Origin of the sequence: Flavobacterium sp. (assembly GCF_044339515.1) — a bacterium.
In the GTDB taxonomy this organism is placed as follows: domain Bacteria; phylum Bacteroidota; class Bacteroidia; order Flavobacteriales; family Flavobacteriaceae; genus Flavobacterium.
Genome location: NZ_JBIIVK010000007.1, coordinates 1 through 57,671, shown reverse-complemented (window position 1 = coordinate 57,671; position 57,671 = coordinate 1). Strand labels below are relative to the sequence as shown.

Genomic DNA, 57,671 nt, shown 5'->3' with positions numbered 1-57,671 from the left:
ATTCCAACGATTTTTTGTGGAATTCAAAAAGGAATTTCGCCCAACGGAGATAATTTAAATGACTTTTTCGATTTAGCCTTATTGGATGTAGAAAAACTTTCCATCTTTAATCGTTATGGAAGAAAAGTGTACACACAGAACAATTATACCAATCAATGGTTCGGCCAGACTGATGATGGAAAAGAGTTACCTTCTGCCACTTATTATTACTTCATTGAATTCAGAAATGGCGAATCTAAGAGCGGCTGGATTTACATCATGCGGGAGGAAAGCAGATAAAAAAGTTAAGTTTCAATTTTAAAGCCAATCATTGATTTTGATTGGCTTTTTGTCTTAAAAATAAGTTAATCTAAAAACCCTACCGTCAAAAAATCATTACTTTGGCAACATAAATTATGTTACCAATGAAAAATAAAATTTTAGTACTCATGCTTATGGGAATTTCTACTACTCAAATTGAAGCACAAGAACTCAAAACATCGTTTTCCACTAATCCTTTTCTCAATTCGTATAACACACCTTTTAATGTTCCACCATTTCATTTAATTAAGAATGAGCATTTTACAGTGGCTATAAAAGAGGGTATAAAAAAGCAAGATGCTGAAATAAAAGCAATTGTAAATAACAAAAGTGTTCCAACGTTTGAAAACACTATTTTGGCATTAGAAAATTCAGGCGAATTATTGTCCAATGTGTCCACCGTTTTTTATAATTTGAATTCGGCCAACACCAATGAAGAAATTCAAAAAATAGCTACAGAAATTGCTCCTTCAATGTCGGCTCACCGGGATAATATCAATCTTAATGACAAATTGTTTACCAGAGTAAAAACCGTTTGGGAACAAAAAGATAAACTAAAATTAAACCCTGAACAACATAAACTTTTAGAGAAAACTTACAAAGGATTTGTGCGAAGTGGTGCCAATTTAAATGAAAAAGACAAACAACGTCTTCGCGAATTAAATAGTGAAATGGCTGTTTTGACTTTAAAATTTGGTCAAAACATTCTATCAGAAACCAATAATTACGAGTTAGTTATTAATAACAAAGAAGATTTAGCCGGTCTTTCTGCTGATTTAATTGATGCAGCTGCCGAAACTGCCAAAGCAAAAGGTAAACCAGGCAAATGGGTTATCACCTTGTCAAACTCGAGTGTAATGCCATTCCTTCAATATGCTTCTAATCGAAAATTGAGAGAACAAATTTGGACTGCCTATAAAAACCGTTGCAACAATGGCAATGAATTTGACAATAATAGCAATGCCATTCGTTTGGCTTCACTGAGATCCGAAAAAGCAAAATTATTAGGCTATAAAACCCATGCTCATTATGTTTTGGAAGAAAGTATGGCAAAAACTCCAGAAAAAGTAACGGAATTTTTAAATCAACTTTGGGAACCAGCATTGGCTAAAGCCACCGTGGAAGAAGCTGAGATTAAGAAAATGATGATGGACGAAGGAATACAAGGAGAGGTTCAACCCTATGATTGGCGTTATTATAGCGAAAAAATCAGAAAACAAAAATTTGATTTAGACGAACAAGAATTAAGACCCTATTTTAGTTTGGAGGCTGCCACCGAAGGCGTTTTTATGGTTTGCGAAAAATTATACGGTTTAAAATTCAAAGAATTAAAAGATGTTCCCACTTATCATAACGAAGCTACCGTTTGGGAAGTAACTGAAAAAAACGGAAATCATGTTGGGATTCTATATATGGATTTTTATCCAAGAGATTCAAAACGTGGTGGTGCTTGGATGACCTCTTATCGCCCACAATCTACAGACAATGGCAAACGAATTCCACCCGTCATTTCGATTGTATGTAATTTTTCTAAACCAACGGAAAACACACCGGCTTTGTTCACATTTGATGAAGTCACTACCTATTTTCATGAATTTGGACATGCTTTACATGGATTATTATCCGATGTAACGTATAAAAGTCTGGCCGGAACCAGTGTTTCAAGAGACTTTGTTGAACTGCCTTCGCAAGTAATGGAAAACTGGGCTGCAGATCCTGAAGTTTTAAAAATGTATGCAAAACATTATAAAACCGGACAAGTAATTCCGGATGCTTTAATTCAAAAGTTAGTTAATGCCGGTACTTATGGACAAGGTTTTGCCACTGTAGAGTATTTGGCTTCTGCCTTTTTAGATATGGATTTTCACACTTCAGAGGGAACAATCAGCGGAACTGCTAATGATTTTGAACTGAATTCAATGAACAACAAAGGTTTAATTAGTTCCATTATTCCAAGACATCGAGCAAACTATTTTAGTCATGTGTTCTCAGGTGGCTATTCTGCTGGGTATTACAGCTATATTTGGTCTGGAGTTTTAGATACGGACGCTTTTGATCAGTTTAAAAAAACATCTTTATTCAATGCGGAAAAAGCAAACTCTTTCCGTAAAAATATCTTAGAAAGAGGAGGAACAGAAGAACCAATGAATTTGTATAAAAAATTCAGAGGAGCAGAACCAAGTATCGAACCATTATTGAAAAAACGAGGCTTAGATAAAAAATCAAAATAAATAAAGTAGGTTAATTTAATTCAAAAAAATCCCGAGTGACTATCATTTCGGGATTTTTTATTTTTTATTAACCATGGTAAACTCGGGAGAGAACTATTTTTCCATCTCGAATTTCAAGTACCTCAGCCACGAGCATATCTTCTTCATTTTCTACAGAACGTACATATTCCATAAATACCCTATCCGTATTTGCCGTTAACGAAGTTACTTTATAGTGCAATGTTGGCAATCGATCAAACGCATCTTTCCACCATTCTCGCATGGCTTCTTTACCGATTACTAAACCATTGGTTTCCGGTTTTCTGATTTTTAGTTTAGGACTGAAATGTTGAGCATTATCATCATACAAAGACAGTAATTGTTCTAAATTATGCTGATTAAATGCCTCAAACCACTTGTAAGCTATTGAGGTGATTTCCTGCGAATTCATTAATAATTCTTCAAGTTAATAATTTCTTGCTCTGTCAAAAATCGCCAATTTCCTCTCGGTAGATTTTTCTTGGTTAAACCTGCAAAAGAAACCCGATCTACTTTTAACACATCGTACTTAAACTTTTCAAAAATTGCACGAACCACTTTAACATTGGCCGTTCTTAACTTAATTCCAACTTCCGTTTTAGGTTGGTCTTCGATGTAACTAATTTCATCCACATACAATTTATGTTCTTCAAAAGTTACCCCACCGGCGATTTTCTCTAAGTCCTCGTACTTTAAATTTTTGTCAAGCGTAACTTGATATATTTTTGTTGACTTTTGATTCGGTAAACTGAATTTTCGAATCATATCAGTATCATTGGTGAAAAGCAGTAAACCTGTGGTATTTTTATCCATTCTGCCAATGGGTTGCACTTTTGCTTGTGTTGAATTTTTAATCAACTCAAAAACATTTCGCATATCACGGTCATCCTCTACTGAAGTGGTAAAATTTTTGGGTTTATTCAACAAAATGTATTCTTTTTTCTCTGGAATAATGGTTGCTCCATCAAAATTTACCACATCTCCGGGTTTCACTTTATATCCCATTTCGGTAATCACTTCGCCATTCACTTTTACATTTCCTGATTGAATGTAAATATCCGCATCACGACGTGAACAAGCACCGGAGTTGGCAATGTATTTATTTAAGCGAATATCATCTGATTTCACTTTAGGTTTAGCTGGAGTAGCATCTGGATTAGGAGTGGCTTTTTTAGGTTTTTGTGAACGCTTTGCCATTGCCGGTTTTGGTTTACTAAAACCGCTTGGTTTTCCTTTTGTATTTTTGTTGGAAGTTGATTTTCTGCTGCTTCCGTCTTTTTTATTCATCGTTAAAATTTTTGCAAAGATACGGAATTGAAAATTGGTTTAAGAAGTTGTTTTTCCGCTTTTAGATAGCAAGTACTTCTCTACCGTTAAGTAACACAGAAGGTTTTATTAAAACAATACAAAAAACTCCGGCCACAATGATAATTTTGAGAATGTTATGCAAAAGAAGGTAATTTTCTTTTGAATCGGATTTCCATAATTTTAGCAAGAAAAAAATAAGCACACCAAAACTGGTGTAAAAATAAATATCCATATAGCCCACATCATACATTTCGATAAGAATATAAACCGGAATCACGGTACAAAAAACTAAAAATGTAATGATTTTTTTGGAAAAATTTTCCCCTAAAATCACCGGAATAGTTCGGTAATTTTGAACTAAATCACCTTTAATATTTTCTAAATCTTTAATCATCTCGCGAATCAAAATCAATAGAAATAGGAATGAAGCATGTGCAAAAATGACATAGTACTTTTCATTATTCAAATTTTGAAGAATCGCATCAATTTTTTGATAATACAATAGGATAGCAAAAAAAGGTAAAACGGCTAACAATGCAGCGGTTATATTTCCAACAATCGGATACTTTTTTATTTTATGTGAATAAAACCATATCAGAAAAATATAAACCGAAAAAAACAAAACGGCACGCCAAGAAACTAAAGTTGCTATCAGAAATACAAAAAAATTAAGTCCAAAATATACTTGTAGTTTCGTTTTTTGGGAAACCAAACGATCCAACATCGTTTTGTTAGGCTTGTTAATCAAGTCTTTTTGACTATCGTAAAAGCTATTGATAATATAGCCGGACGCAATTGTTAACGAAGAGGCCAACACGATGATAAACAAATTGAAATCTAAAATAACATTTAATGCCCTTTTTTCTTGCGAAAGTATAAATATGGCCGAAAGATATTGAGCTAAAATGATTATGGGAATATTATAGCCTCTCACTACAGAAAACAAACTGATTATTTTCATAAGAATCAATTTGTTTTTTCTGGATAATGCCATAGTGTAAGACAAAAATCAAGGGCCTATCTTGATTTTTGTATATATTAAAATTGATAAACTACTTCTAATTTATAGTCTTTTAGGGAAGCTTTGGCCTTTTCCAAATCTTGAGTAAAACCTAGAATATAACCACCACCACCGGAACCACACAATTTTAAATAATAATCGTTTGTGTCAATCCCTTTTTGCCAAACTTGATGAAATTGTTCGGGAATCATGGGTTTAAAATTATTCAATACCACTTTAGATAACTTCTTAGTGTTACTAAAAAGGGATTTCATGTCGCCTTGTAAAAAGTTTTCTACACAGGCATCGGTATATTTTACAAATTGGTTTTTCAGCATGGTACGAAAACCTTGGTCTTTCAAATTTTCCATAAAAATGTTGACCATCGGTGCTGTTTCTCCAACAATTCCGGAATCTAACAAAAATACAGCTCCTTTCCCATTGGCTACCTGAGATGGAATTCCGGTTGGCTCGATATTATCTTTGGAATTGATTAAAATTGGCAAACTTAAATAACTGTTCAATGGATCTAATCCTGAACTTTTACCATGGAAAAAAGATTCCATTTGAGAAAAGATATTTTTTAGTTGCAATAATTTTTCACGGGTTAAATTCTCTAAAACCGTGATGGTATTATTGGCATATTTATCATAAATAGCAGCCACTAAAGCTCCGCTACTTCCCACGCCATATCCTTGTGGGATTGAGGAATCAAAGTACATTCCTCTTTCAATATCTTGATTTAAAACTTCCAGATTGAACGTTACCAACTCCGGTTGTTCGGTTTGCAATTGAGCTAAATAGACCGCAAATCGCTTTAAACTTTCGTTGGATTTTATAGCTTCAGGTGACGGATTTTCACTCACTTTCAATGCTCCGTTATAAAAATTATACGGAATCGAAAGCCCTTTTGAATCTTTGATGATTCCGTATTCTCCGAAAAGAAGAATTTTTGAGTAAAAAAGTGGTCCTTTCATATTTAATTTATAATTGACAATTAATAATTGATAATTATTTTGACTTTGATGTGTTTATAATACTGGTCAGCAATTTTAAAATCTCAATATTCTTAACTTTTATAGTATGAAATTCTATTTCATTTATAAACTTTGTTTCAAATAATAAATCTAACCAATATTCTGTTTCATTTGCTTCTTTCAAGGAAATTGCTAATTTGTGAATAAAATCTGCTTTGCTTTCCGCTTGTTCTGCTTCTCTCACATTTGCACCAATTGATGTTCCTGAACGAAGTAGCTGTCTAGATAAAATAAATTCTCTTCTATCAACTAAAACCTTATAAAGGTAAACTATTTCTACTGCGAATTCAAAAGATTTTTCTTTAATTACATTTTTTTTCTCCATATCAAGAATTGTCAATTGTTAATTATGCATTATCAATTGAGCTCCGTTTCCAATTTCGTCACAAATATACTGTTCGTTTTGACAATACACAACTAATTCATTCTTAATAAATTGCAAAACTTCTTCTCTAACGTTTTCGGGATACAACACATGCACATTTGCACCGGCATCCAACGTAAAACAAACCGGAATAGCGGTTTCCTCCCTAAATTTCCAAATTTTATTAATGATTTCCAGCGTATTGGGTTTCATCAAAATAAAATACGGCATCGATGTCATCATCATAGCATGAAGAGTTAATGCCTCACTTTCAACCAATTTTACAAATTCGTCAACTTCTCCATTGGCTAAAATAGCTTTCATTTTCGACAAATTCTGATGAGCTTGTTCAAATCGTTTTTCGGCAAAGGGATGACCATTCATCAAATCGTGACCTAACGTACTACTAACTTGTTTTTCGCCTTTGTCAACCAGTAAAATTGTGTCATGATAATTTTTAAAATTAGGATGAAGTGTTGAAAATTCAACCCCAAATAAATCTGAACTGTTTTGTGTTTCCAGATGATTTCCCCAAATGACTACTTCGCCTTTTACACTTCTACAAGCACTACCGGAACCTAGACGAGCTAAAAATGAAGCCTTTTGGTTGAAATATTCGTCCGTCATTTCGGGATTTAATTTTTTTTCTAAACTCATAAAATTCACTGCCAAGGCCGCCATCCCGGAGGCGGAAGAAGCAATTCCTGAACTGTGTGGAAAAGTATTTTGTGTATCAATCGTAAAATGATAGTCTTTTAAAAAGGGTAAATACACTTCCACTCGTTCCAAAAATTTTTGAATTTTCGGTCGGAACGATTCTTTTGGTTTTCCTTCAAATAACAAATCGAAAGAAAAATGATCTGTTTTGTCAATTTTAGAAAAAGATAAATTTGTAATGGTTTTACAATTTTTCAACGTAAAACTAATGGATGGATTGGCAGGAATTTGATTTTCCTTTTTTCCCCAATATTTTACTAAGGCAATGTTGCTTGGTGCTGACCATTGAAAACTGCCCTTTTCGATTGTTTGAGAATAATTTTTCGGAATAAAATCAGAAGGCGTAAGCATGCAATTTATTTTTGACAAAGATACATTTTTTGAATGATTCCCTCTTTTTTGACAACAGATTTGTTACATTTGAATAAAAATTACCATGTCAAAATCTCTCAAAATTGCGATTGCTGTCATAGTTTGTTTAGCGGTTGGTTATGGTGCCGGAATGGCTACACAATCTTCCATTGAAACTTGGTATCCAACGTTAATCAAACCTATCTTTAATCCACCGAATTGGTTATTTGCTCCGGTTTGGACACTTTTATATGTGATGATGGGCGTGAGTGCCGGATTAGTTTGGAGCAAAATGGAAGTTGTTCCTCTTTTAGTAAAAAAAGCACTGTGGGTTTTTGCCATTCAATTGATTTTAAATGCGTTGTGGAGTTTTTTGTTTTTTGGAATGTGCAATCCGTTTTTGGCTTTCATTGAAATTTTGTTGCTTTGGTTGATGATTTTGGAAACCATCAAATTATTTAAACCGATTGACGCTTTGGCCAGTAAATTATTGATACCGTATTTACTTTGGGTAAGTTTTGCGACGCTTTTGAATGGTAGTATTTGGTGGTTGAATCGTTAATAATTTAATTGTTTCCTACTAATCATATTTGATTTTAGCCACTGATTCGCTGATTTTAAGACAAGAATATTTTTAAACTCCCAAAACACTATCAATTTCTTTCACTTCACCGGATTGTAAATCGCCTAAGTTAAAATTTCCAATTCGTACACGAACTAAACGAAGCGTGGGAAAACCAACCGCAGAGGTCATCTTACGAACTTGTCTAAACTTTCCTTCGGTTAAAGTAATCGAAACCCAAGAAGTGGGTCCGTGACGCTCATCGCGGATTTTTTGTGAACGTGCCGGAAAATTTGGATTGTCAATCAACTTAGCTTGGCATTTTTTGGTTTTGTATTTGGTTCCTTTAAAACCAATTAAAACACCGTTTTGTAATTGTTCGACAGCTTCTTGAGTAATAATGCCATCTACTTGAGCATAATATTCTTTTTCTACTTTTTTGCTTCGTATTATTTCACTCATCATTCCGTCAGTAGTTAGAATGATTAAGCCTTCAGAATCTTCATCCAAACGACCAATTGCCATAGTTCCCGGAGGAAAATTGTGTAATTCTCCCAACAGCTTCTTGGTTCGTTTTAGTTCATAGACAAACTGACTGAGGTAGCCGTAGGGTTTGTGGAGTAAAAAGTGGCGGTGGATAATCATCGTAATGAAATAATTCTAAATGAGATTCCTCCTATCGTCGGAATGACAAACTGAGTATGAAACTACTATAAATCAAAAAAGCTATCCACAAAGTGGAAAGCTTTTCATTGGTCTAACTACTAAACCAGGACTTCCTTTCGGTCGTCCAAAACAACACAACTATTTTCAATGCTTTTTTGGGCAAAAAAGCACTTTGTTACCAAAGTGCTTTTAAAAATTTTCCCAATTTTAGCGGTCTGGACGGGACTCGAACCCGCGACCCCATGCGTGACAGGCATGTATTCTAACCAACTGAACTACCAAACCTTCGCTTTATTGCGGTTGCAAATATACAACGTATTTCTATATCTGCAAGTGTTTTTTTTACTTTTTTTGGACGTTATTTAAAGTAGCTATCCAAACATTTGTTTTTCAACTAAATATGTCGTGAGAATTTTTTCAAAATTGGCTCCAACATTGACCGGAACATATTTTATTTTGTTCTGAGCACACGTCATGGCAACTTTTTTGAAATAGGAATCCACACTTTTTTCATACACTTCTTTGATGTTTTCGGCAAATAAATTGACGGTTTCACCCGATTCTACATCAATAAATTTACGAGGTGTATTGTCAAAATCGAAATTTAGTTCTCTTTTTTCATCTACCACATGAAACAAAACTACTTTGTGTTTATTATGTTTTAAATGTTGTAGAGCGTTGAATAGCTTTTCTTCTTCCCCATTTTGAAACATATCCGTAAACAAAACAATCATTGAACGACGGTGCATTTTTTCGGCAATTTGATGTAAAAAAGTAACCGTTTCGGTTGGTTTGGCCACTTTGGAATTTTCCAATAAATCTTCTAATTTGTTTAAAATCATACGATGGTGGCGATCACTACCTTTTTCAGGAGCATAATATTCATAGGTGTCTGAAAAAACACTTAATCCCACTGCATCCCGTTGTTTTTTGAGCAAATTCATTAAAACGGCAGCTGCTAAAACTGAAAAACCAATTTTACTCTCATAAAACGGCTGTCCCGATTCCAATTGAGGGAAATGCATGGAAGAAGAATTATCGATAATCAAATGACATCGCAAATTAGTTTCTTCTTCATATCGTTTGGTATATAAACGGTCGGTTTTAGCAAATAATTTCCAATCAATGTGTTTGGTACTTTCGCCTTTGTTATACACTTTATGCTCGGCAAATTCTGCTGAAAATCCGTGAAATGGCGATTTGTGCATTCCTGAAATAAAGCCTTCCACCACTTGATTGGCTAATAATTCTAAATGTTTAAAACCAGAAATGAGTTCTTTTTGTTGTTCAATCATCATCTTTTCTTTATCTATGTACCAAATTGGTTCGATTCAAAGATAAAGAAAAGTTAAGCATTAAAAAAGGCCTGATTTTCATCAGACCTTCAAATTTATTTTTATTAAAAATTATAACAACGCATCAATTGCATCGGTATAATTTTTCTTTGGAGCTACTCCTACTTGTCTTCCTACCACTTCACCATTTTGAAAAACTAATACCGTTGGAATATTTCTCACGCCATATTTTGCAGCAAATTCTTGGTTTGCATCTACGTCCACTTTTCCAACAACCGCTTTTCCTTCATATTCTGTTGCGATTTCATCGATAACCGGTCCAACCATCCTACATGGTCCGCACCAAGCTGCCCAAAAATCTACTACCACCGGTTTGTCTGATTTTAAAACTACTTCATCAAAAGTAGCGTCTGTAATTGCTAATGCCATTTTATATTTTTTTATTGATTATTATTTGTTTATTTAACATTGCAAATTTAAAAATTTAAAACTTAAAGTCGTGTTAATTGAAAATTAGTTTTGATTATGAATGTATTGGTGGAATTGATACAATACAAAACATAAAAAAAACCCAGAGCAAAAAAATGTCTGGGTTTACTTTCTTATTTTATAGTGCTCATCTATAGCAGCTTGTATAGTAGTGCACTTTGAGGGTACAAAGGTAATTAAAAAATTTATAAATCAAACTTTATTTTAGAATTAATTATGTTTTTTACAAGTTCGTTCTCCGATGTAGTTTCTAGTAAAATCTTTATTTCTTGTTCTAAATCATTAGCTCTATTTTTAGATACTTTACTCAATATGAAAAGTATCAATCGTAATGAAGCATTTAAATTTGTATTATTCCAGTTTTTAATTCTGTACTTTAAATTAGGAATTCTTTTTATACCAATTGGCTGATTATAATCAAAAAGTACGCCATTATGTGAGCATATATTTCTAATGTTAATAATTGATATTAAATAATTGTCCAACAAAGAAACCTCTCTAAAACCATATACTGCTGCTATTTGTTTTTTTAGTTCTGTATTTTTAAGGCTGGAGAACAGTTTATAAATTTGGCCAAATGTTAAAAATTCAAAAACTTTCCAGGCTGGTGCAAAATCACTTGGATATTTAACATGATGTTTTATCAGACTTTTGTTTTTAGTTTTTAAGATAAAATAAATAGTGTTGAATTCTTTTAAAATAGAGTTGTCAACTATTTTAGGGTCAACGTACCAAGTGTTATTGTCTTTATAATGATTTGATGCGTAATATAACAATTGCGTACGAAAATGAACTTCTACTCTATAAATGTATCTAAGGAGTAACATTTTCATATCAAAATCAAAATAGTAAAGTTTGATTATATCATTAAAATGAACGTGAGTTGTAAAATGATGTGTCATTCTATCCTGAAAATAGTACGAATAAAAACCTAAACGATAGTAACCAATATCGAGCAGGGTTTCTTTTACTTTTTCTATTTCACAATCAAATACCATTCCTCTGCTTTGAAGCAATACTATTTGTTCTTCAACTGTTGTGGCTGTTTTACCCATTTACTCAAAATACTTAAAATCTTCAATTAACATTCTATAGATTTCTTCCTTCACTAATTTAGTTTTTTCTGAAATCAATACTGTTTTTTCTAATAAATCTGAGCACTCATTAACCTCAGCATATTTTTTTATTTGAATTAATCCGCTGTCTTTGGTTACAAAATCTAGATAATCAAAATATTTAAAATAAGCTTCTTCATGCAAACCTACATTTTCTAAAATTTGACCTTTAGTATAATTCAAATTCCAATATTGATAAAATTCTTCAATAGTTGTTGCTAAATCATTGGCAACTGATTTAGATTTTTTGATTTCCTTTTGCAAAGTAGTTCTATAAAAACTTTCCTGATTGTTTGGACTCATAGGATTATCAACCCACACTTCCGGTGTACCAACAACTGGATTGTCTTTTTCAAACTTGGTAACCACACAACGGTTTTCTGCTAGGCCAAAAGCATAACATAATGCAAACCAATCTTCTTTTAAATTTTCTGAAATATTTGGTTTCCATAAATCATATTGATTTGCCCAAGTTGGATATTTTCCAACTAAATTTTTAGCAATAGCAAACCAAGTGAAACATACTTCAGAAGTGGGTAAATCGTATGCACAATATCCAAATTGGTCTGGTGTTCCACTTTGAATTCTAGTTATGTTGATATTTACAAACATATGATCAAGTTTGAACCAAACTCTATCAGGATTATATGACAACCTATTACATGTATCTTCTTTACATCTAACCAAGGCATTGTCTTCCATAAATCCAATAAAATTTCCATTGGAATAGCCATGAGGTGCACTCAAACCATTATGTTTTGTGTCATTTAAAGCAAAACCATTTTCATTTCCATTTGCTTTTTCATTTTTTGACGGATTTCTATATAAATTTAATCTTGGCTGTCTAACATATTTACCTGCCTTTGTTTTAATTTCAGGCAAACTGTCTCTCAGAGAAAATCTTTTATCAGAAATTTCTAAAGAACAGAATGTGTTTAAATAACTTTCAACAATAGGGTTTAATTCCTCGTCAATATCATTCCAATTGAAAGCTAAATCATTTTTCTTTACTTGGGTTAAATCTAAAACTTTTACTTTGTTTTCTCTTTCTTCATTTGGTTCATATTGCCAAATGGTAAAAGCCAAAGGCCATTTCCCTTTTAGTTTAAAAAACTCATTACTTGTAGTGATGAAACCATTTAAGTAGGTAAAATTTTCATCCCAAGTTTTTCTAAATTGTTTGTATGTTGGACGAGGAATTAACCAAGAAGTTGGTGTAAAAATCATTACCAATGGTTTTGCATCGGGTAATTTTTCGGTTTGTGCTTTGCAAATGTTTAAAATTTGCCCAAGAAAAGCTAAATAGCGTTCTTTCCCAGCGTCTGCACCCGTAAGTGCAAGGATATCAGTATTTATTTCATATTCCGCATCCGATTTTTCACGAGCAGAAACATTTTCATCTGTATTTTTATACGGTGGATTTAATAAAAAAGCCAATGGTTTATCAATTCCTTTGTTTGTGTTTTTTAAAACTGCTTTTTCTAATTCGTTGTAATAATCGGCACCGCTTCGGTCAAGAAAATTTAGACCTTCGTTTTCAGCTGTTTTGGGTACAATGGTAAAACCGGTTTCAATATGCCAAGGATCGGCTTTCATCCTTTTTTCAATAATCTTCAATAAATCAGGTTGAAGTTCCGAAATGATTTTATGTTTTAATTTTCCTTTATAACTGCTAATTAAGTTACCCGAACCTCCTGCTGGATCGAAAACTACATAATTTTCATGAATCGTTTCAAATACTTCATTTTTAGCAAACCAAAGTGCAAACTTACTTAAGTTATCATCGGTAAAAAATATTCCGTGTTGTTTTACATATTCTGGATCAATAGCTGCCAAAACCTCATCAAAACGAGAAAAATAATAATCAACCGTTAATCCCGAACCTTCATTTGTAAAAATATATTGGGTTTCAATAAACTTGATAAATTCCTTTTTATGCTTGGTAATAATGTTAATATTTTCTGATGCTTTCTTGCCAGAATAACCGATAACTTGAATGGTTTCTGTGTTGTCATTTTCTGCAACCGAAGACGTAATATCCCAATATGGAATTATAGAATAAAATGCATGAACAGCATCAATTGGATTCTCAAAAAAGAATTTCATTCGCTCAATAGCATGAATAAAATTGTGTTTATTTACAAGTATTCTTTCGGAATCAAGATTCTTAAGAACTTTTAAAATTTCGTAAGTTTCTGTAATTAAACTTTTCCTTCCATTAAAAAGTTCTCCCTTTAAGTCTTTAGGATCAAGCCAATATTGAGCTGCTTCTTTGATTAAAAGTTTATTGTTGTTGGCAGTTTTTCTCGCATTTTCTTTCCCCACTGTGCTTGGAGCAAGATTCGCATCAGCACTGTGAGATAAAATCACAGCATATTCCGGTAAGTTTTTAATTTTCCAAATGGCACAAAACTCATTTGAAATAACCATAATAGAATTATAAGAAAGACAAATTTCTTTTTATAATGTAATGCTTGATAAAAGCCATCAAGCCACTGTGTAAAATTTGTTTTGGCTTCAACAATAAGTTGTCCTTCAACATATCCATCTGCTCCGTGAGTATTTTGAGCAGATTCAATTTTAAATTTATCTTTAAAGAGTTTTGTAAATAATGGATATAGCAATTGTCTTTTTGCATCTTCATTTTCGTTACTTTCAATATATTTTTGAAGACTACGAAGCTCTTGATCGAAAGTTAAATTTTTTGCCATATTGTATATTTTCTCAAAAGTAAGTATTTTAATTCAATCTAAAATCTACGTTCAACTTTGATAATTCTGATAAAAGCTCGTTACTTATTTTGACTTTTAATTTTCTACTAGGCAATGATAATTGATTAACAACTCTTATTTCCTCCGTTGGAGCTTCTATTTCTATTTCAATGTCTTCTAAATTTTCAATATCTAAGTCATCATCCGAAGCAATTGCAATTGGTTTAATTTCTACTTCTTTTTTTACTTTTTCCAATTCCATTACCTCAAACGTAACCGCATTATCACCTTGAAATGTTTTAAAAATAGCACTTAACTCGGCAATCAAATTTTGTTGCAATGCCATAATATCCATTTGAATGGTTAGTTTTTTAGCGAATTGTGGCAACACATCCTGCAAGTACTGAATCAATTGAAACGTAATTCGTGGATCCCCTTTTTTGCCGGTTTCTTTGTTTGCCCAACCTTCTCGCACCATCACTTTTATAAACGTAAAATTATTTTGAATGATAAAATGTCGGAATTTTAAATATTCTTCACCATAAATTCTGAACTCATAGCTTTCATCATATCCTTCCAGCATAAAGGATGCCCAGCCTTTTCCGTTTTGAGCCACACGATGTTGCACGTTGGTAATAATTCCGCCAAAAGTCAACGTTTTATTCACATGTTGCTCCAAATTTTTAAGGTATTCTAATTTAGAATTACAAAAATATTTCATCTCAAAACGAAAATCATCCAACGGATGGCCGGAAATGTAAATACCAACCACTTCTTTTTCTTTGGCTAATTTTTCCATCGTACTCCATTCGTCGCAAGGAGGAACTTGTGGTTCTGCAATTTGAACATCACTGGCTTCACCAAACAAACTCACTTGAGCCGAATTTTCATTTTCCTGAAATTTTGCTCCGTAACGAATCGCTTTTTCCAAAAACGTAATGTTATCACCATCGTGATGGAAATATTGTGCCCGATGCGTAGACGAAAAACCATCAAAACCACCGGCTAAAGCTAAATTTTCAAAGGCCTTTTTATTCGCGGCACGCAAATCGATACGCTTCGCTAAATCAAAAATGGATTTATATTTTCCGTCTTTCAATCGATTTTGAACTATAGTTTCCACTGCTCCTGCTCCTACTCCTTTGATGGCACCCATTCCAAAACGAATCGCACCATCATCATTTACAGTAAATTTATAAAACGATTCATTTACATCCGGACTTAAAACCCGCAATCCCATTCGCTTGCATTCTTCCATAAAAAATGAAACCTGTTTGATGTCATTCATATTGTTAGAAAGCACTGCCGCCATGTATTCCGCAGGATAATGAGCTTTTAAATAAGCGGTTTGATAGCCAATCCAAGCGTAGCAAGTAGAGTGCGATTTGTTGAAGGCATAACTCGCAAAAGCTTCCCAATCTTTCCAAATTTTTTCTAAAACAGTTGCATCGTGACCTTTAGATGCAGCTTGTTCTATAAATTTTGGTTTCATTTTATCCAACGTTGCTCTATCTTTTTTTCCCATTGCTTTACGCAAAACGTCGGCATCACCTTTTGAAAAATCGGCCAAAGATTGAGACAAAAGCATTACTTGCTCTTGATAAACTGTAATTCCGTACGTCTCGCTTAAATATTCTGCACAAGCATCTAAGTCATATTTTATTTCTTCTTGGCCATTTTTTCTAAGAACAAAAGACGGAATATATTCTAATGGTCCCGGACGATACAACGCATTCATCGCAATTAAATCTCCAAAAACGGTTGGCTTTAAATCACGAAGGTACTTTTGCATTCCAACCGATTCATATTGAAAAATTCCAACTGTTTCACCACGTTGAAAAAGTTCATACGTCTTTACATCATCAATGGGAAAAGTATCCGGATCAAGTTCTTTTCCGGTTCTGTATTTAATTAATTTAACAGTGTCTTTTATTAATGTAAGGGTTTTTAATCCTAAAAAGTCCATCTTCAACAATCCGGCACTTTCTACCACCGAGTTGTCAAATTGAGTGACATATAAATCGGAATCCTTGGCCGTTGCCACAGGAACGAAATTGGTGATATCGCTTGGCGTAATGATGACTCCACACGCGTGAATTCCGGTATTTCGAAGCGAACCTTCCAACACTTTTGCTTGTTGGATGGTTTCTCCGGCTAAATCACCTTCGTTGGCAATGGCAATTAATTCTTTAATATTATCAAATTCATCCGAACGAACAGCTTTTTTTACTTCCTCAATTGAATCGGATAAAAATCGGGCTAAACTCCATTTTCCAGGCATCATTCCCGGAATCAATTTGGCTAATTTATCGGCTTCAAAAAGTGGTAAATCCAACACACGAGCGGTATCTCTCAACGAAGATTTGGTTGCCATTTTACCGTAGGTAATAATTTGAGCCACCTGATTGGAACCGTATTTATCAATCACATATTGCATCACACGACCACGACCTTCATCATCAAAATCGATATCAATATCGGGCATCGAAACCCTATCCGGATTTAGGAAACGCTCAAAAAGCAAATCGTATTCTAATGGGTCAATATTCGTAATCCACAAACAATACGCCACCACCGAACCGGCAGCAGAACCACGACCGGGTCCAACCGAAACATCCATTTCACGAGCGGCTCTGATAAAATCTTGAACAATCAAAAAGTAACCAGGATAACCTGTGTTTTCGATAGTTTTTAATTCAAAATCCAATCGTTCTTCAATTTCGGGAGTAATAGTCCCGTATCGCTTTTTAGCACCTTCATACGTAAGATATCTCAAATATAAATTTTCACCTCTTTTCCCTCCATCTTCTTCATCTTCAGAAACTAAAAACTCTTCAGGAATATCAAACTTTGGTAGTAAAACTCCACGAGCTAAATCGAAAATTTCAATTTTATCAACTACTTCATTGATGTTTAAAATGGCTTCGGGCAAATCAGCAAATAGTTTTTTCATTTCGTCTTCCGATTTGAAATAATACTCCTGATTGGGCAAACCATATCGATAGCCTCGACCTCGACCAATTGGTGTGGCTTGTTTTTCACCATCTTTTACACACAACAAAATGTCATGTGCATTGGCATCTTCTTTATTTAGGTAATAGGTATTGTTTGTAGCCACTAATTTAACCTGATACTTTTGCGAAAATTCAATCAAGGTTTTGTTCACCCGATTTTCATCTTCTTGATTATGACGCATGATTTCGAGATAAAAATCATCGCCAAATTGCTCTTTCCACCAAAGCAAAGCTTCTTCGGCTTGGTTTTCACCGATATTTAAAATTTTACCGGAAATTTCTCCATATAAATTTCCGGAAAGTACAATTACATCTTCTTTGTATTGTTCAACTATTGCTCTATCAATTCTTGGCACATAATAAAAGCCATCGATATAAGCAATAGAAGCCATTTTGGCTAAATTATGATAGCCTTTTTTATTTTTAGCCAAGAACACCACTTGATACCCGTTGTCTTTTTTGGTTTTGTCTTTATGGTTATCACAAATGTAAAATTCGCAACCTACAATCGGTTTAATTTCAGCATCTTCCGGTTCTTCGCTATTGGCAACAGCCGCATCAATTTTCGCTTTTACTGCTTTATTGTGGTTCATCACAGCACTCACAAAGTGAAAAGCTCCCATCATGTTTCCTGAATCGGTCATGGCAACTGCCGTCATTTTATTTTTAGCTGTAGCAGAAACCAGTGCCGGAATCGCAATTGTAGATTGTAAAACAGAAAATTGTGTATGGTTGTGAAGGTGAGCAAACTTTGCGTGTTTAAAATCTCTTTTCTCTTCGGCTGAAATGGTAGTTTGAACCGTTTCGTTTTCAATTTTTTGAAGCTTCTTTCTAATTTGCTCAGACGCTTCTTTGAGATTGATGTGTTTTAATCCAATTAATTGAATTGCCCTCGGATTTTTTAACTGAAAATCTTCAAAATATTCCGGTTCAACGTCGAGTTCTTCTTTGGTAAAAACTTCGGTTCGAATCAATTCTAAAAAACATCTTGTGGTGGCTTCTACATCGGCAGTGGCGTTGTGAGCTTCCGCAAAGGGTTCATTAAAAAGGTATTGATGTAATTCAGTAAGCGTTGGTAATTTGAATTTTCCACCCCTACCACCCGGAAGTTTTAATAAGGAAGCAGTAACTTCGGTACACGTATCCAAAATCGGCATTTTTGACATGGGTGAATCGATTCCCATTCTAAAAAATTCACATCCTAAAATATTGACATCAAACCCAACATTTTGTCCAACAATGTATTTTGCTTTTGACAATGCACTATTGAATTTCTCCAACATTTCTTTGATCTGAATACCATTTTGTTGAGCTAATTCGGTAGAAATCCCGTGAATTCTTTCTGCATCATACGGAATATTAAATCCGTCCGGTTGCACAAGATAATCTTGATGCTCAACCAAATTTCCCATTTCGTCGTGCAATTGCCAAGCAATTTGAATACAACGAGGCCAGTTGTTGGTATCGGTTAGTGGTGCATCCCATCGTTTGGGCAAGCCGGTGGTTTCGGTATCGAAGATCAAATACATGCGAAAGTGATTAGTGAAAAGTGATTAGTAATTAGCTCAAAAAACTATTGATAATTACAATTTCAAAAATACATTTTAGTGAGGAAGAAATCAATTTTAGTTATCAACAAAACAAAAAACCATCCTGATTGCTCAGGATGGTTTTGTTGATGTTATAAAGAAAAAATACTAGTATCTTCCTCCTCCGCCACCGCGACTGTTTCCACCTCCGCTGTAGCCACCGCCACCACGACTGTTTCCACCACCACCGTAACCACCACCGCCTGAACGGTTGTTGTTAAAGCTTCTTTTTTCGCCTTCCGGTTTTGGTTCTGATTTGTTTACCACAATAGCACGACCTTGAACGGTAGCTCCGTTTAGTTCGTCAATAGCTTTTTGACCTTCTTCGTCATTAGGCATTTCAACAAAACCAAATCCTTTACTTTTTCCGGTAAATTTATCAGTAATTACTTTTACAGAGTCTACTACTCCATAAGCCTCGAAAGACTCTCTTAAATCTGCTTCCTCTATACTCCAAGGAAGGCTTCCTACAAAAATGTTCATAAAAAATAATATTATTTGAAACAAAGGTAAACTATTAAAATGGCAATCACGCTCAAATTGTGATTTTTATTTCATAATTTGTTGAAAATAAATAAAAAAGGCTTTTCAAAAAAGTATGAAAAGCCTTTTTAAGTGATTTTTTTATTGATTAATCTTCTTCAATTCCGGTCACAGGAACTTTATAAAAAACGCCTTGGTTAAAATTTAAGATTTCACCTCCTAATGGATTGTTAGCTACATTTACGGCATTGAAACGGAATGAACCGGAAACTGTTCCGTTTGCAGCGTCAAATTCGGTAATTTTAATTTCACCATCGCCTTGAAAATCTTCCTCTGTAGTTACGCCTGTGGTGTAAAATAATTCACTCTCATCATATTCAAAAACAAAAGAAGCCACTCTGGATTGGTTAACGCCCAAAACATAGGTTCCCACATTTCTGGAAGGAATTCGGAGCGTCAATGTTTGCAAACGGGCCTTAGCAGTGATTACCAAACCACCGTTAGGTTGTAAAACTGCATCAGAATCAATGGCTCTCCAAAAGGTATTTTCCAATCTTCCTTGTACTGAAGGTGAATTTAAAACCACATCTTCTTCACAAGAAATAAAAAGAAAAACAAGAGCTAAAAGGGAAAAATATTTTTTCATTATGTTGAATGTATTTACTTTCGAGAGTACAAAAATAGTTTTTCTGGTGAATATAAGACATACTTTTTTGTTAAAAACGTTCAAAACAAGCTGAATCCGGTTATTTAAATAAAATTTAATGCGTTGGTTTTTAATCCAAAAAACTTTTATATATTTGCACCCTTAATTAACAGAGGTCGAGTACCTCACAATTTAATCATACGATTATGCCAGTAAAAATTAGATTACAAAGACACGGTAAAAAAGGAAAACCTTTTTTCTGGATTGTGGCTGCTGATGCAAGAGCCAAAAGAGATGGTAAATTCTTAGATAAAATCGGAACTTACAATCCAAACACTAACCCTGCAACAATTGATTTAAACTTGGACAGTGCTGTTCAATGGTTACACAATGGTGCACAACCAACTGATACAGCAAGAGCAATCCTTTCATACAAAGGAGCGTTGTTGAAACATCATTTGGATGGTGGCGTTAGAAAAGGTGCTTTAACTCAAGAGCAAGCGGATGCTAAATTAGCCGCTTGGTTAGATGAAAAAGCAAATAAAGTTACTTCTAAAAAAGAAGGTTTAACAAAAGCTCAAGAAAAAGCAAAAGCTGAGGCATTAAAAGCTGAGAAAGCGGCTAACGAAAAACGTGCAAACGCTGCGGCTGAAGCATTAAAAGCGGCTGAAGCTACTGAGGAAGTTGCAGAAGAAGTAAGCGAAGTGGCTGCTGAGGAAACTCCTGCTGTTGAAGAAGCTCCTGCTGCTGAAGAAGCAAACGAAGAAAAAGAAGCTTAATATTTTGCGATAATGCGAAAAGAAGAATGCTTCTATCTTGGCAAAATCGCTAAAAAATTTAGTTTTAAAGGTGAAGTTTTGGTCTATTTAGATACAGATGAACCTGAATTATATGAAAATATGGAATCAGTTTTTGTTGAATTAAACAAAAATTTGGTTCCATTTTTTATTGAAAATAGTTCACTACATAAAAATGACTTTCTCAGAGTGAAATTTGAAGATGTAGACACTGAGGAAGATGCCGACGCCATAATGGGTTGCGAACTTTATCTTCCGCTTTCGTTTTTACCAAAATTAGAAGGAAATCAATTTTATTATCACGAAGTGATTGGTTTTGAAGTTGAAGACCAACGGCTAGGTGTGGTGGGAAAAATTGTATCCATCAACGATTCAACCGCTCAACCTCTTTTTGAAGTGCTAAATGGAAATGTAGAAATGCTAATTCCAATGATTGATCAGTTTTTGATTAAAGTAGATCGAGATAACAAGAAGGTGATTATGAATTTGCCGGAAGGTTTGGTGGAGATGTATCTTTAGAAAGTTTCAGGTTTCAAGTTCAGCTTCGCTCTTTTCGGCTCCGCCTCGGGTCTGGTTTCAGGTTCTGAAATCAAAAATCTTCAATCATAAATCGTTAATCACCGTGTTTCAATTCAAACAATTTTCTGTTCAACAAGATCGATGTGCTATGAAAGTAGGCACTGATAGTGTGTTGTTGGGAGCCTGGTGTCCGATTGAAAATAATCCTTTTTCTGTATTGGATATTGGTGCGGGAACAGGAATCTTATCCTTAATGATTGCCCAACGAAGCAATGCTGAACAAATTGATGCATTAGAAATTGACGAAGAAGCTTATGAACAATCCGTAGAAAATTTTGAAAATTCACCTTGGGGAGATAGACTTTTTTGCTTTCACGCCGGTTTAGATGAGTTTGTCGACGAACCGGAAGATGAGTATGATTTAATCATTTCTAATCCGCCTTTTTATTCCGAAGATTATAAAACCGAAAATTCACAACGTGATTTAGCACGATTTCAAGAGGCAATGCCTTTTGAAGATTTGATTGAAGCCGCTAATTTATTACTTTCCGAAAACGGAATTTTTGCCGTGATTATTCCATATAAAGAAGAAGAAAAATTTATTGATTTATGTGCAGAGGTTGAGCTTTTTCCGGTAAAAGTAACTCGCATAAAAGGCACTCCTAACACAGAAATCAAACGAAGTTTATTGGCTTTTAAACGTTATGAATTGCCTGTTTTAGAAGCAGATGAACTGGTTATTGAAACTTCTAGACATAAATACACAGAAGAATATATTGATTTGACTAAAGATTTTTATTTGAAAATGTGATTTACCATTTCACTTTATACGGATATACTTCGTGAATCATGTTGTCTTCATTAATTGTGTAACCGTTTTTAGCATCTGCTTTGGCTTCCAACAACAAATCATTGGCTCTTTTTTCCTGACCAATACGTCCTAAACAAAAAGCTTTATAGACTTTTGCATCCGAAAAATTTTCATATTGCGAGATGGCTTTGTCAAATTCTTCGATAGCTTGTTCCCACTTTTTTTGTTCATATAATGATATTCCGTAATAAAATAAATCGAGGTGATGGGCTTCTCCTTTTTGTTCAATTTGTTCTAAAATATCTGTGTTAAATATTTCTTCGGCTTTTGCGAATTCATTCAATTGTAAATGTGATAAGGCAATGTAGAAATTATAGGTGTGATCCATTTCATAACTATTACCATGCATTTCTTTGCATTTTTCAAAATCGATAATTGCTTCTCTGTATGTTTTTGCAAAAATGCATTTGATATAAGCTCGATAAGACAACCATCGTTGCGGATCATGTTCTACCGCTTTGTCACAAAAAACCATTCCGGCTTCATACTTTTTCATTTTAAATAAAGGCATTGCCTTTTGTTGCCATAAATAAGCAATTGTATAGTCTTTTTTGAGTCCTTCGTCTAAACATTCTTGCAATTCTGCCATTTGGTAAAACGAATAGTTTTTGGCACAATTGTGCACATATTCGTCTACAATTTTTTGTTGGGCTTCTTTTTGAGCAGGATTAGCATTTGTGTTTTGAGCGATTGATTTTAATGAAATCAGCAAAATGAAGTATAAAAAAAACAGTCTCATTTCTATAGCTTTAAAAATAAATTGAAAAGTATATATTTTCTTTAAATCTAGAGGTTAATGAGTTGTTAACAGCAAAAACATCTATCAATTATTTTAAAAATATAACAATCGTTCATTGATTTGTTACATTTCTTTAGTTATTTTTGCAAACGTTTTCGCTGATATTATAATTAATTGAAATTGATGATTTAACGATAATCAATCTCGTACTCACACTATACCAAATTATGAAACCAGATTTATTTCAAGCTCCTGATTATTATTTATTAGATGATTTGTTAACCGATGAACATAAATTAGTGCGTGATTCTGCACGTGCTTGGGTTAAAAGAGAAGTATCTCCAATAATTGAAGACTATGCACAACGTGCTGAATTTCCAAAACAAATCATCAAAGGTTTGGGAGAAATTGGTGGTTTTGGACCTTACATCCCAGAAGAATATGGCGGTGCAGGTTTAGATCAAATTTCTTACGGATTAATTATGCAAGAAATTGAAAGAGGTGATTCCGGAGTTCGATCTACATCTTCTGTTCAATCTTCTTTGGTCATGTATCCAATTTGGAAATATGGTAATGAAGAACAACGCATGAAATATTTACCAAAATTAGCTACCGGAGAGATGATGGGTTGTTTTGGTTTAACCGAACCTGATCATGGTTCAAATCCAGGTGGAATGACCACCAATTTTAAAGATAAAGGCGACCATTATTTATTAAATGGGGCCAAAATGTGGATTTCCAATGCCCCTTTTGCAGACATCGCTGTGGTTTGGGCAAAAAATGAAGAAGGAAGAATTCACGGTTTGATTGTTGAAAGAGGAATGGAAGGCTTTACCACACCTGAAACACACAACAAATGGTCACTACGTGCTTCGGCAACGGGTGAATTAATTTTTGATAACGTAAAAGTTCCGAAGGAAAATTTATTACCTAATAAATCAGGTTTAGGTGCTCCTCTTGGATGCTTAGATTCCGCTCGTTATGGAATTGCTTGGGGAGCGATTGGTGCTGCTATGGATTGCTACGACACTGCTTTACGTTATGCAAAAGAGCGAATTCAATTTGACAAACCCATTGCTGCAACACAATTGCAACAAAAAAAATTAGCCGAAATGATTACTGAAATCACCAAAGCTCAATTGCTAACATGGCGTCTAGGTGTTTTGCGTAATGAAGGAAAAGCGACAACTGCTCAAATTTCTATGGCTAAAAGAAACAATGTTGACATGGCAATAAACATTGCCAGAGAGGCTCGTCAAATACTTGGCGGAATGGGAATTACAGGTGAATATTCGATTATGCGTCACAGTATGAATTTAGAATCTGTAATTACGTATGAAGGTACACATGACATTCATTTACTTATTACCGGTGCAGATATTACCGGTATGCAAGCATTCAAGTAATTAAACAATAATTAAAATCATTACAAAAAGCTTCTTCTTTCGAGGAAGCTTTTTTAGCTTTGTATAGGTAAAACTATTTTTTGTTTTACCTCGTATTTACAAAAAAAATTTGCTATGAATATCAAAACTGTTAACGAAAAAATACAACCACAAAAAAAGCAACTTTTAAATCATACTTTGTACGAAAAAATAAAAAGCATTGATGATTTAAGACAGTTCCAAGAATTGCACATCTATGCGGTTTGGGATTTTATGTCGCTACTCAAAGCTTTACAATCCTCCTTAACATGCACCACAACACCTTGGTTACCTACAGGAAATCCTGAAACAAGGTATTTAATCAATGAAATTGTATTGGCTGAAGAAACCGATATTTCCCTAGAAGGAAAAAGACAAAGCCATTATGAAATGTATCTTGATGCGATGAAATCATGCGGTGCCAATACAAAAGCAATTGAGTCATTTTTAGAAAATGTCGTCAAAACCCAAAACATATTTGTTTCCATCAAAAAAAGTGATTTGCATCCCAATATCAAAAGTTTTCTTGATTTTACCTTCCGTGTCATTGAACAAGGAAAACCACATGAAATTGCTGCCGCTTTTACTTTCGGAAGAGAAGATCTGATTCCGGAAATGTTTACTGCTATTTTAAAGAATCTCCAAGCTAATTTTCCGGAAACCGATTTATCTAAATTGATTTATTATTTTGAAAGACACATTGAATTAGATGGTGATGAACACGGGCCGATGGCTATGCTTATGATTAACGATTTGTGTGGTAATAGTGAAACCAAATGGAAAGAAGTTGAAGAAATCTCAATTCAAGCCCTAGAAAAACGAATTGCTCTTTGGGATGCGATTGAAGAAAAAATTCTGGAAGGAAATCTGACCTTAAGCAATTAATTTGTTTAATTTATTTTTATATTGCGACTTCAAAATCTATAAATCGTAGTATGAATAAAAATTTTACTTCAACATTTTTCATTTTGTCTTTCATTTTGTTTTCATTTTATAATGTTAACGGGCAAAATACTGAAAAAGCTACTCAATTTGGAAAAGCCAAATTAGAGAAAATCAGATGTGCAACAACAGAGAACGAACAAAAACTTCGTGACCTTTACCCAAATCGAAACAGTGATACACAATTTGAAAATTGGTTAGCTCCTAAAATTGAAGCTATTAAAGCGAATCGATTAGCTGCGAGACAAAATAACAATTCCAGTTTAAATGTAATCACAATTCCGGTTGTAGTGCATGTTATTCATAATGGAGATGCATTAGGAGTAAACGAAAATATTACAGACGCCCAAATTCTATCCCAAATTACAGTCTTAAATCAAGACTTTGGTCGAGTTGCAGGAACTCCCGGATTCAATACCAATCCAGTTGGAGTAGATACTGAAATTCAATTTTGTTTGGCCCAACGTGATCCAAACGGGTTATTTACAACCGGAATAAATCGCTACAACTTAGGTAGCGAAGCCAGTTGGGAAATAGATGATATAAATACCGAAATAAAACCGCAAACACAATGGAATCCCAACGAATACTTAAATATATGGGTTGTAAACAGAATTGTAATTACAATTTTTGGTTTTGAAATTGGAGAAATTTTAGGTTATGCTCAATTCCCGTCAGGTTCAGGATTAGAAGGTCTTGAAGAAGGTACCGGTCCTGCAAATTCAGATGGTGTTGTGATAGGTCACCGTTATTTTGGCTCAAGTGACATTTATCCTGCCGGCACCTACTCTGCTCCAAATGACAAAGGAAGAACATCAACACATGAAGTGGGGCACTACCTAGGCTTGAGACATATTTGGGGCGATGGTGGTTGTGATGTAGATGACTTTTGTGATGACACGCCAAGAGCAGCTGAAGCAAATTCAGGCTGTAGTATTGGAATAGATTCTTGCCCGGCATTTCCCGGTTTAGATATGGTTGAAAATTATATGGACTATTCTAATGATGCTTGCATGAACGTTTTTACACAAGATCAAAAAGACAGAATGATTGCTGTTTTAACTAATGCACAACGAAGAGCGACGTTAGGAACTTCTTTGGCTTGTCAACCAGGACAAACCTATGACAATGATGGTTCTCTTAATATATTAGATTTAAATGTTGCCGAATGTGGCACAACACTTTCACCTACCTTACGAATAACAAATGTTGGAAATAACACCCTTTCTTTTGCAGAAATCATATACAACATAGATGGCAGCAATAGCGATATATACATTTGGAATGGTTCGCTCACAAATGGTCAATCGGAAACAATAAATTTACCAACAATTACAACAACAGTAGGAAATCATGTATTTAATGCAACAATAGAGGTTGTAAATGATGTTTTCGATGAAAACACTTTAAATAGCTCAAAAAATCAAACTTTTGATATTCTGGTTTTCAATACGGAAGAAATTACAATATCAATTTTAGCAGATGAATATGGTGATGAAACTACATGGGAACTTACAGATAGTTCAAATAATATTATTGCAAGTGGAGGTCCATATCTAGAGTTCTCAGAAAATTCAGAAACAGTTGCGGTAGCAAGCAATGAATGTTATACATTTACAATATTTGACTCTTATGGGGATGGGATTTGTTGTAGCTATGGAGATGGAATTTATGAAATCAAAACTTCTGAAGATGAATTAATTATATCCGGAGGTGAATTTGGTGAATCGGAATCAAAAACTTTTGGAATAGATCAAAACTTAAACACTACGGAAAATACTTTTTCTAACGGAATCAAGTTATTCCCAAATCCTGTAAACAATCAACTCAATATTGGTATCGCAGAAGAAATTGGATTGCCAAATCAATTGAGTATCTTCAACAATTTAGGACAATTAATCGATGATAAAAAAGTCTCCTCAGTTAATGATCTGTCTGTTAATACAGAATCGTATACCACAGGTGTTTATTTTATTAAAATTATCAAAGACGAACAATCAACCGTGATTCGATTTATAAAAAATTAATGTAAACAATTGATAAATTTTAACCTCCAAATTAGTTTTGGAGGTTTTTTTTATATCTTTAAAATCGATTCTCATAACTTATGTCATCACAAACCCGTCTTACAAGAGCTTTTGAAAATGCTAAAAGAATTCCGTTTGACAACAAGTCAAAGTTCATTCTTTTTAGCGATTGTCATCGTGGTGATGCAAGTTTTGCCGATGATTTTGCCAGTAATCGAAACATTTATTTTCATGCAATGAACCATTACTTCACAGAAGGTTTCAACTATTGTGAATTGGGTGACGGTGATGAATTATGGGAAAACTTATTTTTTAAAGAAATTTTTGAAGCACATAAACATGTTTATCTACTTTTAAAAAAATACCATGATTCCAATCGGCTTCACATGATTTATGGCAATCACGATATGGTTTATCGAGATAAAAATGTTGTAAAGAAAAAATTAAGCACTTTTTTTGACCCAAAAACCGGTAAAGACGAACCGCTATTTACGGGAATTGAATACCATGAAGCCATCGTACTTGAAAATTTAGAAACGGGTCAGCACCTTTTTTTAACCCATGGTCATCAGGCCGATTTTATGAATTACATTGGATGGAAAATCAATCGATTTTTAGTTCAAATTTTATGGAAACCGCTTCAAGTTTGGGGAATAAAAGATCCAACAAGTCCGGCAAAAAATTATGTTGAATTAATTAAAATTGAACGTCGAATAAAAAGATGGATTGCAGATAACAATAATATTATCACAATTACCGGACATACGCACCGTCCTCGATTCCCAAACATTAATGACAATTCTATCAACTATTTTAATGACGGAAGTTGTGTACACCCCAGAAGTATTACCGGAATTGAGATTGTACAAGGAACAATTGCATTGATTAAATGGTTTATTGATACCAAATCAGACGGAACACTACAAATTGTAAAAGAAGTTTTAGAAGGCCCAATTAAATTAACAGATTATCAAACAAAAAAAGTATGAGAAAATTGATTTTCCTTTTGATCATGGTGATTACACCATTAATCGGTTGCTCAACCACAGATGAAACACCACCAATCATTACCGAACCAACCAGTAGGAATTTCAACTATTTAGCTTTGGGCGATAGTTATACAATTGGACAAAACGTATGCGAGACATGTCGATTCCCGGAACAATTGAAAGATAGTCTGAAAAATTATTTACCTTCTTCTGATAATATTTTTGTGAAAGTGGTGGCCCAAACCGGTTGGACAACTACTAACCTAAAAAACGCTATCACAAATGAAAATTTGCAAGCTCAATACGATTTGGTTACGTTATTAATTGGTGTTAACAATCAATATCAAAACAGACCTTTTTCATTATACGAAACCGAGTTTCCTGAGTTGTTGCAAACCGCAATCACCTTGGCAAAAGGAGATAAAAATCGTGTTATTGTGGTTTCTATCCCGGATTATGCTTTTACGCCTTTTGGTCAGGGAAGTTCAAACCCGGAAACTATTTCTAATCAACTCGATCAATATAATTTATTTGCTAAAAATCATGCAGAATCGCTAGAAATTAAATTTGTGAACATTACAGACATTACACGAGATGGATTGAATAATCCGCAATTGGTTGCTTCGGATAATTTACATCCATCTGAATTGGCCTACTCTAAATTTGTGGAGCGACTCCTTCCGGTTGCGAGAGCTAAACTTGGAATTTAAGAAAAAAATCAATAATTATTTAGATTTCCAAATAAAACCATCCAGCAAGTAGTGCGTAAATTGAGGAACAGTCAGTAATGGAACTAATACAAATTGTAATTTAAAAGTATCGAAATTCGATTCGAAATTTTCTTGCCAAACCAATATTTCCCATAAATATTCTTCGGCGAAAGCAATCCCTAAAATTAATAAGACGAATAAAAATAAACCTTTAGCACTTTTAAAATGAAATAATACTCCCATCTCTTCTTTGGGCCTTAAATCAATCTCTTTTAGATAAATTAAAGCCATATACGGAATGCCATGCGAAACAACGTTTAAGAGCGTAAATACTAAATCATTATTAAAAAATACAATTCCGAAATACCATGACAAGAGTGTGCCAAGAATAATTAAGTTTTTTGGAATATTAAAATAATTTGTCTTCAGGTATATTGCTGTAGTTCGAGATATGTAATAGGTTATTATTAATACATAAAACACGCTTGCAATTTGCGTTAACAAAACATTTTCAACTTGAATAAATTCCTTTTCAACAAACCAATTAAAAGCTCTTGGTGAAGAAAAAAACCAATAAAGCATGGGGTATAAAGTTGCCGTATAAATAATTAACGCATCTGAATACCTATTTGCTTTTGTCTTCTCTTCTTTTCTGGAATACAATCTAACAAATCCATATTGCTGTCTAATAAAATGAAAAACAGCAACATATGCTAAAACAGACCAAAATAATTTACTGCCAAAACTAAATAAAACCAAGCCAATCAAAAAACAAATAATTGGTAAACCGATATATAATTTCCTTCTTCTTTGAAATTCACTTTTTACAAAATAGGTTTTAAAAAGTGTTGAATATACATGTGCTACATCAATAAATACAATTAAAAACAACCATGTATAAAAAGAAAAATCTTCTTGAATTTTCACTAACCAATTCTGAAAAATAAAAATAATTCCAAGCACAAAAAATGAAGGAAAAAGGATAAACAGAAAATCTGTTTTAGGTTTATGTATCCAAGGTTGCGTCATTAATTATTTTGTTTACGACATTAATTCCTTGGTGAAAAGCCTCTTCAAAAATCGAAATGCCTGATAAATCACTGTGAGCAAAATAGATTTTATTTTCTATACACTCAGACGCTTCATATAAATATTGACCCTTCAAAAAACCGGGCACAGGACTAATCATTCCATGTCCGATTTTATGAATTTCGATATCAATTATAAATTCTTCTATATCTGGATGAGCAATTTTTAAATCGGCAATCATCAATTCCTTCCAATATGAAACGGGTTTTTTTAATAATTGTTTTCTATCGTTTGCTAAATCATCTGAGCTAAAACTGTAGTAATAAGTAATCACTTTCCTATCTATTACTTGTTCTAAATGTTGGTGTTGATTATAAACATAGCCAAGCCCTTTCCCCTTCAAAATAACATTGTCCCATGACAATGGAAAGCTATCATTATCTGGTATTTCTAATAGAGTGACAGTAGCGGAAAACCATGGAGCATAGTGAAAACCTTCATAGATTTTTTTTCTTTCCTGAAATAAATATTTATTAATAAATTGTGGTGTACAAACTATAACCCTTTCCGCTATAAAATGTATCGATTCATTCGTTTCTGCATTATAAGCCAATACTTTAACAGTATTGTTTTCAATCTTAATTTCATAAACTAAAGTGTTAGATAACACATTATTTTTAGCATAGTATTTCAAATGTTCAACTAATCTTCCATTACCTTCTGGCCATGTGAGAACAGTATCATTATACATCGTATTTTCATGCTTTCTCGCAGCAAAATAATGAATTCCTGCCCAAGCAGAAACGAATTCAATTCCCAGTCCAAAATCATCTTTGCAACAATAATCTACATACAACAACAATTCATCTGCATCAAAATTATTTTCATTAAGCCAAGTTTTCATTGTTTTGTTATCTAAATCATCTAAATCGGAATCCTTAGAACAAAAATGAAGCGGAATGTCAAAAAAATACTTTCCATCAGTTCCTTTTTTACTCCTATATGCACTTATCAATTGAAAAAACAAATCAATTTGACGATCTGATTCTGAAGAATTTCCATACTTAGGAATTAGATCACTTTGCCATGTATTCCTAATGAACAAACGTTCGTTTGGGTCAAAACAAAGTTGTTGCTCATCGAAGATTGGCATACCTTTGTTGTAACTAATGATTATTTTAGATTCTTCAAGAAAAGCTAACAATTCTTTATCCCGAATATTTGGCAAGGGCAGATAATGAGCTGCAAGTGGAAACTTTGAATAGTTATTTGCTCCATTGCTTGAGTTGCCACCAACATTACTTTCAATCTCCAAAACATAAAAATCGTCAATCCCATTTTTTTTGAGTTGCCTTGAAGCTGAAAGTCCTGTAATTCCACCTCCTATAATTAAATAAGGCATTTGTACTATTCTTGAAGGAGGTGGGAAATTTTTTAACCATAGTCTATGTCCAAGTATATGATTGGTGCCGGTTGCCTTCAAAATAAAACCTGACAATTTTTCTTTACACGAAAACAAAAAATGGGGAACAGCTGCCATCACAGAAAAAGCGGCTAATTTTTGTATAAATCTTCTGCGTGAATTATAATTTTCCCCACTCTTCATCAAAATATCGCACTAAAATTTGGTTATCCAATCTGTTTACCTCCACATTATTAGCCCTCATGTCATCTGCAAATTGGTTAAGACTCTTGAACTTATAATTATAAAAACGTAAATTATTTACTTTTCTATGAATTAAATCAACATTATAGGTTGGATTATTTGATGTAATCGTAAAACCCCATTCTCCAAAAGACGGAACATAAACATGATAAGGATCTGTTTTGGAAAAAACGGTTTTAACGGTTTTATTTATACACCAAAATGATTTTGGAGCAAAGAAAGGTGATGTTGTTTGAATGGCTACCACTGCTCCAGGTGCTAAAACTTTTTGAAGAGATAGATAAAAATTAACCGAATATAATTTGCCTAAACTATAATTGGAAGGATCAGGAAAATCGATAATTACTACATCATATTTCTTTTTCGCTTGTTTAATCCAAAGAAATGCATCCTCATTGAATACTCTCACTTTCTCGTTTAGTAATGCTTTGTTGTTCAAGGAAGTTAACACGGAATTGGTACGAAATAATGTTGTCATACCACCATCTAAATCCACAAGTGTTATATCTTTTACATCTTTATATTTTAGAATCTCTCTAGCTGCCAAACCATCACCCCCACCTAAAACCAATACTTTCGTAACAGATTTTGCAGATGACATTGCCGGGTGAACCAAAGCCTCGTGATAACGATATTCATCGGCAGAACTAAATTGTAAATTGTTGTTTAAATAAAGTTTGTAATCGTTTTTTATATGGGTTAAAACAATTCTTTGGTAGGCGGTGGTTTTGGAAAAAATAATATTTTCACCATATAATTTCTCCTCAGAAAAAGAAAGTATTTTTTCAGAGAAAACAAAAACTAAGGCTAAAATTAAAAACGAAATTATGGCTTTCGTTTTAAGAAAATAAACTCTTTTAATTTCTTTATGTAAAATAAAACAAAGTGCAATAGCTACACTCAAATTGATCATCCCGAAAAACAAAGAAGTTCTTATAATACCAAGTTGGGGGATAAATACTAGCGGAAAAAGTACAGAAGCAAGCAAAGCACCGATGTAGTCAAAAGTGAAAACATTAGAAACTAAATCGCTGAATTTTACTTTATCCTTTAGAATATTCATTAATAATGGTATCTCTAAACCAACTAAACAACCTGTAATGAATACTAAAAAATATAATATAAACTGAAAATAAGCCACTTTTTCAAACAATAGAAATAAAATTACAGAACTTAACCCTCCAATGACACCAACAATAATCTCTATCTCAATAAATGTATTGAGTTGGTTCTTTTTAATAAACTTTGCAAAATAGGAACCTATCCCCATAGAGAAAAGATACACGCCTATAATAAATGAGAATTGTTTAACAGAATCCCCAAGTAAATAACTTGCTAAAGTTCCTGCTACTAATTCGTAAACAAGACCACATGTTGCAATAATGAATACTGCAAAAAGAAGAAGATATTCGAACTTAAAAATCTTACCCATGAATGGCGGCACTGATAATGAGCGAAATACCAATAATCAATGCAGCAAAAACAACTGCTAGAGCGACATTTTTGTTTTGAACAATTTCTTTCCACGTGTTTTCGGGAGTTATTTTTTCAATTATGTAATAACTGATTATTAAAACAACAACTCCTATAACTGAAAAAATAAGTGCATTTACTATGCCTTTTAATGCAATAAATTCCATATATTTCTTATTTGTGATAAAAACGATTAACTGTGTTGTGACCTCTTGAACTTCCTGAATTATATTTTTCAGTAGATTCGCAATCGCAAATTCTACTGCCTGTAAATGAATATACCAAAAATAGACTATAAACCAATAATGCTAATACAAAGGCCCATTTATTATTTAAAAGATACTGTTTCATGTTGTTATTAATAAGGTGTAAAATCACTGTTTTCCCATCTTCGCTGTTCAAAATTTTTCTTTAAAAAGAAAATAAGTATAAAAATTATGGCTAAAGAAACCAAACTAAACATAAAATTCCAAACCGAAGATTCATTCCAAACAGCATTAATAGTCATGTTCTGATTGTAAAAATCTGTTTCTTGTTTGGAGGGAACGATTACCAAATGATATTTCCCTTTAGCTACTCCGCAGAAATTAAATGTCGTACGCTTGCTTCCTTCTGACCATCTCTCTCCTTCTGAGTAGCCATGATAATATTCGATATCTTTTTGAGCATATTCTTCTTCATTGTTTGACTCATTTACCAACGACACTTGTGCATTTGCCCATGAATTATCAACGCTTGTATTAGCAGAAATTATTAATGGAGCTGGACTTCCTTTTAATTCAAACGATGGTGAAATATATTCTTTACTTTTATATTCATCAAAGTTAATCGAAACGTTTAGAACATTTTGTTCAGTTCTTGACAAATTAAAAATAATGAATGTTGTTAAGATTAAAATCGCAAACGAAATAAATATTATAATTGTATTGTAAATATTGAATAAAAAAGGTTGAACCAAGCCTACTCCAGATTTTTGTGGCATTTCATTGCTATTGAAAATCTTTTTTATTTCCTTGGATGTAATATGTCTCCCAAAAGTTGTTGTTTCATTATCTTTTATTTGCTCAATAGAAATTACATATGGCGGATTAATGTATTCAATAATTTTAAACTGTTTGTTTGGTATTTCAAATTCATAAAACCCATGAACACGAACAATTGAAGAATTGGTATGTTCATAGAGATGATAAGTAATCTCTTTGTGCGTTAACTTTTTATACTTGCGAGAAACATCATAGGACTCTGGAACTTCTTCCAATAAAATCCAATGACCATCTGATTCTGAAAGGTATTTTACCTTACCCGATGTAGTCATTAACGTATATTCTCGCCAATAATAGATTGAATGAACTCTTTTGATAACTAGACCAACTATTTCGTACGTTTCATTGTCAATTACTCCTTTTGCCCCAATTTTTAAAAGATTAGTAATTGGATTGTAGTCAAACTTTTTTGAAAATCTAAAACCTTTTTCATCAAAATCAAATAAACTACCACAGTTAGGACAACCGAAGTTTTTTACTTCAATCGCAGTATCAATTTTTGTATGATTATTACATTTCGTGCAAGTAAACTCCATACTTATCGCTCTACTTCTACTTGTTTAATAATTTTTCCACCAAAATAAGTAATAAAGTCGTTTGAAATACTTCTTACTTTATTAGAATTATCTTGCGAATAATTGCACAAATATATGTCCATCGTTACGGTTTTAATTTCAGGCCAAGTATGGATACAAATATGTGATTCTTTTAAACAATAAGCAATTGTAAAACTTTCATTTTCAAAAACAAATGTTGTATTTCCGACTTTTTCTAATTTGTAATGGAAGAGTAGATGATCTGTGAAGTGAACAAAACTATCTAAATCAGTTAATAATGTTTCTTTTGAAACTTTTAGTGTTAATAATTTGTGTAGTCCTAACAGATTGTGTTGTTTTTCCATTCAATAAAAGTAAACATAATTCTTATACGTAATGACTTGCAGAAATGTTACAACGAAGAATAAAAAGCGATAATTTATGCTTTATTGCTCAGGAGCAATCTCAATTTCCAATCCATCCATTTCAGGAGTAATTGGAATTTGACAGCCTAAACGGGAATTTTCTTTCACATGATAGGCTTCCCAAAGCATTGCTTCTTCATCCGGATTTCGTTCTAGCGAAATTACGTCATTCAAAACATAACATTGACAAGATGCACACATGGCCATGCCACCACACACACCAACGGTTCCTTCTTCAGCTAGTTCATAAGCACGAATGAGTTCCATGATGTTCATGTTCATGTCGGTTGGAGCTTGCACTTCGTGTTTTACTCCTTTTCGGTCGGTGATTTTAATGGTGATGTCTTGGGACATAGTTTTTTGTTTCAGGTTTCAAGTTTCAGGTTGCCAAAAAACTTGAAACCTGAAACTTGAACAAAAATAATTTATTCAATCGATTTTACAACTGCTTTTTCGGCTTCTTTTCGTGTTCCGTCAAAACCGTCAACGCCAGACACGGTGGTGTATTTTAAAACGTATTTTTTACCGGGATTTAAACGGCTATAAACACTTTGGCACATTAACGTGGCCTCGTGGAATCCACATAAAATGAGTTTTAATTTCCCTGGATAGATGTTTACATCACCAATGGCATAAATTCCTTCGATGTTGGTTTGATAATCTAAAGCGTTATTCACTTTGATGGCATTTTTTTCAATTTCCAAACCCCAATTGGCAATGGCTCCCAACTTGGGTGTTAAACCGAAAAGTGGAATAAAATAATCGGTTTCAAAAGTTTGTTGGATTCCTTCGTTTTCTAAAACAATGCTTTCAATATGGTCTTTTCCATTAATCGCTACAACTTCTGCGGGTGTGATTAAATTAATTTTACCGAGTTTTTTTAGCTCTTGTACTTTTTCAACAGAATCTAACGCTCCTCTAAATTCATTTCTGCGGTGCACTAATGTAACTGATTGAGCAACATTGGATAGAAAAATACTCCAATCCAAAGCAGAATCACCTCCACCTGCAATAACAATGTTTTTATCCCGAAACAATTCCGGGTCTTTTACAAAATACTCCACTCCCTTTTCTTCATAAAAAGAAATGTTATCAATAGCGGGTTTTCTGGGTTCAAAAGTTCCTAATCCGCCGGCAATGGCCACTGCTTTTGCCTTATGTTTTGTGCCTTTGTTGGTTGTTACAATAAAAGTACCGTCTTCTAATTTTTCAATCGTTTCAGCCGTTTCAGCTAGTGTGAATCCCGGTTGAAACTGTTTGATTTGCTCCATTAAATTATTAACCAATTCTCCAGCCAATACTTCCGGATATCCGGGAATATCAAAAATTGGTTTTTTCGGATACAATTCAGCCAATTGACCTCCCGGTTGCGGAAGTGCGTCAATCAGATGGCATTTTAATTGCAATAATCCGGCTTCAAAAACAGCAAAAAGTCCGGTTGGGCCTGCTCCAATGATGAGTATGTCGGTTTGTATCATTCTTTTGAGTTACTGAGGTTCTGAGTTACTGAGGCTCTGAGGTTCTGGGTCGCTGAGTAACATAGTTTTTAAATTTTACTTTGCGAAAATAGTTGTTCTTTTTTCTTTTGAATATGATATTTGTCAGTTGGCAGGGATTGCGTGAGGGATAGTAGCGGAAAGCCCGGAGCACAAAATAACAAATTTTCTTGGGCTCAAAAAGCAACCAACGGAAGCTTTTTTGTGACCTTAGAAAATTGTTTTTTTGGGGCGAGGACTTGGAGCGGATAGCCCGACCCTTGTGGTCACGCCCAAAAAAATTAAGCTACGTTTTCGACTGTTTCGATTTGTGGCACATATTTTTTGATGGTCGTTTCTACACCGGCTCTTAATGTCATTTGGTTTACGCTACAGCCTACGCAAGCTCCTTCGAGACGCACTTTTACGTGTTTGTCGTCGAGCACATCGATAAGGGAAATATCGCCGCCATCTGATTTTAGGAACGGACGGATTTCGTCTAGTGCTTTTTCGATTTCTACTCTAATTTCTTCGTTTGTCATTATTTCTTTTTTTTACCTCACCCCGACCCTCTCCAAAGGAGAGGGAGGAAAGCGGATTTTTATTTTTTCCCTTTTACAGCCGAACAGCCGGCCATTGTGGTTATTTTAATTGCTTCGGTTGGTGGTAAACTTTCGTTTCGGTTTACTACTTCTTGCACAACATTGCGGGCAATTTCTTCGAAAGCACCTTCGAGTGGTGTTGCGGTTTGCAATGCGGCCGGACGACCGTAATCCCCAGCTTCACGAATACTTTGTACTAATGGAATTTCTCCCAACATGGGCACTTGTAAATCTTCGGCTAAGTTTTTGGCACCTTCTTTTCCAAAGATATAATATTTGTTGTTTGGTAGTTCTTCCGGCGTGAAATAAGCCATATTTTCGATGATTCCTAACACGGGAACGCTAATAGCTTCTGATAAAAACATCGAAACCCCTTTTTTAGCATCGGCTAAAGCCACGGCTTGAGGAGTACTCACCACAACGGCACCTGTGATAGGAAGCGATTGCATGATGGAAAGGTGAATGTCACCTGTTCCGGGTGGTAAATCGATGAGCAGGAAGTCGAGTTGACCCCAATCGGCATCAAAAATCATTTGGTTTAAGGCTTTGGCAGCCATTGGGCCACGCCAAATAACAGCTTGGTCGGGTTTAGTGAAAAATCCAATGGAAAGAATTTTTACTTCGTAACTTTCTACCGGTTTCATTTTTGACTTGCCATCTACCTCTACAGAGATTGGTTTTTCATTTTCTACATCGAACATAATGGGCATCGATGGCCCATAAATATCGGCATCAAGCACCCCTACATTGAATCCCATTTTAGCTAAAGTAACGGCTAAATTGGCGGTTACGGTAGATTTTCCAACGCCTCCTTTTCCGGATGCTATGGCAACAATGTTGCTGATTCCCGGAATTGGTTTTCCTTTAATTAGATTTGGATTTTCAGGTTTTTGTGGAGCTTCAATCTTAATGTTTACTTTCACTTTGGCTTTCTCATAAACTAAATCATGAATCGTTTTTATGATATCAACTTCCGCTCTTTTCTTAATGTGTAAAGCCGGCGTTGATAAAACTAAATCAACCTCTACTTCATCACCAAAAGTGAGTACATTTTTAACTGCTCCACTTTCCACCATATTTTTTCCTTCACCAGCCACAGAAATGGTTTCTAAGGCTTTTAATATTTCTTTTCTGTCGAGTTTCATAAATTATTTTTACCTCACCCCCAACCCCTCTCCAAAGGAGAGGGGAGCTTTTGGGATGTAATTATTTTATAAAAAAAATCAGTTTTATTTATACTGAGTTTAGATTGCAAAGATAATACGAAAAGTACAGAAACAGTAGTTAAAGAATTGAAAATGTTTATGGAGGGATAGAGTTTTAGTTGGCAGTGGCAGTGTTCAGTTGCTCCCGAAAGCTTCCGAGATCAGTGGTAATAATCAGTTAAAAAGTGAATGTTGAATTTTACAATTGATTTTTAGTAAGCAGATTTATTTTCACGGAAGTATATTGAAACAACAAATCATTTTTTAAAACTTCGTATTCAGCATTCAATCGTTGGTTTTTGACGGCAGAAAACACTACGGCATCCGTTTTTCCGCTTAGAAATTTTGCTTGCGAAGTGGTTAACATTTTTTCAGCAAGTTCAAGTGAGTTTTTGAGTTTTTGATTGCGTTGGAAATAATTATTTTTTTGAGTTTTTTCTAATTCGATTTGTTGATTGATTTTAATTTTCTCTTGTTCGGCCTCCCATTTGGCTTTTTCTGTTTGAATTTTTGCTGCGGCAATTCTTCGGTTTTGTTTGAATCCGGTGAAAATGGGTATTTGCAACTGCAATCCGGTCTGATGATACTTGTTGTTGTCAAATTGTGTTTGAAAATCATCCACCGGAACATTAGGCGTGTTTATTGGAGTAGAATAGAATGTTGAAAAACCGTAAAAAGCAGACAAAGTAGGGAGATTATTTCCTCTTAAAACTCCTACGTCTTTTTTAAAAGCTTTAAAACTGATTTTAGCGAAATTTAGTTTTGGATTGTTAGTGATTTCAAAATTATTTTCAACTGTGTTTGATGCAAAATAAGGTTCTAACGAAACGTTTTCCGAACTCGTTTCATTGTCGTTCATCAATTGAAAAAGTTCTTTTTTTTTGTATTCATACAGCTGTTTGGAAACCAAAATTTGATTTTCTTCCAATGAAAAATTGAATTGCATATCATACAAATCACTTTTTGGTTTGCTACCGATTTCGACTTCTTTTTGAATACGCTCTAAATTATCAACGGTGTTTTTGAACTGTTCTTGTTGAATTTTTAGTTGCTCCTGACTGTATAATACTTCAAAATATTTTTCGAGCAATTGCAATTTATATTCGTACTCAACCACCTCTTTATCGGCTTTGCTTAATTCGACTTCCAATTTATTTTTCCCGGCTGTTGCTAAGTTTGAAAAATCGAGTAAATTGATAGAGGCATTAAAGCTAAGATTATCCCATTGAATATCAGAACTAACTCTGGCATTGGTATTTGGATCAATCGTAGAACCAAAATTGTAACTATGATTAGCCGTTAATCCGACAGATGGAACTAATTCTAACAACGGATTCGTATAGCTTTTTTTGGAACGTAAAATCTCCAATTGTTTGATTTTTATATCGATATTGTTTTGCAAAGCTACCTCAAAACACTTTTGCAGTGACCAAGACACTTCTTGGCCACGCACAAAAATGCTCGAAGTAAATAAGAACAAAATGATTAACCTCTTATTCATATTTTAAATAGTTTAAAACATCCACTTTAGTAGCTTGGTAAGCTTTGGAAAGCACAACGATCAAGGTTAATAACATTAGAATTATAAATCCGACTAGGAATGGTATAAAAGAAATTTCAATTCGAAAAGCAAAATTTTCTAACCATTTTCCGAGTAAAAAATAAACCGGAAAGAGTGCTAATAAAAATCCGATAAGGCAAAAAACGATGTATTGCTTAGACAGTTCTTTGAGCAATATTTTGGTTTCTGCACCCAACGTTTTTCTAATTGCGATTTCTTTCATTCTTCGTTGGATGGAATACGATGCTAAAGAGAACAATCCGAACAAAGCAATTAGAATCACAATTACATTGAGTAACGAGAAAAGATTTTTTTGTTTGACGTAAGTTTCATACGTTCGAGCATACTCTTTGTTTACAAAATCATATTCAAACGGATAGTCGCTATCTACATTTTTTAGCCAAAATTTTTCAATATCTGCAATCGTTTGCTGAATATTTTCACCATTAACCTTTACATGCATTTTACTTGCATTTCCGAGCATCCAATCGATTGTTTTGAAGTGAAAGAAAACCATCGGAGGAATTTCGCTTTGAGGTCCATCCAAATTAAAATCTGAGACAATACCGATTATTTTCAGCTTATTTCCATTCCAGTCAACTTCTTTTCCAATTGGATTTTTTTCCTTCATCATTCGCATGGCCGTTTCGTTTACTAACATTGAAGTTATAGTGTCTGATGCTAATTTTTCAGAAAGATATCTTCCTTCTTTCAATTGAATTTTCATCATTTCGAGCATTCCAAAATCAATTCCCATGTTTTGACCTTGAATGGTGATGTCATTGTATTCAAAACTTGATGAAGAACCGGCATTACCTCCAAATGCAAATGCTCCGGTAGCCACTTGCTCAACACCTTTAATTTTAGATAATTCATTTTTTATGGTGTTATACCTGTTAAATATTTTTACTTGATAGTCCTTTTCGGACCAGTGATAAATGTTTCTATATCGAATGGAAAGCACTTGGTCACCTTTAAAACCTAAATCTTTTGTATTTAAATAATTAATTTGCTGATAAACTATATAAGAACCAACAATAAAGAAGGTGGCAATGGCAAACTGAAAAACCAACATGCCATTCCGTAACCAAACACCGCTTTTACTTCGTCCAAAGTTGCCTTTGAGTACTTTTAATGTTTCAAAATTAGAAACATAAATTGACGGAAAAATTCCGGCTACTAAAACAACAATAATGAAAATGATAATTAATTGAATGTAAAATTGACTTCCGTGAATGAGTAGCGTTTTCCCTAAAAATTCGTTGTAATACGGGAGTGATAATTCTACAATCACTAAAGCTAATAAAATAGAAAATGTTGTAATTATTATCGTTTCAAAAATAAATTGTTTAACAATATTACTTTTTGATGCACCTAAAATCTTTCTTACGCCAACTTCTTTGGCTCTCAAAATGGCGTTGGCTGTTGCCAGGTTGATATAATTTACGATAGACAAAATCAAAATCAATACAGACAAACCCATCATAATGAGCAGAAATTGATAGTTTCCTTTACCTTCAGCATATCCATCAACAATTGAATGTAATCGGGCAGATGCTAATGGCTCTAAAATGATTTTGGTGCTTTCTCCTCCATTTTTCTTTAACCATTCCTCAGGCGTTAATCCTTGTTCTTTTGCCCATTTTAAAACTCTATTTTCAAATAAAATTTTTTCAATTCGCAAACTTACTTTGTCCTTATCATCCGGATTTTTAAGTTTCAAAAGCAATCCATGATTGAAGTTGCCCCAATGATCGGCGTTTTCTTTCAATTTTGGATCAATAAGATTAGTAACTGCTTCGGGTTCCAAAGATGAATTTCCCGGAATTGTATAAACACCTCTGATAACGATTTTTCTTCCCGAATAAAGTACTTCTTTTCCCATTGGATTTTCATCACCAAAAAGACGGTTTGCTGCTTCTTGAGAAATTGCCATACTAGCATTGTCTTTCAACGCTGATTTTGAACTTCCTTTTACAAAAGGAAAAGGGAAAAATTCAAAAAAAGTGTTTTGCGAATCCGTTATTTTAAGAATTTGTTTTTTATTTTTATAATGAACCAATTCTTCATAATACCAATTTTCCAAATAACAATACGATTCTAGTTCCGGAAAATCTTTTTTGAAAAAAGCTTCCAAAGGAGATACATTACTGGCCCAAAACACATCAGTTGAAACCTGATTAATTGACTGAAAAACATTATCTTTCTCAGGATTCCATGCATTATAACTTTGTTCATCATTCCAATATAAAATAGCAAAAATTAATCCGGCTATTCCCAAACTCAATCCTAATGTATTGAGAATAGTGAATAATTTATTTTTTTTGAGTTGATATAAAAATATCTTAATCCAATTATTAATCATGATTTTACTGTTTAATTGGTTACCAAAACATCAACATTTCTACTGTTTTGTTTTTCAGAAATCACCATTCCATCTTTCATATAAATGGTTTTTTGAGAAAAAGAAGCGTCATAATCGGAGTGTGTTACCATCAAAATTGTGGCTCCGTTGGCGTGTAAATCGGTTAGCAATTCCATCACTTCATTACCGTTTTTACTGTCTAGATTTCCGGTTGGTTCATCGGCTAAAATGATTTTTGGATCATTGATTAACGCTCTTGCCACAGCAACTCGTTGTTGTTGACCTCCTGAAAGTTGTTGTGGAAAATGCTTCAAACGATGTGAAATAGCTAAACGCTCAGCAATTGCTTCCACTTTTTTCTTTCTTTCAGAAGTTGGAACATTATTATAAATAAGTGGTAATTCAATATTGTCAAACACTGAAAGTTCATCAATCAAGTTGAAATTTTGAAAAATAAATCCGATGTTTTGCTTTCTGATTTTCGATTTTTCTGATTCATTCAGACCAGTCATTTCTTGGTTCAACAATTGATAACTTCCTCCCGAGGCACTGTCTAACAAACCCACAATGTTGAGTAAGGTAGATTTTCCGCAACCGGAAGCTCCCATAATGGTAACAAATTCGCCTTGATGAACAACCAAATCAATTTCGTTTAAAGCTTTGGTTTCTACTTCTTCTGTTCGGAAGATTTTTGATAATTTTTGAATCGTGATCATAGTATTCGTTTTTTGATTGATGATTAATTTTTATTTAAATTTAAAACTTCCATTTCCACGTAATCTTTATAACCGGAAGTTATTACTTTTTCACCTACTTTCAGGCCGGAAAGCACTTCGTAATACAATGGATTTTCTCTGCCTAATTGTATTTCTCTGCGTTCAGCTTTATCGCCATTGACAACAAAAATCCATTTTCCGGCCGTTTCTTGATAAAAGCTCCCTTTTGGAATGACTGTTGATTTTACTTTTTCGGATAATAACAGTCGCACTCCAAAACTTAATCCTTGTCGCAAATCGAGTTCTTTATTTTCTTCAAATTGTAATTCCACTTGAAAACGACCGCTTTTTATTTCAGGAATCACTTTAGAAACGACAACTGAAATCATTTTTTCTTTGTATTCAATGTTTGCTTTTTGACCTTCGGACACTTTTTCCAAATAAAATTCATCCACATCTGCCATCAATTTATAGCCTTTCATTACATCAATTTTACCAATAGTTTCTCCGGCAATGTAATTTTTTCCCAAGACAGGTTCAAACGATGACAATCTTCCGGAAAGCGGAGCAACGACCAAAAAATTCTTTTTATTCTCACGTAAAATCTGTAAACTTTTTTGTATAATTCCTTGTGATTGATTGATTTGTGCGATTAAAATTTGATTGGCTTGCTTTTCTTTTTGTACACTTTGTTGAATGATGTTTTTTCGTTCGGTTTGATACCTGAAATTTTCCTGCGTGGTTTCCCATTCATTTTTGGAAAGAATTTCTTGTTTGTATAATTTCTGATTCAAATCATATAAATTTTTTGCATCAAAATAATCGTGTTCAATGGAAATTAAGTCTTTTGCCAAATTTAATTCTTGTGTTCTCAAATCGAGTTTGGCTTTGTTCAGGTTGTTAATTTGTTCAATCATCGCGGTTTCCTGATTCATAAAACTTAATTCAGTATTTGGATTATACAATCTTGCCAGCGGTTGCCCTTTTTCTACAAAATCGCCATTTTCTACAAAAATTTCTTGAATAGAACCACCTTCAATCACATTCAGCAACATTGAATTGAGTGGCTCCACTTTTGCTTGAAAAACTATATAATCTTCAAAATTTTCAACCATTACCGTTTTTATAGAAATTTCGTTTATGGAAACATCCAAACTTCTTTTTTTGGTCATACTCATCACCACTAAAATAAGCAGGATTAAAAAAACAGTTGAACCAATCAGTATATATTTATTTTTTCTATTTTTACGAGGAACGATAGTGTCCATAATACATTTATTTGTAATGATCTAAGTCAATTTTATGCCAAAAATTAAAGTTTTGTAAGACGTTGATTTTTAATTCATCACAAAAAAAATAAAAAATCAAGTGTTCATTTTCGGACACTAATTGTTCGCAATTGAACGGTGAAACTGAAACAAATCAGCTTACATGAAAAAAACAAATGCTACTATTTTAATTATTGACGATCAAGAAGACATTCTATTTGCTTGTAAAATGGTGTTGAAGAAACATTTTGAAACCATTTTTACACTCAATAATCCAAAAAAAGTAGTTGAATTATTAGCAGAAAATGAAGTTGATGTGATTTTGCTGGATATGAATTACCGCATTGGTTTTGAAGACGGACGAGAAGGAATCTATTTGTTGAAAGAAATCAAAACCCTTTCACCCAAAACGACGGTGATTTTGATGACAGCATTTGGGAAAGTGGAAACCGCTGTTGAGGGTCTGAAATTAGGAGCTTTTGATTATATTTTAAAACCGTGGGACAATGAAAAATTGGTTTCGGTTGTTAAATTTGCTGTTGAAGAAAATCGAAAAATTAGAAAGAAAACCATAGATTCAGTAAAGGTAGATTCATTTTTCATCGGAAAATCAATTGCCATTCAAAAAGCATATTCTTTGGCAGATAAAGTTGCAAAAACCGATGCAAATGTGTTGATATTAGGTGAAAACGGAACTGGAAAATTCGTTTTAGCACATTATATTCATCAACAATCCAATCGGAAAAAAGAAGCTTTTGTGCATGTTGATTTGGGTTCGTTGAGTGAAAGTATCTTTGAAAGTGAGTTATTCGGCTATGCCAAAGGGGCTTTTACAGATGCCAAAAATGATACACCGGGACGATTTGAAGCCGCTCAGAACGGCACGATTTTTTTAGACGAAATCGGTAATGTTCCGTTGCATTTGCAAACTAAATTATTACAAGTGATTCAAAATAAATCGGTTACGCGATTGGGAGAATCTAAGTCCAGACCATTGAACATTCGAATTATTACGGCAACAAATCTTGATTTGAAAAAAGAAGTTAACGCAAAAAAATTCAGAGAAGATTTGTATTATCGCATCAATACCATGGAAATTAAACTTCCATCGCTTCATGAACGAAAAGAGGATATTGTTCCGTTGGCTACTTTTTTATTGGAAAAAATTACTCAAAAATATGAACGAGAAGAAATCGTTTTTGAGGAAAAAGCGTTGGAACAAATCCAAAAAAACGCTTGGAAAGGAAACATTCGGGAAATGGAGAATCGTATCGAAAGAGCAGTGATTTTGTGTGAAAATAATACCATCAAAAGTGCTGATTTAGATTTGGATGTGATAAACTTTTCACCTTTTGAAATGGAAGAAATGCCTTTGTCCGACATTGAAAAAATTTCCATTGAAAAAGTATTGTATAGAAATAACTTCAACATAAGCAAATCGGCTGAAGAACTCGGATTGTCAAGAGCGGCTTTGTACCGAAGAATGGAAAAATACAATTTAGGTTCAACCGATTAATCAAAAATAGGTTTGAAAAATTTAAAACTATATCATCAACTCTTTATCCGATTATTGCTATTGCTTTTGGTATTTATTGGCAGTTTTTTGTTTTTGTATAAATCTTTGATTTATTCTTCCATTTTTGGTTTTTTACTTTTTTTGTTGATGGGAATTGAGTTTTTTACTTTTCTTCGAAACACTTTTTTATTTTATGATAAAACTATTGCTGCAATCTTAAATAATGATTTTTCAGCGGATTTTTCTAAGCTTAAATCGCATGATAATTACAAAAATTTGTTTCGTTTATATGATTCATTAAAACAAAATCAAAACGAACAAGTTTCGAAAGATTTGGTTTACCGTTCTATTTTAAACAACATTGAAACCGGTGTTTTAATTCTTCAAAAATCAGACGAAGATTGGAACATTTTTTTGATGAACGACTATTTATCGAGTCATTTTATGGTACCAAAAGTATCAAAATGGATGTATTTAAAAAATCAATTACCTTCGCTTTGCGAGATTATTGAAGAACGAAATTTTGAAGAATTGAAAACGTCTTTACAAATTCGAGTGAACAAAGAAGACGCACAAACGTTTATGCTACAAGCTTCAAAAACAAAAGCTTACGACCAGGAATATTACATTGTTATGTTAGATTCCATTCAAAAAGTGGTTGAGAAAAAAGAAAAAGAAGCTTGGATTAATTTGATGAAAGTCATCTCGCATGAATTGATGAATTCAATTACGCCAATTCGTTCGCTTACGCAAAATTTGAATGAATTAATGCAACAAGAATCACTTTCAAAAGATGATTTAGACGACATTAAAGAAAGTGTTTCTACGATGATTCATCGGAGTAATCATCTGCAAAATTTTGTGGAAAGTTACCGAAAAATCGCTATGTTACCATCGCCTAAAAAAGAAAAAACAGAGCTAAATCAGTTGATGAAAAACGCACTACAATTGATGAACTCGTTATTTAAAAAAGAAAATATTATCGTAAAAAACAACATTTCTTTCAATAGATGGATTATGGTTGATGCACTTCAAATGGAACAAGTGCTGATTAATTTATTAACCAATAGTTTGTATGCTTTGGAAGGAAAAGACGAAAAAATCATTGAAATTTCGGCTGAACAAAAAAATAAACGATTGTTTATTTCTATTTCCGATTCCGGAATTGGGATTGATGCAGAAATTCAAGATAAAATTTTTCTACCTTTTTTCACCACCCGAAAAGAAGGAGCCGGTATTGGGTTGACCTTATCCAAAAACATTATTGAAGCTCACGGCGGTTACCTCAATTATCAAATCGATGAAAACAAAACGCGATTTATTATTTGTTTGCTGGAGTGAGATTTGTAATTATTTGTAAATTTTTGAAAAATTAGGAAATAATTACAAATAAAACCGTAATTTTGTTTTTGTAAATTTTTGAAAAATTAGGAAATAATGATAGAAAAAGCTCCACATTTTGAATTTAGTGACAAAATCAATGCTCTGAAATCACTTGACACATTAATAATGTTGGAGTTTCCAGACTTTAATAAAATTGAATCTGAATATCCGTATTGGGACAAAATAAAGTACATTAAAAAACCTGACCATTATGAAATTGAACAAAATGAATTTACCAGAAAACTTTGGATTGCTACAAAAACAATGCGGCATTTGAAAAACACGAAAGTTTATTTTGGAAATTTTAAAAAAAATATTTCAATTCGATTTAAATTTAATGTGAATGAAAATTTACAACAAAAACTTCACTATTTAGATTTCAACTTTGGGGCTGGAATTCAAAAAGAGCAACTACTTTCTGATTTAGACAAACATAAATATCTCTCGAATGCTTTGATGGAAGAGAGTATTTTTTCATCGATGATTGAAGGAGCAACAACCACAAGAGTAAAAGCAAAAGAAATGCTTCGAAAAGGAAGAAAACCTTCCAACAAATCGGAACAAATGATTTTGAATAATTACAAGACGATTCAATATATAAGCGAACAAAAAGAGAATGATTTAACCATTGAAAAGTTGTTTAAAATTCATAAACTAGTTACAGAAAATACGTTAGAGGAAGGAAATATAGGCAAATTCAGAATTTCAAATGATGTGATGGTTATGAATCAAATCACCGGAGAAATAGTTCACACACCACCTTCTTTCGAAGAACTCGATGAACTGATGAAGTCATTTTGTGACTTTTTTAAGAATAATCCAAAGGAAAGTTTTATTCATCCGATTGTGAAAGCATCAATTCTTCATTTTTTAATTGGTTTTATTCATCCGTTTGTTGATGGCAATGGAAGAACAGCACGAGCACTTTTCTATTGGTATTTATTGAAAAATGGTTATTGGTTGACTGAATATTTATCCATTTCAAGAGTAATATTAAAAACAAAGACACAATACGAAAAAGCATATATTTATACTGAAATTGATGATATGGATGTTTCGTATTTCATTCATTATCAAGTAAAAGTCTTAACGCAAGCTTTTGAAGATTTAAAAAATTATATCGCTAAAAAGAAAAAAGAAGAAAATAAACTTTCAAAATTTTTAAAGCTTCCCAATATAAATGAAAGACAAGCACAAATTTTATTTTGGTTAGAAGAAGATGAAAATCGATTTTTTACGGTAAAAGAAATTGAAAATATATTCAAAATTACAAATCAAACAGCAAGAACAGACATCGAAGAATTAGTTGAAAAGAATTATTTAAAGAAAGTGAGTATCAACAAAAAATCTTTTAATTATTGGAAAGGAGAAAATTTTGAAACAACATTTATGTAATTATTTGTAAATTTTTGAAAAATTAGGAAATAATTACAATTCGCTAACCTCCGGCTCCCAAAAAACCTTCTCAAAATCAACAATTTGATTATCAACCACTTCAATACCTTCGCTTTCCAGTAATTGCTGCATCAAATTTGTGCCTTGAAAGTGATGCTTCCCTGTTAGAATACCAATTCGGTTCACAACTCGGTGTGCAGGAACATCTTCTCGATTATGCGAAGCACTCATCGCCCAACCTACCATTCGGGCAGAACGAGCCGTTCCTAAAGCCTTGGCAATAGCACCATAGGAAGTAACTCTTCCGTAAGGAATTTGTTTGGCGATGTCATATACTTTTTCAAAAAAATGATCTTCCATCTTAAAAATTTAACGCGAGAAAATTTTAAATAAAGTAATCAATGCTACTATTCCGGTTATGGAGCCGATGACATAGTTGATGTTTCTGGATAGAAAAGTATCTTTTTTTTCTTTCCCTTTAAAAAAAGAAATGTATCCGAAAAAAACTAAAAAAGCGGCAATGGCTGAGGCGGCAGAAAAAGAATAGATAAAGAAGGTATCAAAATTAAAATAACCATATGAACCCAATGTAATGCTTACAAAAACATAATAAGGAACCGGGAATAAATTAAGCAAAGACAACAACATTCCTAAAAAGAAACGACTCGATTTGCTTCGCATTTTGATTTCTTCTTTCTTCTTTTTATCTTTAGGTTTTTTGGCTATCCAAAGGAAATATAAAGTTAGTACTGTAAAAATCACTAACCCAATTTCTTGTAAAACGGCACTAACGTCTGCTCTTTGGTCAATAAACCGAGCAAAAAAAACCGCTAATAAAGTTTGAAAAAAAACAATTATCGAAGCTCCAAACGCAAACCATAAGGCACGGTTTCTTCCGTCACGCATGCTCACTTTTGCGGCAGTCATGTTGAGCAATCCGGGAGGAGTTGTTCCAATGGCTGCGGCCGAAAGCCCGAGAAGGATGGGAAGAGTGATGTTCATTTTTAGGGTGATGGGTAATGGGTTGCTTACTTTATCTTAAATTGTATATATGTAATGGCTTTGTTAATTTCTAAATATTGCTTTTCGTAAAATGTTTGAATGGCTGTCACCACTTCCGGCGAACCTTCATTTCGATAAACATTATGGTTGGCATAAATGACTTCGTGACCTTCACCGTGCAACAATCCGAGTGTGTAACCATGCATGAATTCGCTATCGGTTTTTAAGTGAACTATTCCGTCTTTTTTCAATACTTTTTTATAGCGTTGCAAAAATTGGGTATTGGTCATTCGGTTTTTTGTTCGTTTATATTTGATTTGCGGGTCCGGAAAGGTTATCCAAATTTCATCGACTTCATTTTCGGAAAAACAATATTCGATCAATTCAATTTGTGTGCGAAGAAAGCCTACATTATGCAGGCCGGTTTCCACAGCCGTTTTTGCACCACGCCAAAACCGAGCTCCTTTGATGTCGATTCCAATAAAATTTTTATTCGGATAACGTTCGGCTAAACCAACAGAATATTCTCCTTTTCCACAACCTAATTCCAAAACAATTGGATTATCGTTTTTAAAAAAATCTTTATTCCAATTTCCTTTCCATTTAAAATCACCCGAAACTACTTCTTCACGGGTTGGTTCTATTACATTTTGAAACGTTTCATTTTCTTTAAAACGCTTTAATTTATTCTTACTGCCCACTTAATTTAATTTTTTGGTAAAATTAGGGAAATATACCCAATCAAAATTAATACTACTTTTACAGTTATTAAATGAGTTATCAAGACTTGGAAACTGTTAAACCAAAAATTCTCGTTGCTCCTTTAAATTGGGGCTTGGGACACGCTACACGTTGTATTCCGATTATTGAAGCATTAATGGAAAACGATTTTGAACCCGTTATTGCTTCTGATGGAGTGGCATTACACATTTTACAAAAAGAATTTCCGGAATTAATTTTTCTGGAATTACCCTCCTATCAAATTGAATATGCCAAAAATGGTGCTTTTTTTAAATGGAAACTGATTAAAAACAGTCCAAAAATGATGGAAGCCATTTATTTGGAAAGAAAATTGGTGAAAAAGTGGGTAAAAGAATATGGTTTAGCTGGTATTATCTCCGATAATCGATTAGGTATTTATTCTAAAAAAGTGCCTTCCGTTTTTATCACACATCAATTGAATGTATTAACCGGAAATACAAGTTGGATCACCAGTAAGTTACACCAATACATCATCAAAAAGTATGAAGAATGTTGGGTTCCCGATGTGGCAGAAATTCCAAATCTGACCGGAAAACTAGGACATTTGAAAAATCCTCACTTTAAAATCAATTATATCGGTCCGTTAAGTCGATTAAACCGAAAAGAATTACCGAAAAAATATGATTTAATGGTTATACTTTCCGGTCCAGAGCCGCAACGATCGATGTTGGAAATGCACTTGAAAGAAGAAATCAAACGTTATGTGGGTGATGTTGTTTTTGTGCGTGGTGTGATTGAAGCTGAACAAAAATCAGAACAAGTTGAGCACGTTACGTTTTTTAATTTTATGACCTCAGGACAACTCGAACAGACGTTCAACGAGAGTGAATTAGTGCTTTGTCGTTCGGGTTATACTACCGTAATGGATTTGGCAAAATTGGGTAAAAAAGCATTTTTTATTCCCACTCCGGGACAATTTGAGCAAGAATATTTGGCTAAAAAATATAAAAAAGACGGTGTTTTTCCCTTTGCTAAACAAGAAAAATTTGTGATTGAAAATCTATATGAAGTAGATTTGTACAAAGGTTTACAAAGCTTTAAAAACGATTTAGATTGGAAGAATTTATTTCTGCTTTTCGAGCGTAAATGAAAATTCTGAACCCACTCCAAACTGACTTTCAACATAAATTTTCTCGTTGTGGCCTTCGATAATATGTTTCACGATAGCTAATCCTAATCCGGAGCCTCCTTCAGAACGAGCACCACTTTTATCGACTCTAAAAAATCGTTCAAAGAGTCTTGGAATGTGCTGTTTTTGAATTCCTTCACCGTTATCGGTTACACGTACGATTAACTTGTTTTTTACTAAGTTTTCTATACTTACTTCAGTGGTTCCACCTTCTTTACCATATTTGATGGAATTCATAACCAAATTAGTCACCACTTGCTGAATTTTCTCCTGATCGGCATGCACATAAATTGGGTTGGGGTACTTGGTATCAAAGGTTAGTGTAATGTTTTTTTTAGAAGCTCGCATTTCCAATAATTCAAATACATTCTTAACCAATTCTACCACATCAAAAATAGAATATTCGAGGTTTAAATCTCCCGTTTCCAATTTGGTAATCATATCTAAATCTTTTACGATATAAATGAGTCGTTCTACACCTTTTTCAGCTCTTTCGAGGTATTTTTTTCGAAGGGTTTTGTCGCTCATAGCACCATCCAACAAGGTTGAAATATAACCTTGCACAGTGAATAAAGGTGTTTTTAATTCGTGTGAAACATTTCCTAGGAATTCTCTTCGGTATTCTTCACGCACTTTTAGGGTTTCAATTTCCAATTTTTTATCGGTGGCAAACTTTTTTACTTCTTTGGTAAGGGTAGCCATATCGGTTGTAATGGGTTGACTTCGCAGAGTTGTAGAATCCAATAATGAAACATCATCATAGATTTTCTTTACCCTTCTGTAGATAAACCGTTCTACTCGATATTGAATTACAAAGAAAGAAAAAAGATAAATGGATAGACCAAAAACAGCCACAAACAACCAATTTATTTCATAAAAAAAATAGGTTGTAAGCAGTAAAAACCCTATCGAAAATAAGGAAATATAAAGTGCCGATTTTATGGCAAACTTGTAGGTTTTTTTAAAACTTATGGCCATCAAAAATAGTTTTCAGTCGGTTAATGTGCTCTCAAAAGTAAACTATTTTCAACAAAAGAAGAAATTGAGTTATACTTCCAGTTTATAACCAACACCTTTAATGGTTTTAAAAAGATCGTCGCCAATTTTTTCGCGAAGTTTTCGGATGTGCACGTCGATGGTTCTACCTCCAACCACTACTTCATTACCCCATACTTTATCGAGAATCTCTTCTCTTTTAAATACTTTTCCGGGTTTGGACGCTAATAAATAGAACAATTCAAATTCTTTCCGCGGTAGCACAATTTCTTTCCCGCCTTGAATGATTTTGTATTCTTCTCTATTCACTTCAATGTTACCCACGGTTAACACATCGCTTTTGGTTTCATCGTCTTTTAAACGACGTAAAAGTGCTTTTACTTTACTCACCAAAACTTTTGGCTTGATTGGTTTGGCAATATAATCATCGGCACCGGCTTCAAAACCGGCTACTTGAGAATAATCTTCACTTCTTGCGGTTAAAAATGCTACTATAACATTACTTAATTCGGGAATCTTGCGGATGTGTTCACAGGCTTCAATTCCATCCATTTCGGGCATCATGACATCCATGATGATAAGATGAGGTAGCTCTTTTTTAGCTTTTAGAACCGCTTCTTTTCCATTGATAGCCGTAACAATCTGATAGCCTTCTTGGGCGAGATTATACCCTACAATTTCGAGTATATCTTGTTCATCATCAACCAATAAGATTTTAATTTCCTTTTTTTTCATATCCAAAATAGTGTGCGTTTTGCGATGTAAAGGTAAAGATAATACAAAATGAAATACGTTGTTAACGGTAATTTAATCTGTTAACATTATCGTAACCTCTTTGAAACAAAATCGTAACAAGTGGGTAACATCAACTTTACAAGGTAGCCGTTTCTTTGCACCAAAATTAAACAACACATAATGAAACTTAAATTTTTATTATTATTCCTTTTAATTAGTTCGTCACTTTTGGCACAAAAAGGCACCGTGTCCGGTACTTTAACGGATAAAGACATGAACAATGAGCCACTACCGTTTGCGAATGTTCAGATTAAGGGAACAACCATTGGAACAACAACAGATGAAAATGGTAAATATACTTTGAATGTTGAACCTGGAAATCATGTGGTACAACTTAGTTTTTTGGGTTATGAAACGATTGAAGTTCCTGTAACCATTAAAGAAAATCAAACAGTAACTGTAAATAGAGCTTTAACGGCAGGAGGCGGAATGATGCTACAGGATGTTGTGGTGCAAACAACGGTGAGCCGCGAAAAAGAAAGTGCTTTGTTGTTAGAACAAAAAGGAGCTATTGAAATAAAGCAGAGTATTGGGGCTTCTGAAATGTCAAGAAAAGGAGTTTCGAATGTTGAACAAGGTGTTCAGAAAATTTCAGGTGTTTCGAAAGTTGCTGACAGAGGTATCTTTGTAAGAGGACTTGATGACAGATACAACTACTTGCAAATAAATGGTTTAAACTTCATTCCTTCTGATCCCAACTTAAAAACAATTCCTTTAAGTTTTATACCGTCTGATATTGTTAGAAATATCGATGTTTACAAAACTTTTAATTCTTCATTATACCAAGATTTTGCTGGTGCTTCTTTGGGTGTTTGGACAAAAGACATTAGTTCAAAATCATACACCAAAATAAGTATTACAGCTGGATATAACTCAAATACAACTTTTAAAAGTTTTAAAACTTCTAATGAAGGTGCTTCAGACTTTTTTGGGTATACGGGAAACAACCGAAATCTTCCTACTGTTTTTGGTGAAAATCAAACTACATCTTATGCTGCTTCTCCTTCAGAATCTAAAGACATGTTTAATTCAAGTTGGTCGCCTGAGAACAACAATGCTCCGCTTAGTGTTGGAACAAGTATTACCAATTCAGATTCGTTTTTGTTGGACAACGATAGGAGAATTGGATATATTTTCAATATGAATTTTAGCAATAATTACTTGGCACAATCAGGTGTTCGAAGAAATTTGAATTCTGAAGGAACTGCCTTTAAAGATTTTCAAGAAAATATTTTTAAATATACTACTCAAAAATCAGCACTAGCAGGAATAAATTATAAGAAAACGGACAAATACAATTTGTTCTTCAATGCTATTTACCTACAAAATTCTGAAAATACAATTGATGAATTACAAGGTGAAAATACCGATTTTATTACAATTGATAGGCCATTCTTCTTGAGAGATACAAAATATACAGAAAATAGTTCTTTTGGTTTACAACATTACGGAACATTGTATTTTAAAGACAAAAAACAAGTTCTTGATTATGGTATTGCTGCAACAAAAGGTAAAAACAATATGCCTGACAGAAAAATTTTAATTACAGAAGGTGTTGGACAAAATGCTGATTATGTAACTTTTAATGGTGTTGACCCTTTTCGCTTTTTTTCTGTGTTAGACAATACAAATGTGAATGGAAAAGTTGAATATCAATTTAACATTGGTGAACAAATTGAAAATAAATATAAAAACGTTTTCAAAGTAGGTTATAATGGAGATATGACTTTATTTGATTTCTTTAACAGAACTGTGCGAGTAAATGGGGCTTCATCATTAACCGATACAACTATTGATACTGAAAACCCTCAACCGTTTTTTGATACTAATTTTGATGATGGAAATTTATTTTATAGAAGCATTGCTGATCCAACATCAAATGTTGAAATTGTTCAATTTATAAATGCCGGATTTGTAAATTATACGAGAAATTGGGAGAAATTGACTTTAGACGTAGGCGTAAGAGTTGAGTATATGTTCCGAGAAACAAAATATAGAAATGAAACAAATAGTGTAAATGATCCTTTTTTAAAGAAAGATTATACCCCATTGGATGTAAATCCGGTTTTAAATCTTAAATATGGACTAAACGAAAAAACGAATTTACGTTTTACTGCCTCAAGAACTTCTTCAAAACCTAGATTAAGAGAAATTCTTCCATTTAGATATCAAGATGGAGATGGAAATTTCACTATCGGTAATGCAGATTTAAAAAACACCGTAAATTACAATGTGGATTTAAAATATGAAACTTTCCCAAATCAATCCTCACTGGTTTCTGCAACTGTGTTTGGTAAATATATTGAAGACCCGATTTCTAGACTTTTGCAAGGTACATCTACAGGATTCCTAACAAAATACGATAATTTTGATTCAGCTTATATTTTTGGATTAGAATTAGAAGCTGCAATTGGATTAAATACATTTTTTAAAGAATCATCTTTAGCTGACAAAACAACAATTGGTATAAACACAATTTTGATGAAGTCAAATGAAGAAGCTAGTAAAGAGAGATTTCCTCAATTAACGTCTACATCAAGATCTTTACAAGGAGCATCTGACTTTATTATTAATGCAGATATTGCTTATGAACTGGCTAAAAATGAAAAAATTGAATCAAAAATTTCGTTCATATTCAATACTTTTTCTGATAGAATTTACGCTGTTGGAACGGATGGAGCAGCTGACATAACTCAGAAACCAATTCATCAGTTAGATTTTACTTGGAGAAATACTTTTAATGAAAGATACCAGTTAAACTTATCAATCAGAAATCTTTTAGATCAAAATATTACAGCTACACAAGACCCAACAAGACCAATTGCATTTCCTGACAGATTTAGTAACATTAGTCAAGAATTAAATCAAGGAATTAATGTTGGTTTAGAATTTTCATACACCTTTTAAATCCTTATAATTCAAATACTTAAAGAGACCTTCTGGTCTCTTTTTTTTATTCATGATAACAATTTATTTACAAATAATTGATTTAACTGTAACTGTTATATAACTTTTACATAACCTCATTTAGATGGGCTACAACTATTTTTGCTAAAACTTAAATAACACAATAAAATGAAAACAAATTTTTTAAAAGCTTTAGCATTAGCAACAGTAATTTTTGCTGTAGGATGTTCTTCAGATGACGACGCAAGCGGTCCAACAGTCCCAAACTTAGAAGGTTCAGTTTTACAAGGAAATATAACCGAAGATTTAAATGTGCCTGCAGGTAATTATAACCTTAAAGGAGTAGTGGTTGTAAAATCTGGTGCAACTTTAACCATTCAACCAGGAACAACATTTACAGTTTCTACTGTAGACCAAGGTTCAGGAACTAATTACTTACAAATTGAACAAGGAGCAAAGATAATTGCTAACGGAACTTCTACAGAACCTATTGTTTTTACAGCTCAATCAAATCAAATTGGAGCATGGGGTGGAATAATCATCAATGGTAAAGCAAGAATTAACGTAACAGGTGGAACTGAAATTGCAGAAGCAGGAGGTTTACTTTATGGCGGTTCAGACGATTCAGACAATTCAGGATCATTAAAATATGTTAGAATAGAATATGCCGGAGCTGCAATAACAGGTGGAACTGCAGAATATAATGCATTTTCTTTCTTTGGTGTAGGTTCTGGAACTGTTTTAGAAAACTTACAAGCTTACAAAGGTGCTGATGATGCTTTTGAATTCTTCGGAGGTTCAGTAAATGCAACAAATTTAGCTGCTTTTGGTTGTGAAGACGATAATATAGACTGGGACAGAGGATATAGAGGTACACTTACAAATATTTGGATTATTCAACCTTCTAATGGTGATTTTGCTTTTGAATGTTCAAACTTACCTGTTGAATTTAATAACACCCCAAGAGCTAATCCAACAGTTTCTAATGTAACTGTTGTAGGAAGTGGAAATGCTGCAAAAGCTGTATTTAACTTTAAAGAAGGAACAGCAGGAATTGTAACAAATGTAGTAGCTTCAAATATTGGATACGGTGTAGATTTAAGAAATCAATTAGGACAATTCCAAGATGGTTCTTTAAAAGTTAATAATGCCAACATAACTTATACAACTGCTTTAACTAAAAATGGTATCACAGGTGATACAACAAACATTGATAGCATTGTAACTGTTAATGCCGGAGCTACTGGAGCAAACACTGCACCTTTTAACGCTGGAACTTGGTTAAGAGAATTGTAAAAAAACATAAGCAAATTAATACTACTATAAAAAATACCAAATTTAATTTGGTATTTTTTTTTAAAACTCATAAAAATGAAAAAATATTTTGATTGTCCGCAATTACCCATAATTAAATAAAAAGCCTTATATTTGATAAAAAAAAGCGATGAATTTATTCAGTTTTACGGCAAATTTTGGAAGTGAAGAAGCTTGTAGACTTCATTTTAAAG

The 57,671-nt window shown here is 33.4% G+C and carries 53 protein-coding genes and 1 tRNA gene (1 of these 54 running past the window's edge); 17 read left to right on the top strand and 37 right to left on the bottom strand.

Features of this window, described 5'->3' with window-relative positions:
- On the top strand, positions 1–279 hold the end of the coding sequence (locus tag ACIQ0M_RS03190) for a gliding motility-associated C-terminal domain-containing protein (RefSeq protein ID WP_396149642.1). It extends 3,381 nt beyond the left edge of the window; only the last 279 of its 3,660 coding nucleotides appear in the window; its start codon lies off the left edge, out of view; its stop codon occupies positions 277–279.
- A 125-nt stretch (positions 280–404) separates the two neighbouring features.
- Positions 405–2,531, top strand: coding sequence for a M3 family metallopeptidase (locus ACIQ0M_RS03185; RefSeq protein ID WP_396149640.1), 2,127 nt, complete (start codon positions 405–407; stop codon positions 2,529–2,531).
- 67 nt (positions 2,532–2,598) lie between these two features.
- Here ACIQ0M_RS03185 and ACIQ0M_RS03180 read toward each other — a convergent pair whose 3' ends face one another.
- The 6 genes from ACIQ0M_RS03180 to ACIQ0M_RS03155 form a co-directional block, all read right to left on the bottom strand.
- Complete coding sequence (locus ACIQ0M_RS03180) at positions 2,599–2,961, bottom strand: nuclear transport factor 2 family protein (protein WP_396149638.1); 363 nt, start codon at positions 2,959–2,961, stop codon at positions 2,599–2,601.
- On the bottom strand, positions 2,961–3,836 hold the full coding sequence (locus ACIQ0M_RS03175; protein WP_396149636.1) for a pseudouridine synthase: 876 nt from the start codon (positions 3,834–3,836) through the stop codon (positions 2,961–2,963). The genes ACIQ0M_RS03180 and ACIQ0M_RS03175 overlap by 1 nt, the downstream gene beginning before the upstream one ends.
- Positions 3,837–3,897: 61 nt before the next feature.
- A complete protein-coding gene (locus ACIQ0M_RS03170) occupies positions 3,898–4,818 on the bottom strand; it encodes a geranylgeranylglycerol-phosphate geranylgeranyltransferase (protein WP_396149634.1) in 921 nt (306 codons plus the stop codon).
- 77 nt (positions 4,819–4,895) lie between these two features.
- Positions 4,896–5,834, bottom strand: a complete 939-nt coding sequence (locus ACIQ0M_RS03165) for a mevalonate kinase (protein ID WP_396149632.1) — start codon at positions 5,832–5,834, stop codon at positions 4,896–4,898.
- Between the two features lie 34 nt (positions 5,835–5,868).
- Positions 5,869–6,219 carry a four helix bundle protein gene (locus ACIQ0M_RS03160; RefSeq protein WP_396149630.1) on the bottom strand — a complete coding sequence of 117 codons (351 nt, stop codon included), beginning with the start codon at positions 6,217–6,219 and terminating at the stop codon, positions 5,869–5,871.
- An 18-nt stretch (positions 6,220–6,237) separates the two neighbouring features.
- Positions 6,238–7,326 (bottom strand): diphosphomevalonate/mevalonate 3,5-bisphosphate decarboxylase family protein, encoded by a 1,089-nt coding sequence (locus tag ACIQ0M_RS03155; RefSeq protein ID WP_396149690.1) that lies wholly within the window; start codon positions 7,324–7,326, stop codon positions 6,238–6,240.
- Positions 7,327–7,411: 85 nt separating this feature from the next.
- Between ACIQ0M_RS03155 and ACIQ0M_RS03150 the strand changes: the two genes are divergently transcribed.
- Entirely contained in the window at positions 7,412–7,888 is a 477-nt protein-coding gene (locus ACIQ0M_RS03150; protein ID WP_396149628.1) for a TspO/MBR family protein, read from the top strand.
- Positions 7,889–7,960: 72 nt separating this feature from the next.
- Here ACIQ0M_RS03150 and ACIQ0M_RS03145 read toward each other — a convergent pair whose 3' ends face one another.
- The 10 genes from ACIQ0M_RS03145 to ACIQ0M_RS03100 form a co-directional block, all read right to left on the bottom strand.
- On the bottom strand, positions 7,961–8,527 hold the full coding sequence (locus ACIQ0M_RS03145; protein ID WP_396149688.1) for a pseudouridine synthase: 567 nt from the start codon (positions 8,525–8,527) through the stop codon (positions 7,961–7,963).
- Between the two features lie 238 nt (positions 8,528–8,765).
- A tRNA-Asp gene (locus ACIQ0M_RS03140) sits at positions 8,766–8,839 on the bottom strand.
- A gap of 86 nt (positions 8,840–8,925) precedes the next feature.
- The gene (locus tag ACIQ0M_RS03135) at positions 8,926–9,852 is read right to left on the bottom strand and encodes a DUF58 domain-containing protein (RefSeq protein WP_396149626.1); all 927 of its coding nucleotides are present in this window, start codon (positions 9,850–9,852) and stop codon (positions 8,926–8,928) included.
- Between the two features lie 108 nt (positions 9,853–9,960).
- A complete protein-coding gene (gene trxA, locus ACIQ0M_RS03130; protein WP_112085032.1) occupies positions 9,961–10,278 on the bottom strand; it encodes a thioredoxin in 318 nt (105 codons plus the stop codon).
- A 245-nt stretch (positions 10,279–10,523) separates the two neighbouring features.
- Entirely contained in the window at positions 10,524–11,393 is an 870-nt protein-coding gene (locus ACIQ0M_RS03125; protein ID WP_396149624.1) for an Abi family protein, read from the bottom strand.
- Positions 11,394–13,883, bottom strand: a complete 2,490-nt coding sequence (locus ACIQ0M_RS03120) for a hypothetical protein (protein WP_396149622.1) — start codon at positions 13,881–13,883, stop codon at positions 11,394–11,396.
- On the bottom strand, positions 13,820–14,164 hold the full coding sequence (locus tag ACIQ0M_RS03115; RefSeq protein WP_396149620.1) for a hypothetical protein: 345 nt from the start codon (positions 14,162–14,164) through the stop codon (positions 13,820–13,822). The genes ACIQ0M_RS03120 and ACIQ0M_RS03115 overlap by 64 nt, the downstream gene beginning before the upstream one ends.
- Positions 14,165–14,192: 28 nt before the next feature.
- Positions 14,193–18,707 (bottom strand): DNA polymerase III subunit alpha, encoded by a 4,515-nt coding sequence (gene dnaE / locus ACIQ0M_RS03110; RefSeq protein ID WP_396149618.1) that lies wholly within the window; start codon positions 18,705–18,707, stop codon positions 14,193–14,195.
- A gap of 168 nt (positions 18,708–18,875) precedes the next feature.
- Positions 18,876–19,250, bottom strand: coding sequence for an RNA-binding protein (locus tag ACIQ0M_RS03105; protein ID WP_291091875.1), 375 nt, complete (start codon positions 19,248–19,250; stop codon positions 18,876–18,878).
- Positions 19,251–19,398: 148 nt separating this feature from the next.
- Entirely contained in the window at positions 19,399–19,896 is a 498-nt protein-coding gene (locus tag ACIQ0M_RS03100) for a DUF6252 family protein (protein ID WP_396149616.1), read from the bottom strand.
- 206 nt (positions 19,897–20,102) lie between these two features.
- Between ACIQ0M_RS03100 and ACIQ0M_RS03095 the strand changes: the two genes are divergently transcribed.
- The 3 genes from ACIQ0M_RS03095 to ACIQ0M_RS03085 all read left to right on the top strand — a co-directional run bounded on the left by ACIQ0M_RS03095 (position 20,103) and on the right by ACIQ0M_RS03085 (position 22,023).
- Positions 20,103–20,675, top strand: coding sequence for a 30S ribosomal protein S16 (locus tag ACIQ0M_RS03095; RefSeq protein ID WP_396149614.1), 573 nt, complete (start codon positions 20,103–20,105; stop codon positions 20,673–20,675).
- Between the two features lie 12 nt (positions 20,676–20,687).
- Positions 20,688–21,212, top strand: a complete 525-nt coding sequence (gene rimM, locus ACIQ0M_RS03090; RefSeq protein ID WP_396149612.1) for a ribosome maturation factor RimM — start codon at positions 20,688–20,690, stop codon at positions 21,210–21,212.
- Between the two features lie 148 nt (positions 21,213–21,360).
- Positions 21,361–22,023 (top strand): tRNA1(Val) (adenine(37)-N6)-methyltransferase, encoded by a 663-nt coding sequence (locus tag ACIQ0M_RS03085; RefSeq protein WP_396149610.1) that lies wholly within the window; start codon positions 21,361–21,363, stop codon positions 22,021–22,023.
- A gap of 1 nt (position 22,024) precedes the next feature.
- On the opposite strand, the gene ACIQ0M_RS03080 is transcribed toward ACIQ0M_RS03085, so the two are convergent.
- The gene (locus ACIQ0M_RS03080) at positions 22,025–22,822 is read right to left on the bottom strand and encodes a tetratricopeptide repeat protein (RefSeq protein WP_396149608.1); all 798 of its coding nucleotides are present in this window, start codon (positions 22,820–22,822) and stop codon (positions 22,025–22,027) included.
- Positions 22,823–23,049: 227 nt separating this feature from the next.
- Here ACIQ0M_RS03080 and ACIQ0M_RS03075 point away from each other — a divergent pair, with 227 nt between their 5' ends.
- From ACIQ0M_RS03075 to ACIQ0M_RS03055, 5 genes are all read left to right on the top strand, one after another.
- Positions 23,050–24,228 (top strand): acyl-CoA dehydrogenase family protein, encoded by a 1,179-nt coding sequence (locus ACIQ0M_RS03075; RefSeq protein ID WP_248432593.1) that lies wholly within the window; start codon positions 23,050–23,052, stop codon positions 24,226–24,228.
- A 114-nt stretch (positions 24,229–24,342) separates the two neighbouring features.
- Complete coding sequence (locus tag ACIQ0M_RS03070; protein WP_396149606.1) at positions 24,343–25,131, top strand: DUF3050 domain-containing protein; 789 nt, start codon at positions 24,343–24,345, stop codon at positions 25,129–25,131.
- Positions 25,132–25,181: 50 nt separating this feature from the next.
- Complete coding sequence (locus tag ACIQ0M_RS03065; RefSeq protein ID WP_396149604.1) at positions 25,182–27,215, top strand: M43 family zinc metalloprotease; 2,034 nt, start codon at positions 25,182–25,184, stop codon at positions 27,213–27,215.
- 80 nt (positions 27,216–27,295) lie between these two features.
- Positions 27,296–28,204, top strand: coding sequence for a metallophosphoesterase (locus ACIQ0M_RS03060; protein ID WP_396149602.1), 909 nt, complete (start codon positions 27,296–27,298; stop codon positions 28,202–28,204).
- Positions 28,201–28,914, top strand: a complete 714-nt coding sequence (locus tag ACIQ0M_RS03055; protein ID WP_396149600.1) for an SGNH/GDSL hydrolase family protein — start codon at positions 28,201–28,203, stop codon at positions 28,912–28,914. The genes ACIQ0M_RS03060 and ACIQ0M_RS03055 overlap by 4 nt, the downstream gene beginning before the upstream one ends.
- A gap of 15 nt (positions 28,915–28,929) precedes the next feature.
- On the opposite strand, the gene ACIQ0M_RS03050 is transcribed toward ACIQ0M_RS03055, so the two are convergent.
- The 15 genes from ACIQ0M_RS03050 to ACIQ0M_RS02980 all read right to left on the bottom strand — a co-directional run bounded on the left by ACIQ0M_RS03050 (position 28,930) and on the right by ACIQ0M_RS02980 (position 44,278).
- Positions 28,930–29,943 carry a hypothetical protein gene (locus ACIQ0M_RS03050; RefSeq protein WP_396149598.1) on the bottom strand — a complete coding sequence of 338 codons (1,014 nt, stop codon included), beginning with the start codon at positions 29,941–29,943 and terminating at the stop codon, positions 28,930–28,932.
- Positions 29,921–31,549 carry an NAD(P)-binding protein gene (locus tag ACIQ0M_RS03045; RefSeq protein WP_396149686.1) on the bottom strand — a complete coding sequence of 543 codons (1,629 nt, stop codon included), beginning with the start codon at positions 31,547–31,549 and terminating at the stop codon, positions 29,921–29,923. Before ACIQ0M_RS03045 ends, ACIQ0M_RS03050 begins: the two co-directional genes overlap by 23 nt.
- Positions 31,527–33,041 (bottom strand): polyamine aminopropyltransferase, encoded by a 1,515-nt coding sequence (locus tag ACIQ0M_RS03040; protein WP_396149596.1) that lies wholly within the window; start codon positions 33,039–33,041, stop codon positions 31,527–31,529. Before ACIQ0M_RS03040 ends, ACIQ0M_RS03045 begins: the two co-directional genes overlap by 23 nt.
- A complete protein-coding gene (locus tag ACIQ0M_RS03035) occupies positions 33,034–33,249 on the bottom strand; it encodes a DUF350 domain-containing protein (RefSeq protein ID WP_396149594.1) in 216 nt (71 codons plus the stop codon). Before ACIQ0M_RS03035 ends, ACIQ0M_RS03040 begins: the two co-directional genes overlap by 8 nt.
- Positions 33,250–33,256: 7 nt before the next feature.
- On the bottom strand, positions 33,257–33,433 hold the full coding sequence (locus ACIQ0M_RS03030) for a hypothetical protein (protein WP_396149592.1): 177 nt from the start codon (positions 33,431–33,433) through the stop codon (positions 33,257–33,259).
- A gap of 7 nt (positions 33,434–33,440) precedes the next feature.
- Positions 33,441–34,661 carry a DUF4178 domain-containing protein gene (locus ACIQ0M_RS03025; RefSeq protein ID WP_396149590.1) on the bottom strand — a complete coding sequence of 407 codons (1,221 nt, stop codon included), beginning with the start codon at positions 34,659–34,661 and terminating at the stop codon, positions 33,441–33,443.
- A gap of 2 nt (positions 34,662–34,663) precedes the next feature.
- The gene (locus tag ACIQ0M_RS03020) at positions 34,664–35,026 is read right to left on the bottom strand and encodes an S-adenosylmethionine decarboxylase family protein (protein ID WP_396149588.1); all 363 of its coding nucleotides are present in this window, start codon (positions 35,024–35,026) and stop codon (positions 34,664–34,666) included.
- A gap of 81 nt (positions 35,027–35,107) precedes the next feature.
- Positions 35,108–35,440, bottom strand: coding sequence for a ferredoxin (locus tag ACIQ0M_RS03015; RefSeq protein WP_396149586.1), 333 nt, complete (start codon positions 35,438–35,440; stop codon positions 35,108–35,110).
- Positions 35,441–35,511: 71 nt separating this feature from the next.
- A complete protein-coding gene (locus ACIQ0M_RS03010; RefSeq protein WP_396149584.1) occupies positions 35,512–36,564 on the bottom strand; it encodes an NAD(P)/FAD-dependent oxidoreductase in 1,053 nt (350 codons plus the stop codon).
- A gap of 299 nt (positions 36,565–36,863) precedes the next feature.
- The gene (locus ACIQ0M_RS03005) at positions 36,864–37,103 is read right to left on the bottom strand and encodes a NifU family protein (RefSeq protein WP_396149582.1); all 240 of its coding nucleotides are present in this window, start codon (positions 37,101–37,103) and stop codon (positions 36,864–36,866) included.
- Positions 37,104–37,162: 59 nt separating this feature from the next.
- Positions 37,163–38,308, bottom strand: a complete 1,146-nt coding sequence (locus ACIQ0M_RS03000) for a P-loop NTPase (RefSeq protein ID WP_396149580.1) — start codon at positions 38,306–38,308, stop codon at positions 37,163–37,165.
- A gap of 259 nt (positions 38,309–38,567) precedes the next feature.
- Positions 38,568–39,869: a TolC family protein gene (locus ACIQ0M_RS02995; protein ID WP_396149578.1), complete on the bottom strand. Its 1,302-nt coding sequence runs from the start codon at positions 39,867–39,869 to the stop codon at positions 38,568–38,570.
- Positions 39,862–42,294: an ABC transporter permease gene (locus ACIQ0M_RS02990; RefSeq protein ID WP_396149575.1), complete on the bottom strand. Its 2,433-nt coding sequence runs from the start codon at positions 42,292–42,294 to the stop codon at positions 39,862–39,864. The genes ACIQ0M_RS02995 and ACIQ0M_RS02990 overlap by 8 nt, the downstream gene beginning before the upstream one ends.
- Positions 42,295–42,305: 11 nt before the next feature.
- Positions 42,306–43,010, bottom strand: coding sequence for an ABC transporter ATP-binding protein (locus ACIQ0M_RS02985; protein ID WP_396149573.1), 705 nt, complete (start codon positions 43,008–43,010; stop codon positions 42,306–42,308).
- Positions 43,011–43,033: 23 nt separating this feature from the next.
- Entirely contained in the window at positions 43,034–44,278 is a 1,245-nt protein-coding gene (locus tag ACIQ0M_RS02980; RefSeq protein ID WP_396149571.1) for an efflux RND transporter periplasmic adaptor subunit, read from the bottom strand.
- A gap of 163 nt (positions 44,279–44,441) precedes the next feature.
- Between ACIQ0M_RS02980 and ACIQ0M_RS02975 the strand changes: the two genes are divergently transcribed.
- From ACIQ0M_RS02975 to ACIQ0M_RS02965, 3 genes are all read left to right on the top strand, one after another.
- Positions 44,442–45,794, top strand: coding sequence for a sigma-54-dependent transcriptional regulator (locus tag ACIQ0M_RS02975; protein ID WP_396149569.1), 1,353 nt, complete (start codon positions 44,442–44,444; stop codon positions 45,792–45,794).
- Between the two features lie 12 nt (positions 45,795–45,806).
- Positions 45,807–47,135, top strand: coding sequence for a sensor histidine kinase (locus ACIQ0M_RS02970; RefSeq protein WP_396149567.1), 1,329 nt, complete (start codon positions 45,807–45,809; stop codon positions 47,133–47,135).
- Positions 47,136–47,231: 96 nt separating this feature from the next.
- Entirely contained in the window at positions 47,232–48,572 is a 1,341-nt protein-coding gene (locus ACIQ0M_RS02965; protein ID WP_396149565.1) for a Fic family protein, read from the top strand.
- Positions 48,573–48,605: 33 nt separating this feature from the next.
- On the opposite strand, the gene ACIQ0M_RS02960 is transcribed toward ACIQ0M_RS02965, so the two are convergent.
- The 3 genes from ACIQ0M_RS02960 to trmB are packed head-to-tail and all read right to left on the bottom strand — an operon-like array spanning position 48,606 to position 50,275.
- A complete protein-coding gene (locus ACIQ0M_RS02960) occupies positions 48,606–48,932 on the bottom strand; it encodes an MGMT family protein (RefSeq protein ID WP_396149563.1) in 327 nt (108 codons plus the stop codon).
- 9 nt (positions 48,933–48,941) lie between these two features.
- A complete protein-coding gene (locus tag ACIQ0M_RS02955) occupies positions 48,942–49,574 on the bottom strand; it encodes a LysE family transporter (RefSeq protein ID WP_396149562.1) in 633 nt (210 codons plus the stop codon).
- Positions 49,575–49,600: 26 nt separating this feature from the next.
- The gene (trmB, locus tag ACIQ0M_RS02950; protein WP_396149560.1) at positions 49,601–50,275 is read right to left on the bottom strand and encodes a tRNA (guanosine(46)-N7)-methyltransferase TrmB; all 675 of its coding nucleotides are present in this window, start codon (positions 50,273–50,275) and stop codon (positions 49,601–49,603) included.
- 71 nt (positions 50,276–50,346) lie between these two features.
- On the opposite strand from trmB, the gene ACIQ0M_RS02945 reads away from it, so the two are divergent.
- Entirely contained in the window at positions 50,347–51,426 is a 1,080-nt protein-coding gene (locus tag ACIQ0M_RS02945; RefSeq protein WP_396149559.1) for a glycosyltransferase, read from the top strand.
- On the opposite strand, the gene ACIQ0M_RS02940 is transcribed toward ACIQ0M_RS02945, so the two are convergent.
- Both ACIQ0M_RS02940 and ACIQ0M_RS02935 read right to left on the bottom strand, forming a co-directional pair.
- The gene (locus tag ACIQ0M_RS02940) at positions 51,400–52,443 is read right to left on the bottom strand and encodes a sensor histidine kinase (RefSeq protein WP_396149557.1); all 1,044 of its coding nucleotides are present in this window, start codon (positions 52,441–52,443) and stop codon (positions 51,400–51,402) included. The two genes, ACIQ0M_RS02945 and ACIQ0M_RS02940, sit on opposite strands and share 27 nt — an antisense overlap.
- 69 nt (positions 52,444–52,512) lie before the next feature.
- The gene (locus ACIQ0M_RS02935) at positions 52,513–53,196 is read right to left on the bottom strand and encodes a response regulator transcription factor (RefSeq protein WP_396149555.1); all 684 of its coding nucleotides are present in this window, start codon (positions 53,194–53,196) and stop codon (positions 52,513–52,515) included.
- Between the two features lie 180 nt (positions 53,197–53,376).
- Between ACIQ0M_RS02935 and ACIQ0M_RS02930 the strand changes: the two genes are divergently transcribed.
- A complete protein-coding gene (locus ACIQ0M_RS02930) occupies positions 53,377–56,163 on the top strand; it encodes a TonB-dependent receptor domain-containing protein (RefSeq protein WP_396149553.1) in 2,787 nt (928 codons plus the stop codon).
- Between the two features lie 168 nt (positions 56,164–56,331).
- The gene (locus tag ACIQ0M_RS02925) at positions 56,332–57,459 is read left to right on the top strand and encodes a hypothetical protein (RefSeq protein ID WP_396149551.1); all 1,128 of its coding nucleotides are present in this window, start codon (positions 56,332–56,334) and stop codon (positions 57,457–57,459) included.
- Positions 57,460–57,671 lie beyond the last annotated feature (212 nt).

Coding starts and splice junctions, on each gene's coding strand:
- ACIQ0M_RS03185 (WP_396149640.1), top strand. CDS start 405: ATGAAAAATAAAATTTTAGTACTCATGCTTATGGGAATTTCTACTACT.
- ACIQ0M_RS03180 (WP_396149638.1), bottom strand. CDS start 2,961: ATGAATTCGCAGGAAATCACCTCAATAGCTTACAAGTGGTTTGAGGCA.
- ACIQ0M_RS03175 (WP_396149636.1), bottom strand. CDS start 3,836: ATGAATAAAAAAGACGGAAGCAGCAGAAAATCAACTTCCAACAAAAAT.
- ACIQ0M_RS03170 (WP_396149634.1), bottom strand. CDS start 4,818: ATGAAAATAATCAGTTTGTTTTCTGTAGTGAGAGGCTATAATATTCCC.
- ACIQ0M_RS03165 (WP_396149632.1), bottom strand. CDS start 5,834: ATGAAAGGACCACTTTTTTACTCAAAAATTCTTCTTTTCGGAGAATAC.
- ACIQ0M_RS03160 (WP_396149630.1), bottom strand. CDS start 6,219: ATGGAGAAAAAAAATGTAATTAAAGAAAAATCTTTTGAATTCGCAGTA.
- ACIQ0M_RS03155 (WP_396149690.1), bottom strand. CDS start 7,326: ATGCTTACGCCTTCTGATTTTATTCCGAAAAATTATTCTCAAACAATC.
- ACIQ0M_RS03150 (WP_396149628.1), top strand. CDS start 7,412: ATGTCAAAATCTCTCAAAATTGCGATTGCTGTCATAGTTTGTTTAGCG.
- ACIQ0M_RS03135 (WP_396149626.1), bottom strand. CDS start 9,852: ATGATGATTGAACAACAAAAAGAACTCATTTCTGGTTTTAAACATTTA.
- trxA (WP_112085032.1), bottom strand. CDS start 10,278: ATGGCATTAGCAATTACAGACGCTACTTTTGATGAAGTAGTTTTAAAA.
- ACIQ0M_RS03125 (WP_396149624.1), bottom strand. CDS start 11,393: ATGGGTAAAACAGCCACAACAGTTGAAGAACAAATAGTATTGCTTCAA.
- ACIQ0M_RS03120 (WP_396149622.1), bottom strand. CDS start 13,883: ATGGTTATTTCAAATGAGTTTTGTGCCATTTGGAAAATTAAAAACTTA.
- ACIQ0M_RS03115 (WP_396149620.1), bottom strand. CDS start 14,164: ATGGCAAAAAATTTAACTTTCGATCAAGAGCTTCGTAGTCTTCAAAAA.
- dnaE (WP_396149618.1), bottom strand. CDS start 18,707: ATGTATTTGATCTTCGATACCGAAACCACCGGCTTGCCCAAACGATGG.
- ACIQ0M_RS03105 (WP_291091875.1), bottom strand. CDS start 19,250: ATGAACATTTTTGTAGGAAGCCTTCCTTGGAGTATAGAGGAAGCAGAT.
- ACIQ0M_RS03100 (WP_396149616.1), bottom strand. CDS start 19,896: ATGAAAAAATATTTTTCCCTTTTAGCTCTTGTTTTTCTTTTTATTTCT.
- ACIQ0M_RS03095 (WP_396149614.1), top strand. CDS start 20,103: ATGCCAGTAAAAATTAGATTACAAAGACACGGTAAAAAAGGAAAACCT.
- rimM (WP_396149612.1), top strand. CDS start 20,688: ATGCGAAAAGAAGAATGCTTCTATCTTGGCAAAATCGCTAAAAAATTT.
- ACIQ0M_RS03085 (WP_396149610.1), top strand. CDS start 21,361: ATGAAAGTAGGCACTGATAGTGTGTTGTTGGGAGCCTGGTGTCCGATT.
- ACIQ0M_RS03080 (WP_396149608.1), bottom strand. CDS start 22,822: ATGAGACTGTTTTTTTTATACTTCATTTTGCTGATTTCATTAAAATCA.
- ACIQ0M_RS03075 (WP_248432593.1), top strand. CDS start 23,050: ATGAAACCAGATTTATTTCAAGCTCCTGATTATTATTTATTAGATGAT.
- ACIQ0M_RS03070 (WP_396149606.1), top strand. CDS start 24,343: ATGAATATCAAAACTGTTAACGAAAAAATACAACCACAAAAAAAGCAA.
- ACIQ0M_RS03065 (WP_396149604.1), top strand. CDS start 25,182: ATGAATAAAAATTTTACTTCAACATTTTTCATTTTGTCTTTCATTTTG.
- ACIQ0M_RS03060 (WP_396149602.1), top strand. CDS start 27,296: ATGTCATCACAAACCCGTCTTACAAGAGCTTTTGAAAATGCTAAAAGA.
- ACIQ0M_RS03055 (WP_396149600.1), top strand. CDS start 28,201: ATGAGAAAATTGATTTTCCTTTTGATCATGGTGATTACACCATTAATC.
- ACIQ0M_RS03050 (WP_396149598.1), bottom strand. CDS start 29,943: ATGACGCAACCTTGGATACATAAACCTAAAACAGATTTTCTGTTTATC.
- ACIQ0M_RS03045 (WP_396149686.1), bottom strand. CDS start 31,549: ATGAAGAGTGGGGAAAATTATAATTCACGCAGAAGATTTATACAAAAA.
- ACIQ0M_RS03040 (WP_396149596.1), bottom strand. CDS start 33,041: ATGGGTAAGATTTTTAAGTTCGAATATCTTCTTCTTTTTGCAGTATTC.
- ACIQ0M_RS03035 (WP_396149594.1), bottom strand. CDS start 33,249: ATGGAATTTATTGCATTAAAAGGCATAGTAAATGCACTTATTTTTTCA.
- ACIQ0M_RS03030 (WP_396149592.1), bottom strand. CDS start 33,433: ATGAAACAGTATCTTTTAAATAATAAATGGGCCTTTGTATTAGCATTA.
- ACIQ0M_RS03025 (WP_396149590.1), bottom strand. CDS start 34,661: ATGGAGTTTACTTGCACGAAATGTAATAATCATACAAAAATTGATACT.
- ACIQ0M_RS03020 (WP_396149588.1), bottom strand. CDS start 35,026: ATGGAAAAACAACACAATCTGTTAGGACTACACAAATTATTAACACTA.
- ACIQ0M_RS03015 (WP_396149586.1), bottom strand. CDS start 35,440: ATGTCCCAAGACATCACCATTAAAATCACCGACCGAAAAGGAGTAAAA.
- ACIQ0M_RS03010 (WP_396149584.1), bottom strand. CDS start 36,564: ATGATACAAACCGACATACTCATCATTGGAGCAGGCCCAACCGGACTT.
- ACIQ0M_RS03005 (WP_396149582.1), bottom strand. CDS start 37,103: ATGACAAACGAAGAAATTAGAGTAGAAATCGAAAAAGCACTAGACGAA.
- ACIQ0M_RS03000 (WP_396149580.1), bottom strand. CDS start 38,308: ATGAAACTCGACAGAAAAGAAATATTAAAAGCCTTAGAAACCATTTCT.
- ACIQ0M_RS02995 (WP_396149578.1), bottom strand. CDS start 39,869: ATGAATAAGAGGTTAATCATTTTGTTCTTATTTACTTCGAGCATTTTT.
- ACIQ0M_RS02990 (WP_396149575.1), bottom strand. CDS start 42,294: ATGATTAATAATTGGATTAAGATATTTTTATATCAACTCAAAAAAAAT.
- ACIQ0M_RS02985 (WP_396149573.1), bottom strand. CDS start 43,010: ATGATCACGATTCAAAAATTATCAAAAATCTTCCGAACAGAAGAAGTA.
- ACIQ0M_RS02980 (WP_396149571.1), bottom strand. CDS start 44,278: ATGGACACTATCGTTCCTCGTAAAAATAGAAAAAATAAATATATACTG.
- ACIQ0M_RS02975 (WP_396149569.1), top strand. CDS start 44,442: ATGAAAAAAACAAATGCTACTATTTTAATTATTGACGATCAAGAAGAC.
- ACIQ0M_RS02965 (WP_396149565.1), top strand. CDS start 47,232: ATGATAGAAAAAGCTCCACATTTTGAATTTAGTGACAAAATCAATGCT.
- ACIQ0M_RS02960 (WP_396149563.1), bottom strand. CDS start 48,932: ATGGAAGATCATTTTTTTGAAAAAGTATATGACATCGCCAAACAAATT.
- ACIQ0M_RS02955 (WP_396149562.1), bottom strand. CDS start 49,574: ATGAACATCACTCTTCCCATCCTTCTCGGGCTTTCGGCCGCAGCCATT.
- ACIQ0M_RS02945 (WP_396149559.1), top strand. CDS start 50,347: ATGAGTTATCAAGACTTGGAAACTGTTAAACCAAAAATTCTCGTTGCT.
- ACIQ0M_RS02940 (WP_396149557.1), bottom strand. CDS start 52,443: ATGGCCATAAGTTTTAAAAAAACCTACAAGTTTGCCATAAAATCGGCA.
- ACIQ0M_RS02935 (WP_396149555.1), bottom strand. CDS start 53,196: ATGAAAAAAAAGGAAATTAAAATCTTATTGGTTGATGATGAACAAGAT.
- ACIQ0M_RS02930 (WP_396149553.1), top strand. CDS start 53,377: ATGAAACTTAAATTTTTATTATTATTCCTTTTAATTAGTTCGTCACTT.
- ACIQ0M_RS02925 (WP_396149551.1), top strand. CDS start 56,332: ATGAAAACAAATTTTTTAAAAGCTTTAGCATTAGCAACAGTAATTTTT.